Below are 56,592 nucleotides of genomic sequence, written 5' to 3' on the forward strand. Positions count from 1 at the left end.
CATGTCCGGCGCCCTCGAAGCACGCCTGGCCGAGCGCGGCCTTCTGGCGAGCGCTCAGCGACCGACCAAGGCACCGGCGGCAGTAGTGGCGGCAGAGGCAGCGGCCTATGCCCTCGCGGCCAAGGGTGCCGACCTCCGGCAGATGTGGACCAATGGCGGCTTTGCCAACGGTTCGGCGTCTGCGGCCGAGCACCACACGATTCGGGGCCTCCGCGGCCACGAACCCTGGAGAGATCCAGCCTGATCGCCACGATCAGGTCGGCACCTTCCAGGGCCGCGGAACCCGAACCGGGATCCGCGGCCCTTTTCGTTGCCCCGACCGGCATCGATGCCCACCCCGCCGGCCCACCAGGCCGGCCGAAGACAAGGAAGAAACCGACTGTGCCCAGCCCAGCGCCCGCCCCGTCCTCCACACAGCAGCCCGTCACCTCTCCACCTAGTCCTCCGGAGGTCCTCTTGTCCCAGCCCACCCGGCTCACGGTGCTCGACGACGAGATCGAGCGTCTCGGCGAGCTCGTTCCCTGCCGCAGCTACGACCCCGAGGTGTTCTTCGCCGAGTCGCCCGCCGACGTCGAGTACGCCAAGTCCCTCTGCCAGAGCTGCCCGCTGCGCGAGGCCTGCCTCGCGGGGGCCAAGGACCGGCGCGAGCCGTGGGGTGTCTGGGGTGGCGAACTCTTCGTCCAGGGCGTGGTCGTGCCGCGGAAGCGGCCGCGTGGCCGCCCGCGCAAGAACCCGGTCGCCGCATGAACGCCCCGGGAACCATCGACCGCCCCCTCACGCACGACCCGAAGAAGCAGGTCCCGACGATGAAGCCGTCCGCCCACGAGCCGTCCGCCGCCCGTACCACCGCCAGAACCGCGTCCGACGCGACCGACTCGCGTCAGAACAGGAACCGTGAGATGCAACTCATCCCAGAAGCCCTGGCTCGTGCTCATATGCACGAGCGCATCCAGGAGGCCGAGTCCGAACGCAGGGCCGTGCGCCTGGCCCGGGCCCGCCGGATGCAGCGCCGGGCCGAGCGTGCCTCGCTCCGCGCCCGGCGCGCGCTGGCCATGGCCGTCATGCAGTAACCGCCTCTGGCCGTCATCGCCGTCGCGCTCCCGGCCGTCATACGGGAGCCGCCGCGCGTCAGCGGACCGGCGGCCGAGGGGCCGTTCCCATCCGGGAGCGGCCCCTCGGCCGTGCCGGGCGGTCCCGCCGGCCCCGACCGGCCGGACGGCCGCCGGCGTCTCAGCCGCCGGCCGCCTTCTCATACGGTTCGCCGGCCGGCTCCTCCGCCGGGCCGCCCGGAGCCTCGCCCTCCGAGGGCCCCGCCGCGCTCGCGGTCCCGCCCGGCCCCGGCTCCCTGGCCCCGTCCGGGAGGAAACCGGGAAGCCAGTCCCGCAGTTCGTCGCGCAGCCGGACCGTCGCCCCCAGTTGGCACAGCACACCGATGGTGCTGAGCGTGACGCGGTGGATCAGCAGATAGGAGGGCGGCAGATTGAGCTGCCGGCCCAACTGGTGTGCGGGTGATCGCGGGTCGGCGATCCGCGCGGCCTGGGTCCGCAGCCAGCCGCGGGTGAAGGTGAACTCCTCGGCCCGGGCCGGTTCGATGATCGGGACCAGGTAGTCCAGCACGGCGTCCGGGTCCAGCTCGACGGAATCCCGGACGAAGCCCGCCTCGCAGAGCATCGCGTACACCCCCTCCGCGTCGCCGTCCAGGGCACCGCGGAGCGCGGTGCCGATGAGCGGCGGCAGCCCGTCCGGCAGCCGGTCGACCGTGCCGAAGTCGAGTACGCCCAGCCGCCACTGCTCCGGCCCGTCACCCTCCGCATCCCCCGGCAGCAGCCGGAAGTTCCCGGGGTGGGGGTCGGCGTGCAGCAGCCCCGTGCGGGCGGTGCCGGAGAAGAGGAAGCGGGCCAGCAGTTGTCCGGCGCGGTCCCGCTGCTCCGGGGTGCCGTCGGCTATCACCTCCGACAGCGGCACGCCGTCCATCCACTCGGTGACGAGCACCTCGGTGCCCTGGTGGACGACGCCCGGGATCACCACATCCGGGTCGTCGGCGAACTCGGCGGCGTGATCGCGCTGGGCCCGGGCCTCCAGGGCGTAGTCCAGCTCCTCCGACACCCGGTCGCGCAGCTCGGCGATGAGCGGCTTGATGTCCATCCCCGGAATCAGGGGCCCCAGCAGCCGCGCGAACCGGCCGAGCTGGGTGAGATCCGAGAGCAGCGCCTCACCGGCGCCCGGGTACTGGATCTTGACGGCCACCTCCCGGCCGTCGTGCCAGACGGCGCGGTGCACCTGACCGATCGAGGCCGCGGCCGCCGGCTTGTCCTCGAACTCCTCGAAGAGATCGCGCCAGTCGGACCCGAGCCGTTTCTCCAGGGCGGAGTGGACGCTCTGCGAGGGCATTGGAGGCGCCGCCTCCTGGAGCCTGGTGAGGGCGGCGCGGTACGGGCCGGCGATCTCCTCCGGAAGCGCGGACTCGAAGACGGAGAGGGCCTGCCCGACCTTCATGGCCCCGCCCTTGAGCTGGCCCAGGGTCGAGAAGAGCTGTTCGGCCGTCCGCTGCTGCAGCTCACTGGCGATCATCTCGGCCGGGCGCCCGCCGATGCGCTTTCCGAGCCCGAGGGCGGTGCGTCCGGCGAAGCCCAGTGGCAGCGCCGCCAGTTTGGCGGTACGGGTGACCGCCTTGCGGGGAAGATCAGACATGCGCTCCTCCAACTTCACTGCGCTTCACCGAAGGGCAGCCGCCCTCCGCGACGGTGCCCGGGCCGGCCGGCTCCGGCCGCTCCGGTCGTCCGGCACCATCTGGTGAGTATGGACGCTCGACCGCTTCATACGCACCGCACCCGCAGGCCCGGTGCGGTGTGATGGAACACGGCTCCCACGCCAGATCGGGCAGCGCGAGTTCCAGCCGGGCCCCGGCGCACACCGGCGGCCGGCCGTCCAGGAAGGCCAGCGCGTGCGCCGCCGCCAGGCCCGCGACCACGGTGGCGAGTGCTGTGTCACACGCCGGTTCGGCCGGGTTCCGGGCCGAACGCCACTGGGCGAGCAGCCGGGGCCAGGCGGGGTCCCGCTCGGAACGGTGCAGCTGAAGACAGCCCGCGCAGGGCGACTCACCGGGCATCACCAGCGGGCCGACCACGCCCGTGCCCTCCAGCACTCCCGCGTAGAGATGAGGGATCCCGGAGGCGAGCAGCGCCTCGGCCGGCACGGGATCGGGAGCGTAGGCGCCGAGGCCGTCGCGCGGGGCCAGCACCGTCAGGGCGAGCCCGGCCCCGGATGTGAACGGCGGACCCTCGGCCCCGGCCCTTGCGCGCCGGGCCCGCCCCTTCGCGGTGGCGGCAGCGCGGACCGCCTTGCGGGCGGCGGTGTCACGGCGCTCGCCGGAGGACTCCGGCGGCAGTCCGCCGGGGCCGGTCTCCCAGGGCGCGACCCGGCCGCCGTCCACCACATCGACCTGGCCCACGCCGGCGGCCGAGAGCGCCGTGGCGACGGCCGCCCCGACCCGCCCGGCGCCGCGCACCTGGACCCGTACCGCTCTGCGCGCCGCCAACCGGCGTCCGCCGGCGCCCGGCTCGGGATGCACCACCGACAGTGACCCCAGGTCCGCCCGCAGCCGGTCCGGGACGGCGGCCCGCTCCCGGTATTCCGGGGGAGGAACGCCGTCCGCCGCCGGGCCGCCCCCCGGCGCCGTCGGATCGTCCAGCAGGCCGGCCGCCGCCAGGCGCCGCAGCAGCTCACCGGGCCGGTCCCCGGACAGGCCCAGGGCCGCGGCCTCCGCCCGCAGCAGCGGAAGACCCCGGGTGCCGTCCAGCAGGGAGAGGAAACTGCCGGTCGCCGTGTCGACCGGGCCCAGCAGCACGGCATGCGCCGGCGTCACCCCGAACTGCACCGTCTGCCGGTCCCGCCAGCCGCGCCGCAGCGCGGGCTTGATGATCGGATGCATCGCCGCCTCCTCGGTCCTCTCCGGTTCTCCCCGACGGGTGCCAGCATGGCCGGGCGGGCGGACTCCCGCCGAAAGTTGTCCACAGGTCCTGTGGATAGTCAGCTCATCGGTCTCCACTTGTGGGGGAGTCGCGTACGAAGCGAAGACGGGCGGGACTTCCCGTGGCCGCAGCGGGTAACGTCGGGAGGGTGCCCTCCGATCCACTGAGCCGCGCCGGAGAGAACTCCCTCAGCACACCGGGCCGGCTCGGCCAGCCGCCCCACCGCCCCCGGACCAGCGCGGTCGAGGTGCGCAGAAGCGCCCGCCGGCGCCGCACCGTATCGGCCTACCGCGAGGACGACCGCACGGTCGTCCTCATCCCGGCCCGGATGTCGCAGGCCGAGGAGGAACGCTGGGTGACGGTGATGCTGGACCGGCTCGCCGCCCAGGAGAGCCGTCGCATGCTGGGCGACAGCGAGCTCGCCGAGCGGGCCGAGCGCCTGTCCGCGCAGTACCTCGGCGCCCGGGCCCGTCCCCGGAGCGTGCGCTGGGTCACCAACCAGAACACCCGCTGGGGGTCCTGCACCCCCGCCGAGGGCAGCATCCGCCTGTCGCACCGGCTGCAGGGCATGCCCGGATACGTCACGGACTACGTCCTCCTCCACGAGCTCGCGCATCTGCTGGTCCCGGGCCACGGCGCCGACTTCTGGCGGCTGTTGGAGGCGTACCCGCGCACGGAGCGCGCCCGCGGCTATCTGGAGGGCGTGGTAGCGGCCCGGCGGCTGCCGCGTCCCGCCGGGCCCGGCGACGAGCCCGCCGACGAGTCCGGCGCCTGACCGCGCCGGTTTCCGGTACGAGACCGGGACAGAAGCTTTTCCGCTTCGGGATCGCCGGGCGCGGTGACCAGCGGTTAGCCTGGCGCGCAAGCACGTACAGCTCGGGATGGGGGACGGTCGTTACGCATGGCCAGGGAATTCCAGCGCGGCCACAAGGCCAGGATCAGTGACCTGACAGCGGGGACGGATCTGTACGTCGGAGTGCAGATAGCCGGTCCCGGACTGTCCTTCGACATCAGCTGCTTCGGACTCGACGCGGACGAGCGGCTCTCGGACGACCGGTACTTCGTCTTCTTCAACCAGCCCAAGTCGCCGGAGGAGTCCATCCAGCTCCTCGGCGCGCAGGCGGGGGACACCGAGTCCTTCCGCGTCACCCTCGACCGCGTCCCGCAGAGCATCCACCGGCTGTCGTTCACCGCGACGATCGACGGCGCGGGCCAGATGTCCCAGGTGGGCCCCGGCTACATCCGGATCGTGGCGGGCGGCGAGGAAGTGGCGCGCTACGCCTTCGACGGCTCGGAGTTCAGCACCGAACGCGCCGTGATGCTGGGCGACTTCTACCGGAAGGACGTCTGGCGGTTCGCTGCCGTGGGGCAGGGGTTCGACGGCGGACTGGAGGCGCTGCTGAAGAACTTCGGCGGCGAGGTCCTGGAGGAGGAGAGCCCGGAGACCCCCCAGCCGCAGCAGCCCGCGCAGCAGCAGGGCGCGGCGGTGCCGGGGTTCGCACCCCCGGCGGCCGCCCCGGCGGCACCGCCCGCGTTCGGCGCCCCCGCGGCCCCGTCCCCGGCACCGCAGCCGCCCGCGCCGCAGCCCTCCCCGGCACCGCAGGCGCCCGCTCCCCAGGCACCGCCCGCGCCGCAGCCTCCGGCGCCCGGCCCGCAGTTCACGCCACCGCAGGGCACCCCGCCGGCGCCGCCCGCCCCGCAGGCCCCGGCCCCGCAGCCCCCGGCCCCGCAGCCCCATGCCGCGGCACCGACCATCGCCGCGCCCATGACGCCTCCCGGCCCGATGTCCCCGCCCGGTCCTCCGCAGCCCCCGGCGGCGCCCGGCGCGCCCTACGGCCCGGCGCCCGGCCAGCCGTACCCCGGCGCCCAGCCGCCCGGGGCGCCGGCCCCGTACGGCGGGCCGGCACCGATGCCCGGCCAGATCCCGGGACAGCCCGGCCAGGTCCCGGGACAGCCCGGTCCGTACGGCCCGCCGCAGGCCGCGGGTGCCCCGCCCGCCGGTCTGGGCAGCGCCCTGGAGAAGTACCGCGAGGCGCCCACCGGCCAGCGGTGGACCCTGCAGAGCCGGCAGCTGGTCCGGGTCGACCTCGGCGCGGACGACCGGCCCGTCCTGGCCCGCCAGGGCAGCATGGTGCTCTACCAGGGCAAGGTCGACTTCGGCTACAAGGGAGCGGGCTTCGCCGGCCGGGTCGTCGGCAACGCCACCGGCCAGGAGATGCAGCTGATGCGCTGCACCGGCCGCGGCCAGGTCTTCCTCGCGGAGGACGCCGCGGAGATTCACCCGATCGAGCTGCAGGGTGACGCGATCTGCGTCTCGGCCGAGAACGTCCTCGCCTTCGACGAGTCCCTCCAGTACGAGGTGCGGCGGATCGAAGGCCACGGCATCCCCGGCGGAGCGCTCTTCACCATGCTGTTCCAGGGCACCGGCACCGTCGTGGTGAAGACCCGGGGCACCCCGGTGGTCCTCCCCGTCACCCCGACGACCTTCGCCGACAGCAACGCCGTCGTCGCCTGGTCCGCCGCCTCGCAGGTGATCATCTCCAGCCAGGTGCGGCTGCGCCGCAACGCCTATCCGGGCCACAGCGGGGAGACCGTGAACCTGCAGTTCCGCGGCGCGCCCGGCAATTTCATCGTCGTCCAGCCGTACGAGGTCTGAGGGAGCCCGTGATGGACCAGCACATGATCTCGGGTTACGCCCCGGCCCCGGTGTCCGCCCGGATGGAGAACCACGGCCCGAGCATGCTCCGGGTCGCCATGCAGAGCGGCCAGGACCTCTTCGCCCGCACCGGCTCGATGGTGGCCTACGAGGGGTTCGTCCAGTACGAGCCCAACCCGCCGGCCGTGCGCCAGATGGCCTCGCAATGGCTCACCGGTGAGGGCGCGCCGCTGATGAAGTGCAGTGGCGACGGCCTGCTCTATCTCGCCGACTACGGCGCGGACGTCGTCTGCGTCAACCTCGCCGATGAATCGCTGTCGGTCAACGGCAGCAATCTCCTCGCCTTCGACGCCCACCTCCAGTGGGGCGTCCAGCGGGTCAAGGGGATGGCCAAGTTCGCCGGCCAGGGCCTCTTCAACGTCGCCGTCTCCGGCACCGGCTGGGTGGCGCTGACCTCGCGCGGCACCCCGATCGTCGTCGACTGCGGCCGAGGCGAGGACGAGACCTATGTGGACCCGGACGCCCTGGTGGCCTGGTCCAGCGGTCTGAAGATGAAGGGGAAGCGCAGCTTCAAGGCGTCCTCGGTGATCGGCCGCGGCAGCGGCGAGGCCTACCAACTCGGCTTCTCCGGCCAGGGCTTCGTCGTCGTACAGCCGAGCGAGGACAGCACCGACCGGCTCCGGGCCCGGGGCTGAGGGGGGACGGGAACAGATGCAGAGTCCGCTGTTCGGCCACACCGAGAACCAGACCCAGGAGCGCTACGCCCTGCAGAATCCGCAGATGCTGCGGGTCGCGCTCGGCGGCCACGACGACATCCTCGCCCGCAAGGGCAGCATGGTCGCCTACCAGGGCCTGGTCGAGTTCGACGGTGAATACCAGTCGCGGAGCCGGCGCCAGTCCCGGGCCCACACCGGTGAGGGCCTGGACCTCATGCGCTGCTCCGGCCAGGGCACCGTCTATCTGGCCAACCTCGCGCAGTACGTGCACATCCTGGACGTGGACCAGGAAGGGCTCACCGTCGACAGCGCGTACGTCCTCGCACTGGACTCCGCGCTGCACTGGGAGACCATCGCCGTCGACAGCCAGTTCGGCATCTCCGGCTCCGGTGCCTACAACCTGCAGATTTCCGGGCAGGGCAAGGTCGCCCTGATGACCTCAGGCAAGCCCCTGATGCTGCGGGTGACGCCCGACACGTACGTCAACGCGGACGCCGACGCGGTGGTCGCCTGGTCGACGTCGCTGCGGGTGCAGATGCAGGCGCAGACCCACTCCTCCGGGGTCTTCCGGCGGCGCGGGAACACCGGAGAGGGCTGGGAGCTCAGCTTCCTCGGCCAGGGGTACGCCCTCGTCCAGCCCAGCGAGCTGCTGCCGCCGCAGAACGCGGTCACCGGCCAGGGGCTCCGCGCCCAGTACGGCATGGGGCCGCAGGGCGCGCACGGCCAGAACCAGGGGAACGTCTGGACGAACCGCTGACGCTCCGGCACGGATCGCCGGCCCGCGGCCTCACGGCCCGGGCCGGCGGCGTCCGCCGGCGCCGCGCCGTCAGAGCAGCGCGCGGGTGCCCTCCGTCAGCCGGACCACGGAAGCGTCCGCCACGCGCGGCACCTCGTCCCAGCCGTACCAGCGCAGCTCCAGCGACTCCTCACTGACCACTTCCACCGATCCGGCCGGGGCGACGGCCGCGTACTGCACATCGAGGTGCCAGGCGCAGGGGGTCAGGTGCCGGTCGAGCCGGACCGGTCCGCCGGGGAGCAGTTCCAGCCCCGCGATGCCGGACTCCTCGGTGGCCTCCCGCAGCGCGGCGCCCGCCAGGGTGGTGTCCTCCGGCTCGCAGTGGCCGCCGGTCTGCAGCCACATCCCCAGCTTCCGGTGCAGCGTCAGCAGCACCTGACCGGTGTCCGGGGCCACCACCAGCGCGCTGGCCGTGATGTGCCCCTCACGGCAGCCCTTCCACATGCCGTCCGGGTGCGCGAGCAGATGGCCGAGATAGTCCCGTCGCAGCTCCGCCTGACCGGCATCGGCCGGGGGGACCCGCGGGGTCCAGTCCTCCAGAACGCGCGTCGCGTCCGTGTGCAGGCTCACTTCTCGCCGTCGTCCTCCCGGCCGGAGCCGCCGGGCTCTCCGCCCTTGTCCCCGTTCCCGTCCCCGCCACCGTTCCCGGCGTCCTTGCCGGAGCCGCCGGCCGCCTCCCCGAGCATCCTGTCCAGCTCCGAGAAGTCCGCCTGCTCGCGATGGACGAAGCCGTCCGGGTCGTCCAGGTCCTCCGCGGTGGGCAGCATGTCCGGGTGCCCCCAGAGCGCGTCCCTGCCGTCGGCCCCCCGGGCGTCGGTGAGCGAGGCCCACAGCCGGGAGGCGTCCCGCAGCCGGCGCGGCCGCAGCCGCAGCCCGATGAGAGTGGCGAAGGTCTGTTCGGCAGGACCGCCGGTGGCCCGGCGCCTCCGCAGCATCTCGCGGAGCGCGCCCGACGAGGGCAGATGCGGCGAGGCCGCCGCGTGCACCACCGCGTCCACCCACCCCTCGACCAGGGCGAGGGCCGTCTCCAGCCGGGCCAGCGCCGCCTTCTGCTCCGGGGTGTCCTCGGGCTGGAACATGCCCTGCTGCAGGGCGTCCTGCAGCTGCTCGGGGCGCGAGGGGTCGAGCTGGCCGACGACGTCCTCCAGCTTGGCGGTGTCCACCTTGATGCCGCGCGCGTACCCCTCGACCGCGCCGAACAGATGCGAGCGCAGCCACGGCACATGGGCGAAGAGACGCTGGTGGGCGGCTTCCCGCAGGGCCAGATAGAGCCGGACCTCGTCCAGCGGCACACCGAGGTCCTCGCCGAAGGCGGCGACGTTCACCGGCAGCAGCGCGGCCTTGTGCGGCGGCCCCAGCGGCAGTCCGATGTCGGTGGAGCCGACGACCTCGCCCGCGAGCGTGCCCACGGCCTGGCCGATCTGGGTGCCGAACATGGCGCCGCCCATGGACCGCATCATCCCGAGCAGCGGGCCGGCCATGGCCTGCATCTCCTCGGGCAGGACGTCGCCCATCGCGCCCGCGACGCGCTCGGCGACCGGGTCCACCAGCTCCTTCCACGCCGGCAGCGTCGCCTCGACCCATTCGGCGCGGCTCCAGGCCACCGCCGCGTTCGACCCGGAGGGCAGCGAGGTGATGCCGTCCAGCCAGAGGTCCGCGAGCCGTACGGCCTCCTCGACGGACGACCGCTCGCCGGGCGCGACGCTGGGGTCCCCGGCGCCCTCGGCGGCGCCCCGCGCCACGGTCTGCCGTGCGATGTCCTTGGCCATGTCCCAGTTCACCGGGCCGCCCTCGTAGGAGAGCATCTGACCGAGCTGCTGGAAGGCCGCGCCCAGGTCGTTCGGGTTCAGGGAACCGAACATCGCGGCGAGCGGGTTGTCACCGCCCGGGCCTCCGGGCCCCGTGCCGAACCCGAAGGGATTCGCCGGGCCCCGGCCACCGCCCTCGCCGCCCTGCTTCCTGCCGTTGTCGCCGTCCTCCGGCTCCTCCGGCGGAAGGCCGAATCCGAATGGGTTGTCACTCACGGGCTTCCTCGGCTCGTAGGGCCGCCGGCTCCGGCCGGCGGCGACTGTCCGGCGTCACCACCCAGCGTAGACACGTCGGCCCCGTTCCAGGCTCGGGTGCTCCGCCGCCCCACCGCCTGCGGCAGGATGGACGCCACCTGGTCCGTACGCTCAGGCGCACGTACGCATGTACGCAGACAACCGCTGGAGACGCCCGGTGAGTTCCCCAGACCATGAAGTTCGCGCAACGCGAAACCCCCCGCCGGCGACCGTGCGGCGGCCCGTCGTCGCGGTCACCGGCGCCGCGACCGGAGCCGGTGAGCTGCTCACCCGGCGGCTCGCGGCCTCCGAGGAGGTCAAGCAGGTCATCGCCATCGACGAGCGGCGCGGGGAGGTGCCGGAGGCCGAATGGCACCTCCTCGACGTGCGCGATCCGCTCATCGCGGCGAAGCTCCGCGGCGTCGACGTGGTGGTGCATCTCGCACTCGACCTCGACCTGGAGTCCGACCCCGCCGCCCGCACCGCGTACAACGTGCGCGGCACCCAGACCGTCCTCACCGCCGCCGCGGCCGCCGGTGTGCACCGGGTCGTGCTGTGCACCTCGGCGATGGTCTACGGCGCCCTGCCCGACAACGACGTACCGCTCGCGGAGACCGCCGAGCTTCGCGCCACCGCGGACGCCACGGGCGTCGGCGACCTGCTGGAGATCGAACGCCTGGGCCGCCGGGCGCCCCGAGCCCACCCCGGCCTCAACGTCACGGTGGCCCGTCCCACCGTGCTGGTCGGCGGCACCGACACGGCCCTGACCCGCTACTTCGAGTCACCGCGGCTGCTGGTCGTCGCCGGTTCCCGCCCGGCCTGGCAGTTCTGCCACATGGACGACCTGGTCGGCGCGCTGGAGTACGCGGCGCTGGAGAAGGTCGAGGGCGAGTTCGTGGTCGGCTGCGACGGCTGGCTGGAGCAGGAGGAGATCGAGGAGCTGTCCGGGATCCGGCGGATGGAACTCCCGTCCGCCGTCGCCCTCGGCGCCGCCTCCCGGCTCCACCGGCTCGGCCTCACCCCCTCCCCGGCCGGCGATCTGGCGTACACGATGCACCCCTGGGTCGTCAGCGGCAGCAGGCTGCACGAGGCGGGGTGGCGGCCGCGGTACACCAACGAGGAGGTCCTCGCCGAACTGCTGGACGAGGTCGCGGGCCGGCACACCGTCGCCGGACGCCGGCTGGGCCGCAAGGACGCCACCACGCTGGGCGCCGCGGGAGCCACCGTCGCCCTCGTCGGCACGGCCGCGCTGGTGCGCCGGGCGCGCAAGGCCCGCCGCCGCCTCTGAGCGCGGGCCGCCGCGTCGCGGGGGTGCCTGTTCCGCGATTCCCGCCCCGTGCGGCACGATGGGCGCCATGGCACGGACGTACGAACATCCCGGCGAGCAGGCCCATCCCGACCCGATCCGCCTGCTGGCGGTCCGCGACAGCCCGCTCTCGATCGACGAGGTGTTCGGGGCGGTGACGGACGACGCCGCGGGCGGCACCGCGCTCTTCGTCGGCACGGTGCGGAACCATGACGAGGGCGCGGGGGTGGCCGCCCTGGGCTACTCCGCCCACCCCACCGCCGAGGCCGAGCTGCGGCGGGTGGCGGAGAAGGTGGCCGCGGAGTTCCCGGTACGGGCGCTGGCCGCCGTCCACCGGGTGGGCGACCTGGTGGTCGGGGATCTGGCCGTGGTGGTCGCGGTCTCCTGCCCGCACCGCGCGGAGGCGTTCGACGCCTGCCGGCGTCTCATCGACGACCTCAAGCACGAGGTCCCCATCTGGAAGCACCAGCAGTTCACGGACGGCACCGAGGAATGGGTCGGGGCTTAGAGCCGGCTCAGGGCGGCTCCGCACCTTCCCGGCGGGCCCGCGGCGCGCGAGACGGCGGAGGCGCCCCCGCGCCACGGGGGACACGGCCCGGGCGCGGGCGGAAAGACGGTGTACGGTCCGTCACGCCGGGTATCACCCGGGACAGCCACCGCGCTTCCGCCCGGTTGCGTAACCGCCCCCCTGCCGTGAGCGTTGACAGTGCGGATGGCTAATCTGCTCATCTGTTGTTGATTGCGCTGTTGAACGCGCTGGTGCAGGGAGTCGGGAGGCCGGCATGGCGGCTGTCGCCTGGTTGCTGATTCCGGTGGTCGCGGCGGTTGCCGCGGGAGTGTGGGCCCGCTGGGCCGCCCGCAAGCGCAAGACCGGGGATGTCGCCGAGCTCGCGGGCTACGCGAGGTTCCGCGAGGCGATGGAGCGCCCCGGTTCGGTTCCCGGGCCGGCCGCGTCCAGCCCGGGGACGGTCCCCGGCTCCGACGCCGCCTGACCGCGGTCCGTCTTCCTCCGGGCGTCACGCGGCTTGCCCGGCACGAGCCCCGGCGCCGTATCCGTGAGCCATTCCGGGCAGTCCCCGGACGGCCCGCCCCGCGAGTGGACCTCTGACCCGGTCCCGTACTGTCGTTCCATGCCACGCCGCACTGCGACGATGCTCGCCTCCACGCTGCTGCTGATCGCGCTGCTGTGCGCCGGGGTGCTGATTCCGGTGCCGTACTCCGAGATGTCCCCCGGGCCGACCGTGAACACGCTCCAGAAGCACGGTGGCGCCGAGGTGCTCCAGGTGACCGGCCGGAAGACCTATCCGGCGGACGGCCATCTCAACATGACGACCGTCCGGGTCACCGGCGCCGACTACCGGATGAATCTCGCGGAGGCCGTCTATGGCTGGCTGTCCCGGGACGCCGTCGTACCCCACAGCACCCTCTATCCGGACGGGCAGACGGCGGAGCAGGCGGACGAGGAGAACGCCGAGGAGTTCAGCCAGTCGCAGGAGAGCGCCAAGGTGGCGGCCCTCGAGGAACTGGGCATACCCGTGACCTCACGGGTGGTCGTGGCCTCCGTCGTCAAGGACGGCGCCTCGGAGGGCAGGCTGCACGCCGGCGACGTGATCAAGGCCGTGGACGGGCAGGCGGTGCGCAAGCCCGCGGACGTGGCGGACTTCGTCACCGAGCACAAGCCCGGCGAGCGGGTCGAGTTCACCATCGTGCCGGCCAAGAAGGCCGCCGCGGCGGAGAAGGCGGGCCAGGCGGAGCCCAAGGCCACGGAGACGGTCACCGTCACCGCCGGCAAGGCGCCCGAGGACGGCCGGGCGCTCGTCGGCATCCAGGCCGGGACGGACCACACCTTCCCGTTCGACATCGACATCAAGCTCGCCGATGTCGGCGGTCCCAGCGCCGGACTGATGTTCTCCCTGGGCCTCGTCGACAAGCTGACGCCCGGGTCGCTGACCGGCGGAGAGTTCATCGCCGGCACCGGGACGATCGACGACACCGGCAAGGTCGGCCCCATCGGGGGCATCCAGATGAAGACGATCGGTGCCCATGAGCAGGGAGCGGAGTTCTTCCTGACCCCGGAGGACAACTGCCGGGCCGCCCTCGTCGGCAAGCCGGACGGGCTGACCCTGGTCAAGGTCCGCACGCTCAGCGACGCCGTGGACTCCGTCGAGAGGATCGCCGAGGGCGGGACGACCGGACTGCCCGCCTGCTCCGCGAACTGAGCCGGACGGCACCGGCCGCCCCGTACGCGCCCACGGGCGCCCGTCCGGGTCCGGCCGCGGGCCCGCGCTACTCGGCGAAGGTCGCGGACAGCGCCTCGGCCAGCCCCGGTACCAGCCCGGCGCCGGTGAGCACCTCCGTCGGCGAGTCCTTCTCGCGCAGCCGCAGCGCCGACTCGCGGCTGCCGTCCCGCAGCACCGCCACAGTCATCCGGACCTCCTGCCGGTCCGGGTGGCCGGCGACCCACCGCGTCAGCTGCTCGCCGTCCAGCCCCTCCGGGACGGAGGCCTCGGCGGACGGCGGCAGCATGAGCCGCTCCACGGTCATGGCGCAGCCGCTCACGGCATCGGGCCAGGCGATGGTCCCCAGGAACTCGTCCAGGGGCGTCCCGGCGGGCAGTTCGTCCTGTTCGACGGGGGTCAGCGCGCCGGAGCCGTCACCGCTCTCCAGGCCGAGCTGAGCGGCCAGTTCGGGTTCCTCGGACAGCAGCCGCTCGGTGTCGACGAGGGCGAAGAGGCGGGCGGGCTGGTCCCAGCCGAGCGCGGCGGCGTACTCGTCGATCTCGAGCACGGCGCGGGTGAGCGGGCCGGCGGCGATGGGGGCCGGGCCCGCGGCGGGCTCGGGGGTCTCGGGGCCGTTCGGTGCGGAGGAGGCAGACATGGTCCGTATCTTGCCTTCTTCGTGGCCGGAATCGGGAACTGGGTAAAGCTTGAGTAAGTTGCATGAGTGGGCCCTAGTATCTCTGGGCTCGTGCACACGACCCGTATGACTGCGATTTCTTCGAGGGGCGCACCTTGGCTTTCCAGATGCCGGACCGCGGCGGAGGCCCGACCGGGCCACGGATGAGAGCCGGCGGACCGTCCCGGCGTTCCAGGACCCTGCTGCTGACCTTGGCCGCACTCGCCCTGCTGGCCATGGTGTTCGTCATGTTCGCCGGGTTCTGGACGGACTGGCTCTGGTATCGCTCGGTCGACTACTCCTCGGTCTTCCGGACGACCCTGTGGACCAAGATCGGCCTGTTCGCCGTCTTCGGGCTGCTGATGGCGGCCGCCGTGGGCGTCAACGTCTGGCTGGCGCACCGCATGCGGCCGCCGCTGAGCGCGATGTCCCTGGAACAGCAGAGTCTGGACCGCTACCGGATGGGCATCGCGCCCTACAAGAAGTGGGTGCTCCTCGGCGTGACGGCCCTGGTGGGTCTGATCGCGGGTGCCTCCGCCGCCGGCCAGTGGCGCACCTGGCTCATGTGGATCAACGGCGTCCCGTTCGGCACCGAGGACCCGCAGTTCGGCAAGGACGTCTCGTTCTACGCCTTCGACCTGCCCTGGTTCCGCTTCCTGCTGGCCTTCGGCTTCGCGACGGTCGTGCTGTCGCTGATCGCCGCCGCGCTGACGCACTACCTCTACGGCGGGCTGCGGCTCACCAGTCCGGGCGCCCGCGCCACCGGGGCGGTCACCGGGCATCTGTCGGTGCTGGTCGGTCTCTTCGTCGCGCTCAAGGCGGTCGCCTACTGGCTGGACCGGTACAGCCTCGCGGTGAAGTCCAGTGACTTCAAGGCCACCGGCAACTGGACGGGGCTGCGCTACGTCGACGCCAACGCCTACCTGCCGGCCAAGACGATCCTGTTCTTCATCGCGGCGATCTGCGCGGTGCTGTTCTTCGCCACCCTCTGGCGGCGCACCTGGCAGCTCCCGGTCCTCGGCTTCGGCCTGATGGTCCTGTCGGCCATCCTGATCGGCGGCCTCTACCCGGCCATCGTGCAGAAGTTCCAGGTCGAGCCGAACGAGCAGGCCAAGGAAGCCCCGTACATCAAGAAGAACATCGACGCCACGCGCGACGCCTACGGCATCGACGACGCCAAGGTGAGCGATTACGAGGGCAAGGTCTCCGTCGACGAGGGCGAGAGCGCCAAGCTGCGCGAGGAGGCCGAGAGCACGGCCAGCCTGCGCCTCCTCGACCCGAACGTCGTCTCGCCCACGTTCCAGCAGCTCCAGCAGGTCCGCGGCTACTACGGTTTCCCGGACACCCTGGACGTCGACCGCTACAAGGACGGCGACGGCAAGGAGCAGGACACCGTCATCGGCCTGCGCGAGCTGAACATCAACGGCATCCCCGAGCGCAACTGGATCAACGACCACTTCAAGTACACCCACGGCTACGGCGCGGTGGCCGCCAAGGGCACCTCCACCACCCGTGGTGGCGCCCCGGACTTCACCGAGTCCGACCTGCCCTCCAAGGGTGAGTTCGACAAGTACCAGCAGCGGGTCTACTACGGCGAGAAGATGGAGCAGTACTCCATCGTCGGCGGCCCGCAGAAGGAGCTGGACTACTCCGACGACAGCGGTGAGAAGCTGTACAGCTACACCGGCGACAGCGGGGTCGACCTGTCCGGTCCGGTGAACCGCGCCGCGTACGCGGCCGCGTTCAGCGAGCCGCAGATCCTGTACTCCGGAGCCATCGGCGAGGGCTCGCGGATCCTCTACAACCGGACGCCCAAGGACCGGGTGGAGGCGGTGGCGCCCTGGCTGACCATCGACGGCGACGCCTATCCGGCCGTCGTGGGCGACCGCATCCAGTGGATCGTCGACGCGTACACCACGTCGAACGGCTACCCGTACGCCTCGCGCACCACCCTGGGCGACACCACGGCCGACTCGCTGACCACCGGTCAGCGCGAGGTCGTCGCCCAGGAGAACCGGGTCAACTACATCCGCAACTCGGTGAAGGCCACGGTCGACGCCTACGACGGTTCGGTCAAGCTGTACCAGTGGGACACCAAGGACCCGGTGCTCAAGACCTGGATGAAGGCCTTCCCGGACACGGTCGAGAAGAAGAGCGCCATCGGCACCGAGCTGATGGAACACCTGCGCTACCCGCAGGACCTCTTCAAGGTCCAGCGCGAGCTGCTGACCCGCTACCACGTCACCAACTCCGCGCAGTTCTACAGCGGCAGTGAGGTCTGGCAGGTCCCGGACGACCCGACGAACAAGTCCGGCAACTCCGTGCCGCCGTACTACCTCAGCATGCGGATGCCGGACCAGAAGGAGCAGACCTTCTCGCTGACGACGACCTTCACCCCGAACCGGCGCGACAACCTCGGCGCGTTCATGGCCGTGGACGCCGACGCCACCAGTGACGGCTACGGGAAGATCAGAATCCTGAAACTGCCGTCCAACACCACCGTGTCCGGACCGCAGCAGGTGCAGAGCAAGTTCAACTCCGAGACGGCCATCGCCAACGAGATCAACATCCTTCAGCGGGGTGACTCGGAGATCGAGTACGGCAACCTGCTGACGGTGCCCCTGGACGGCGGTCTGCTCTATGTGGAGCCGGTCTACGTCCGCGGTGCCGGCACCAACTACCCGCTGCTGCGGAAGGTTCTGGTCTCCTACGGCGACGAGACCGCCTTCGAGGACACGCTCGGGGAAGCCCTGGACGTGGTCTTCGGCGAGAAGGAGGCCGGCGCCGGCGAGACCGAACCCCCGCCGGGCGAGGGCGAGGAGGGCGGCACCGGCGATGAGGGTGAGCGCGACCGCCCGAGTGCGGACCCGACCGTGCGCCAGGCACTGGAGGACGCCCAGGAGGCCATCGAGGCCGGTGAGAAGGCCCTCGCGGAGCAGGATTGGACCGCTTACGGCAAGGCCCAGGACGACCTCAGGGACGCCCTGAAGCGAGCCGCGGACGCCGAGAAGGCGGCCAGGGAGCCGGACCAGGGCGGCTGAGCAGGCAACACCCCGCGCCGTGGTACGGTTGTCACACAACGGCGCGGGGTGGAGCAGCTCGGTAGCTCGCTGGGCTCATAACCCAGAGGTCGCAGGTTCAAATCCTGTCCCCGCTACTCATACGAAGGACCCGGAGTCAACTGACTCCGGGTCCTTCACTTGTATGGGGGGACTGTGCGCGCTGGAGTTTGAGTCCTCGTCATGTCGGGAAGTCGACAAAACGCCGAAGTGACTTCACTGGCTGCGGTATACAAGGTGTACGCAGGTTGCAGGTGGTGCGACGATGGCCCTTATGGGGGACAAGGCAAGTCTGTTGGAATCAGGTCGATTTGTGGCTCCACCGGATACCGAGCGGTATGCGGTCGCGCCGGCCGCCCCTGAGGGCTGCCCGGACGCCGCCACCCCCCGCCCGGAAGCGGCCGCCGCCGACCTGGACACCACCGCCGCGGCCGAGGCCGAGAAGGAGGCCCGGCACCGCCGCGCCGCCGAAGCCGGTGACCCCGAGTCCGCCGGCGTCCTCGGAGCGCTGCTGCTCCGCCGGGGTGACCTCGACGGCGCGGAACCGCACCTGCGCGCCGCCACCGCCACCGGCGACCGGGCTGCCGCCAACAACCTGGGCGTCCTGCTGCACCAGCGCGGCTACGTCGACGAGGCCGCCGGCTGGTGGCGGATCGCCGCCGTCGCCGGCTCCGCCGCCGCCGCGCACTCGCTCGGCCGCTACTGCCGCGAGCGCGGGGACGAGACCGGCGCCGAGTACTGGCTGCGCCAGTCCGCCGAGTCGGGGCACGCCCTGGGCGCGTACGCCCTCGGGGACCTGCTGGAGCACCGCAGCGACGTGGGCGCGGAGCGCTGGTTCCGCGTCGCCGCCGAGCAGGGGCACCGGGAGGCCGCCTACCGGCTCGCCCGGATCCTCGACCTGAGGGACCCGGCCCGGCGCGACCGCACCACGGGAGCCGCCCGCGAGCTCGGCCCCGCACCGGCCCCGCCGCACCCCCTGCCCGGGGAGGGCGCCGCGCCGGGCGCGTCCGCCGAGGCGGAGCAGTGGTACCGCCAGGCCGCCGCGCGCGGCCACCGGCGCGCCGCCCTCTACCTCGGCACCCTCCTGGAGGAGCGCGGCGAGACGAAGGAGGCCGGCCGCTGGTACCTGAGCGCGGCCAAGGACGGCGAGGCCCGCGCCGCCTGCGCGCTGGGCTTCCTGCTGCGCGACGCGGGGGACCCGGACAGTGCCGCGGTCTGGTGGCGCCGTGCCGCCCAGGACGGGGACGGCAACGCCGCCAACGCCCTGGGCGCGCTGCACGCCGACCGCGGCGAGCCGCAGACCGCCGAGCGCTGGTACCGCGCCGCCCTGGACGCCGGGGACGTCAACGGCGCCTTCAACCTCGGGCTGCTCTGCGCCGAGCAGGGCCGCACCGAGCAGGCCGAGCAGTGGTACCGCCGCGCGGCCTACGCGGGGCATCGCGAGGCGGCCAACGCCCTCGCCGTCCTGCTGCTCCAGCAGGGTGACGCCGCGGGCGCGGGGCCGTGGTTCTCCAAGGCCGCCGAGGCAGGCAGCGTCGACGCGGCCTTCAACCTCGGCATCCTGCACACCGGGCGGGGCGAGGAGGCCGAGGCCCGCGGCTGGTACGAGCGCGCCGCGGCGGCCGGGCACACCGAGGCGGCGCTCCAGGTCGCCATCGCCCTGCTGCGGGACGGCGACGAGCGGGAGGCCGAGCGCCATCTGCGCTGCGCCGCGGGCGGCGGCAGCGCGGAGGCGGCCTTCCGGCTCGGCGCCCTGCTCGACCGGGTGGCGCGCGGCCGCTCCGGCGGGGAGGAGCCCTGCGGTCTCACGGCCGGTCCCGGGGACGGCGTTGCCGCGGAGAGCGAGGAGTGGTACGAGCGCGCGGCCGAGCAGGGCCACCGCAGGGCGCAGGTGCGGTGCGGAATGCTGGCCGCCGCGCGCGGCGACGTGGTGCGGGCCGCCCGCTGGTACCGGCGTGCCGCCGACGCGGGCAGCCGCAACGGCGCCTTCAACCTCGGCCTGCTGTACGCCCGCGAGGGCAGCGAGCCGGAGGCCGCGCTCTGGTGGACCCGGGCGGCCGAGGCGGGCCACGGCCGGGCGGCGCTGCGGCTGGCTCTGCTGGCGGCGCGGCGCGGAGACCTGGTCGACGCCCAGCAGTGGTGCTCGGAGGCGGTGAAGCTGGGCCCGCCGGAGGTGGCGGAGCGTGCGGCGAGGCTTCGGGACGCCCTCCGGCAGGAACTGTCGGCGTAGCGTCCCGGAGCCGTCCTCGCACCGGCCCCGCCCAGGCCCCCGTCCCGGCCCGGCCCCGGCATCGGGACCGCGGCGTCTTGGTGCACCGGGCATGGGCACCGGGGGGCGGGGACGGGCGGAGCCCGGTCCCGGCCGGGGGCAGTGGTACGAGGGACGGCGGGGCCGGGAGGGACGGCGGTGCGCACCGGGGCCCGCCGTCGGCCGGGCCCCGGTTCCCCGGCCTTTCCCCGGCCTTTCCCCGGCCGTTCCCGGGCCGGTGCCCCCGGATTTGCGCTGGTCGTCGCCGACGGTTAGAGTTGAGTTAACGACGCGGGGTGGAGCAGCTCGGTAGCTCGCTGGGCTCATAACCCAGAGGTCGCAGGTTCAAATCCTGTCCCCGCTACTCGGCACGAAGACCCGGATCCTGAGGATCCGGGTCTTCGTCATGTCCGGGAGCATGCCCCGGAGGGCAAGTCCGGATCAGGGCATCTCTGGGCATCGCGTCCGGGCTGGCCGCATGCGCCGGGCCGGTTCAGCACTCCACCACCGTCCCGTGCGCCCTTGCCCTGCCTCCCCGTGAGAGCCCGGCCCGTCGGCGGCCGCTTCCGTCCGCAGGCGACCGCCGCCCGTGGGCGACGCCGGTCCCACCGCGTCAGGCGGAGGCGGCGCAGGACGGGCAGAGGCCGTGGTACGTCACGTCGACCCCCGAGATGGTGAAGCCGAAGCGTTCGCTCTCGGGGAGGTCGGCGAGCGGGGTGCCCGTGGGGTGGACGTCCCGCACCGTGCCGCACTGGCCGCAGACCAGATGCTGGTGCGGCCGGTGCGCGTTGGGGTCGTACCGCATGGCCCGGCGGTCCGTGGAGACTTCGATCACTTCACCGAGGGAGACCAGCTCACCGAGGGTGTTGTACACCGTCGCGCGCGAGATCTCGGGCAGTCGCGCGGCGGCCCGCGCGTGCACCTCGTCGGCGGTCAGGTGGACATGGTCGCCGTCGAGCACCTCGGCGATGACCCGCCGCTGGGCGGTCATCCGCCACCCGCGGCCTCGGAGGCGGTCCAGTAGGTCACTCATGTCCATCACCTAACGAAATCTGGGGGTCCAGCTTAACAAGCGGGTCCCCGGTTTCCGAACGCGTACGGTCTTCGGATTCTTCTTGACTTGGACAATGTCCAATGTAGGATCGGTTTCGCTGTAAACCAAGCGGTAGACCAAGCAGGACTGCAGGTACTGCGGAAAACGCGGGAGGCGTAAGTGACGGTGCAGGGCGAGACGACAGGGCCGCTGACGACAGAGTCCGGGGCTCCGGTCGCGGACAACCAGAACAGTGAGACGGCCGGAGTCGGCGGTCCCGTACTGGTGCAGGACCAGCTGCTGCTGGAGAAGCTCGCGCACTTCAACCGTGAGCGGATCCCGGAGCGGGTCGTGCACGCCCGGGGCGCGGGCGCCTACGGCACCTTCACGGTGACCGCGGACGTGACGAAGTACACCAGGGCGAAGTTCCTCTCCCAGGTGGGCAAGGAGACCGAGGTCTTCCTCCGCTTCTCCACGGTCGCCGGCAACCTCGGTGCCGCCGACGCGGTGCGGGACCCGCGCGGCTTCGCGCTGAAGTTCTACACCGAGGACGGCAACTACGACCTGGTCGGCAACAACACCCCGGTCTTCTTCATCCGGGACGCCATCAAGTTCCCCGACTTCATCCACACCCAGAAGCGCGACCCGTACACCGGTTCGCAGGAGGCGGACAACGTCTTCGACTTCTGGGGCCTCTCCCCGGAGTCGACGCACCAGGTCACCTGGCTGTTCGGCGACCGCGGCATCCCCGCCTCGTACCGTCACATGGACGGCTTCGGTTCGCACACCTTCCAGTGGAACAACGAGGCCGGCGAGGTCTTCTGGGTCAAGTACCACTTCAAGACGGACCAGGGCATCAAGTGCCTGACCCAGGAAGAGGCGAACAAGCTCGCGGGTGAGGACCCGGACAGCCACCAGCGCGACCTGCGCGAGTCCATCGAGCGCGGCGACCACCCGAGCTGGACGGTCGGCGTCCAGATCATGCCGGCGGCCGAGGCGGCGACCTACCGCTTCAACCCGTTCGACCTGACCAAGGTGTGGCCGCACGCGGACTACCCGGTCATCGAGATCGGCAAGCTGGAGCTCAACCGCAACCCGCAGAACATCTTCGCCGAGGTCGAGCAGTCGGTCTTCTCCCCGGCGCACTTCGTGCCCGGCATCGGCCCGTCCCCGGACAAGATGCTGCAGGGCCGGCTCTTCGGCTACGGCGACGCCCACCGCTACCGCGTCGGCATCAACGCCGACCAGCTGCCGGTGAACCGTCCGCACGCCACCGAGGCCCGCAGCCACGGCCGGGACGGCTTCCTCTACGACGGCCGGCACAACGGCGCCAAGAACTACGAGCCGAACAGCTTCGGCGGGCCGGCGCAGACCAACCGCCCGCTGTGGCAGCCGGTCCCGGTCAGCGGCGACACGGGCGAGACGGCCACCCCCCGGCACGCGGAGGACGACGACTTCGTGCAGGCGGGCAACCTCTACCGGCTCATGAGCGAGGACGAGAAGGAGCGCCTGGTCGGCAACCTCGCCGGCGCCATGAGCGGTGTCACGCGGGACGACATCCTGGAGCGGGCGATCAACAACTTCCGCCAGGCGGATGAGGACTTCGGCAAGCGTCTGGAGGCCGCGGTCCAGGCCCTGCGCGGCTGACCCGGCGCCTGCCGCAAGGACGGAGAGAGCCGGTCCCCTCCGGGGGGCCGGCTCTCTCCGCCGTTCCGGGCGCGGATTCCTCCGCCGTCCGGACGTCGGCCGTCTTCGCCGGCGGTCCGGGCGGCTCCGCCCCCGGGGCGGCGGCGCTCAGCCGCTCAACCCGCCAGAGCGGCCGGTTCCCTGCGGGCCGGCGACCAGCAGCGGATGATGTCCCGGACCGAGACCACCCCCACCGTCTCCTGGTCGTCGAGCACGATCAGATGCCGGAAGCCGCCGTGCGTCATCGCCGCCGCGGCTTCCTCCAGCGTCCAGCCGGGGGCGGCGAAGACGACATCGGTGGTCGTGTGGGCCTGCGCGGTCTCGTGGTCCGGATCCTGGCCGGCGCCGATGGAGTCGATGATGTCGCGTTCGGTGAGGATGCCGATGCCACTGGTGTCGGGGTCGTGGACGATGGCGGCGCCGACGCGGCGGTCCGACATCAGACGGGCTGCCTGACGCAGCGTGTGGGCGGGTCCGATGGTGAGGACCACGGTGCTCATGGCGTCACGGACGAGCATGGAGTGGAGCCACCTCCTTCGCGGCTCCTCGGCCGGACCCCTCGCGGGAGCGGTCCGGAGAAGGAGGCGCACAAATGCACAAGCGGGGGAATTCTCATGTTCACATGCGCTCGGGAGGCCGGGCAAGAGGGCGTACGGCGGTGATCCGGAGCCGCCCGGCGCATCGGTGGCGGGCGGTGGTCCGGCGGGCGGTCCGGCGGCGGTCCGGCCCTAACGCGGATTCAGATAGCCCAGCAGCTCGCTGTGGAGGAGCCCGTTGGACGCCGCGGCGTTGCCGCCGCCGGGCCCCCGCACCCCGTCCAGACTGGTGAACTCCCCGCCGGCCTCCCGCACGATGACGGCGTTGGCCGCCATGTCCCAGAGCGACAGCTCCGGTTCGGCGCACATGTCCACCGAGCCCTCGGCGACCATCATGTACGGCCAGAAGTCGCCGTAGGCGCGGGTCCGCCAGCAGTCGCGGGTCAGATCCAGGAAGCCGTTCAGCCGGCCCTGCTCCTCCCACCCGGTCAGCGAGGAGTAGGCGAAGGACGCGTCCGAGATCTTCGAGACCTTCGAGACCCGCATCCGCGTCGCGGACGACAGGCTCCGCCCGGTGTACGCGCCCGAGCCCTGCGCCGCCCACCAGCGGCGGCCCAGCGCGGGCGCCGAGACCAGTCCCACGACCGGCTGGTGGCCGGACTCGCCCGGCGCCATGAGGGCGATCAGCGTGGCCCAGACCGGCACCCCGCGGACGTAGTTCTTGGTGCCGTCGATCGGATCGACGACCCAGCGCCGGGGACCGGACCCCTCGCTGCCGTACTCCTCGCCGAGCACCGTGTCCCGGGGCCGGGCGCGCCGCAGCGAGGTGCGGATCAGCTCCTCGGCGGCCTTGTCCGCCTCGCTCACGGGCGTCATGTCCGGCTTGGTGTCGACCTTGAGGTCGAGGGCCTTGAACCGGTCCATGGTCTGGGCGTCGGCGGCGTCCGCGAGGACATGGGCGAGGCGGAGATCGTCGTGATAGTCGGGCATGTGCGAACAGTATCGACGCAGCTCGCGGCGGGCCACACGGCCCGGTCCGGACGGGATGCCGCCCCGGGCGGGCCGGGCACTCTTGACAGTCCCTGTCAGCGCGTCAATTCTGAGCCCACAGCAGCCGTGTGAGACCAGGACGGGGACGCGCCCGGGAGGCGACGATGCCCACAGCACGCGAATCCTTGCTGGACGCCGCGCTCGCGGCACTCTCCGGGCGTCCCTGGCCCGGTGTGCGGATGGTCGACGTGGCGGTGGCCGCTCGGGTGTCCCGGCAGACCCTGTACAACGAGTTCGGCAGCAAGGACGGCCTGGCCCGGGCGCTCGTGCGGCGCGAGGTCGACCGCTATCTCGCGGGCGTGCGGCACGCGCTGGCCGGTCCGCCGCCGGGCGAACCCGGTGAGCGGCTGGTGGCGGTGGCGGACTGGACGGCGCGGACGGCCCGTCACAACCCGCTGGTCCGGGCGGCCCTCACCGGCTGCTGGGGGGAGCGGCTGCCGCGGCCGCCCCGCACGGCAGCGGTGCAGCAGTCCGGCGGTTACGTCCCCGCGCAGCGCCGCGCGGACGGCCCGCTGCCCTCGCCGTCCGAACTGGTGGCGCAGATACGGGATCTGGCGGCGGCCGCCCTGGCGCCGGGCCGGCCGCCGGAGGAGGTTCAGCGGATGGCCGGGGTCTGCGAGATCGCCGTGCGGCTGGCCCTGTCCTGCGTGGTGGCCCCGGCCGGCGAGCGGGAGACCGGCCCGCTCATCCGCCGGGCCCTGCGCGGGGGCGGCGGTCTCTGAGGCCCGTCTTCTCAGGCCGCTGTCCCGCCCGGTGACTCGGGGCGGTTTCCGGGGGTGGTGCCGTCCGGTGACTCGGGGCGGTTTCCGGGGCGGTGCCGTCCGCGGCCCGAACCCTCCTCCGCGGTCCGGTGGGTGCCCGCGCGGTGTGCGCGGTCCGCGGTGAACCGGGTGGTCTCGGGGCCGCCGTGCGGCGGTGGGGTCCCGTACCCCGGGGCATCCGGAGGGGGACTTTTCCTCCGGCGGTCACGCCGCCCCGCTGCCGGTCCGGCCCGCGGGGTGGCGGGAGCACCGAGGTGCGGGGAGCGCCGGGTCCTGCCCGACCGCCCGGCCCGGGCGAACCCGGGCGGAGCCGCGGTGCTCAGTCCTCCTCGCGCCGTTCCCGCGTCGAGAGCAGTCGCCGCAGGGAGTACAGCCGCTGCGGATCGGCGTGGCCGTCGGCGACCCACTGGTCCAGCGCGCAGTCCGGTTCGTCGTGGCTGCAGGCCCGAGGGCAGCCCTCCGTGCCCGGCACGAGGTCGGGGAAGGCCAGGACGAACTGGGAGGGGTTCACGTGGTGGAGCCCGAAGGAGCGCACACCCGGGGTGTCGATCACCCAGCCGCCGCGCCGCTCCGGGGGCGCACCGGGAGTGTCCGGCAGCGGCAGGGCCAGCGCCGAGGTGGTGGTGTGCCGGCCGCGGCCGGTGACCGCGTTGACCACTCCGGTGGCCCGTGCCCGGTCCGGCACCAGGGCGTTGACCAGCGTCGTCTTGCCAACGCCGGAGTGCCCCACGAAGACGGTGATGCGCCCGGCCAGCCGTTCCCGCACCCGGTCGGCGGCGGCACCCTCGGCCAGCTCCTCACGGCTGGTCACCACGTACGGCACGCCCAGCGGCTCGTAGGTCTCCAACAGCGGAGCCGCGGGCGCCAGATCCGCCTTGGTGAGAACGAGCAGCGGGTCCAGCCCGGCGTCGAACGCGGCGACGAGGCAGCGGTCGATCAGCCGCGGCCGCGGTTCGGGGTCGGCGAGGGCGGTGACGATGGCCAACTGGTCGGCGTTGGCGACGATCACGCGTTCGTACGGATCGTCGTCGTCGGCCGTGCGCCGCAGCACCGAGGAGCGCTTCTCCACCCGCACGATCCGCGCCAGGGTGTCCTTGGCCCCGGACAGGTCGCCGACGATACCGACCCGGTCGCCCACCACGACGCTCTTGCGGCCCAGTTCGCGGGCCTTCATCGCGGTGACGCTGCGGCCGTCCACGAGGCAGGTGATCCGGCCGCGGTCGACGGTCAGCACCATGCCCTCGGCGGCGTCCTCGTGCTTGGGACGGATGCTGGTGCGCGGCCGGCTGCCCTTGCCCGGCCGGATCCGGACGTCGTCCTCGTCGGGGTGCTTGCCGTAGCGGCGCATCGCGGGAGGTACCTCAGCCCTTCCGGGTGGGGGCCGCCGCCCGGGCGGGGCTCAGCATCTCCGTCCACAGCCCCGGGAAGTCCGGCAGCGTCTTGGCGGTGGTCGCCACGTTCTCGATCTCGACGCCCTGGACCCGCAGGCCGATGACGGCCGCGGCGGTCGCCAGGCGGTGGTCGTCGTAGGTGTGGAAGATCCCGCCGTGCAGCGGGCGGGGCCGGATGCGCAGCCCGTCCTCGGTCTCGCTGACGTCGCCGCCCAGCTCGTTGATCTCCTTGGTGAGCGCCGCGAGCCGGTCGGTCTCGTGCAGCCGCAGATGGGCCACGCCGCGCAGGACGGACTCGGAGTCGGCTAGGGCCGCGACGGCGGCGATGCCGGGCGTCAGCTCGCCGACGTCGCCGAGGTCCACGTCGATGCCGTGGACGCGGCCGGTGCCGGTGAACGTCAGGCCTTCCGCGGTGAGTTCGCAGGAGCCGCCCATCTCGGTGAAGATCTCACGCAGCGCGTCACCCGGCTGAGTGGTGTGCTCCGGCCAGTCGGGGATGGTGACCCGGCCGCCGGTGACGAGCGCCGCGGCCAGGAACGGCTGGGCGTTCGACAGATCCGGTTCGACGACGAGGTCGCGGCCGAGCAGCGCGCTGTGCGCGACCCGCCAGACGCCGGGCTCGCCGCCCGCCTCCGGGGTGTCCACGGCGGCACCGGCGGCGCGCAGCATGTCGACGGTCATCCGGATGTGCGGCATGGAGGGCAGGGCGCGGCCCACGTGCCGCAGTTCGACCCCCTGGTTGAAGCGCGGCGCCGAGAGCAGCAGCGCGCTGACGAACTGGGAGGACGAGGAGGCGTCGATCTCGACCCTGCCGCCGTCCAGGGCGCCGCTTCCGTGCACCGTCATCGGCAGCGAGCCGCGGCCCTCGTCGTCGATGCGGGCGCCGAGGGCGCGCAGGCCGTCGATGACGCCGTGCAGCGGGCGCTCGTGCGACCGGGGGTCGCCGTCGAAGCGGATCGGGCCGTCGGCCAGGGCGGCCACCGGCGGCAGGAAGCGCATCACCGTGCCGGCGTTGCCGACGTCCACGGTGGCCGGGCCGTGCAGGCCGGCGGGGATGATCCGCCAGGCCTCGCCGCCGGTGTCGTCACCGGAGCTGGAGGAGACGGTCTCCTCGATGCCGGTGCCCATGGCCCGCAAGGCCTCGGCCATGAGGAGGGTGTCGCGGGAGCGCAGCGGGCGGCGCAGCCAGCCGGGCTCGGAGGCAAGGGCGGCCAGCACCAGGCCGCGGTTCGTGACCGACTTCGAGCCCGGCACGGTGACGGTCGCGTCGACGGGGCCGGACGCGATCGGGGCGGGCCAGAGGGCGGTGTGCTCGGGGGTACCGGTCATAAGCCTCACCTTAATGGCTCGCGGCTTGCCGGAAACTTCAACAAAACCGCCGCAACGCGCTCGAAAGGTGTCAGCGGGATCGCTGTCTGTCCAGCCGGTTCCCGGCCGTTCCGCACGGTTCCGCGCCCGTTCCCCGCTGTTCCGTGGCGCTCCCCGCGCCGGAGCCCCGTCCGCGTCCGCGCCGGGTCGCGCGGCCCGTCACAGCCCCAGCAGCCAGCGCCCGCCGCCGGTCAGCGAGCAGAAGGTGACGGTGTGGAAGAGGAACAGCCACACCGCCGCCGGCGCGTGCGTCAGCCGCGCGAGCTGGTCCGCGTCGGAGTCCGGCGCCCCGCCCGCCGCCCTGTCGCCGGAGCCGAACGGCAGCCCCCGCCGGCCGGAGCGGCGCCGCTTGGCCTGGAGTTCGAAGACCGGCCGTACCCCGCCCAGCAGCAGGAACCACACGACGCCGTAGGCGAACACCGCCTGGACGTCCGGTCCGGTCAGCCAGGAGACGCAGAAGAAGAGGGCACCGGTGAGGAGGACGGTGAGCACTCCGTAGGCGTTGCGGATCATCACCAGCATCACGGCGAGCAGCCCCGTCGCGCTCCAGAGCAGGGCGGTGATGTGCCCCGCCGCCAGCAGCCAGGCACCGCCGAGGCCCAGCAGGGAGGGCGCGGTGTAGCCGGCGGCGGCGGTGAGGATCATGCCGAGCCCGGTGGGCTTTCCCCGGGAGACCGTCAGCCCGGAGGTGTCCGAGTGCAGCCGGATGCCGTCCAGCCGGCGGCCCGTGAGCAGCGCGACCAGCCCGTGGCCGCCCTCGTGGGCGATGGTCACGGCGTTCCGCGCGACCTGCCAGACCGGCCGCCACAGCACGGCCGCCAGCGCGACGGCCGCCGTCGCGAGCACCAGCCAGGAGGCCGGGTCGGGCTGGGAGCCGGTGACGCGATCCCACAGATCGCCGGGGCTGGTTATGTCCATCGGGCAGCGGTCCCTCGGTGTGCTTGCGGTGATGTCGGGGCGTCGTGGCAGTCTGGCATCCATGTGCGGCCGATACGCAGCGAGCCGGAATCCGGCGGAACTCGTGGACACCTTCGGGGTGGCCAAGTGGGACACGGCGGAGACCCTGGCGCCCGATTACAACATCGCCCCGACCAAGACCGTCTACGCGGTCCTGGAGCGGCCGGACAAGGAGGCGGAGGTCCCCGATCCCGTCCGGCAGCTGCGGACGCTGCGCTGGGGGCTCGTCCCGTCCTGGGCGAAGACCCCGGAGGGCGCGGCGCGGATGATCAACGCCCGGGCGGAGACGGTCCACGAGAAGCCCGCCTACCGCCGCGCCTTCACCTCCCGCCGCTGCCTGGTCCCGGCCGACGGCTACTACGAGTGGATGACCGCGGCCGCCGAGCGGGAGCTGGAGGAGAAGGGCCGCAAGAAGCGGCCCCGCAAGCAGCCGTACTTCGTGACCCCGGTGGACGGCTCCGTCATGGCGATGGCCGGCCTGTACGAGTTCTGGCGCGACCGCACGCTGCCCGACGACCATCCGCAGGCGTGGTGGGTGACGTGCACGGTGCTGACCACGGAGGCCGAGACGACACCGCTCCCGGGGGCCCGCGCCGGAGCCGGCCCCCGGGCGCTGGCCGACATCCATCCCCGGATGCCGCTCGCGCTGCCGGCCGACCGCTGGGACGCCTGGCTGGACCCGCGCACCACCGATCCGGACCGGCTGCGGGAGCTGCTCGCCCCGCCCCCGCCCGGCACCGTCCGGGCCTACCCGGTCCCGACGGACGTCAGCAATGTCCGCAACAACGGCCCGGAACTGCTGAAGGAACTCGACGCGCCCGAGGAGGAGACCCTCTTCTGACGGGGCGGCGGGGCCGGACCGGGGAGGATGGCGCCATGGCAGACATCCCGGCAGATCTCCCGTCGGACAGCCCGGGGGGCACCCCGGTCGCGGCCCCGTCGTCCGGCGGCCGGCGGTCCGGCACCGGCGGCACCACCGGCCCCGCCCCCGCCCCCGGCGGAACCGAGACGGTCCCCACCCCCGCCGGAGACGCCCGCGTCACCTGGCACCCCGCCCTCCGTCCCCGGCTGGTCCTCGCCCTGGGCCACGGCGCCGGCGGCGGCATCGAGGCGCGCGATCTGCGGGCCCTGGCCGCCGCGCTGCCTGCCCGCGGGATCACGGTGGCCCTGGTCGAGCAGCCCTGGCGGGTGGCGGGCAGGAAGGTCGCCCCCGCCCCGAGGACACTTGACGCCGCCTGGACCGCGCTCTGGCCCGCCCTGGCCGCGGCCGGCCCGCCCGTGGTCGCGGGCGGACGCAGTGCGGGGGCGCGCGTCGCCTGCCGCACGGCGCGGGCGCTGGGAGCGCACGCCGTGCTGGCGCTGTCCTTCCCGCTGCACCCGCCCGGCCGGCCGGAGAAGTCCCGCGCGGAGGAGCTGGCCGGGGCCGGGGTGCCCGTGCTGGTCGTCCAGGGTGCCCGCGACCCCTTCGGCCGCCCGGAGGAGTTCCCGCCCGGGACCGAGATCGCCGAGGTGCCCGGCGGCGACCACGGCTTCGCCGTGCCGAAGAAGGCCTCAGTCCCCCAGGAACGGGCTATGGACCTCCTCACGGAGGCCGTCGCCGGCTGGCTCGGCCGGCTGCCCGACGAGCCGCGCTACGGACCGGCGGCCGCTCCGTAGCGGCGACCGGCCCCGGACGCGGAGGACGGCCGTGCCGCGGGGGAGGGACGGCTCGCGGGAGAAGCGGCTCGCGGGAATGCGGTGCCGGGGACCCGTGTTGTGCAGGAGGTCCGCACGGACCGGCCGCCCGCCGGTCACCGCCTCAGCGAGGGAGTCCTCTCCATGGGTTCGACGCAGTGCCCCGCGCGTCCGCAGACCGGCACCGCCACGTGGTCGCGCGTCACGCTGCCCGCACCCGCCGGAGCCGCGGCGGGAGGGCATCGTCGTCTATCCTCCGATCCGAGTGGGTCCGCACCCGGACCCGCCACGTCGCTGGAGGAGGTGGGTCCGGTCACCGGGACCGACGCAGGGGCCGAAGACGGTCACGCCGAGGACAGTCGTACGGCCGAAACGGCAGAGGAGCGCAACGCCCGCTTCGAACGGGACGCCCTTCAGTTCCTCGACCAGATGTACTCCGCCGCGCTGCGCATGACCCGCAACCCGGCGGACGCCGAGGACCTCGTGCAGGAGACCTACGCGAAGGCGTACGGCTCCTTCCACCAGTTCCGTGAGGGCACCAATCTCAAGGCGTGGCTGTACCGCATCCTCACCAACACCTTCATCAACTCGTACCGGAAGAAGCAGCGCGAACCCCAGCGCAGCGCCGCCGAGGAGATCGAGGACTGGCAGCTCGCCCGCGCCGAGTCGCACATGTCGACGGGTCTGCGCTCGGCCGAGTCGCAGGCGCTGGACCGGCTGCCCGACTCGGACGTGAAGTCCGCCCTCCAGGCCATCCCCGAGGAGTTCCGCATCGCGGTCTATCTCGCGGATGTCGAGGGGTTTGCGTACAAGGAGATCGCGGACATCATGGGGACACCCATAGGAACCGTGATGTCGCGGCTCCACCGCGGCCGCCGCCAACTGCGCGGCCTGCTGGAGGACTACGCCCGTGAGCGCGGGCTCGTCCCCGCCGGTGCAGGTGCTGCGCCGGGCGAGTCGCACGATTCGAAAGGCTCGGGCTCATGAGCTGCGGCAACCCGCACGAGATCGACTGCTCGGAGATTCTCGACCATCTGTACGAGTTCCTCGATCAGGAAATGCCGGCCGGGGACCGCGCCAAGTTCGAGACGCACATCGACGAGTGTTCGCCGTGCCTGGAGAAGTACGGTCTGGAGCAGGCCGTGAAGAAGCTCGTCAAACGCTGTTGCGGCCATGACGACGTGCCCGCCGACCTCCGCTCGAAGGTCATGGGCCGGATCGAGCTGGTCCGCTCCGGCGAGGCCGTCCCGGACAAGCCCGTGATGGAACGGCGCCCCGCCGAGCGCGACCCGGGAGCGTGCGGCACGGCCGCCCCCTCCCGGGAGACGGATTCCTCCACGGCCACCGCCCGCGCCGATTCGGCCTGACGGCCCCCGATTCACCCGAAGGGACGAATCGGGGCCTCCCGGACCCCTTCGATCCGCCGAACCCCCCGCCCCCGGCGCCCCACCGTCCTATCCTCACCGGTCTGACGCGTCTGCGGAGCCGTGGGCGCGGGACCGGCGGGAGGACGCTCCATGCGAGTGGTGCCACGGGGGGCGCGCGCTTACCTGTTCTGCGCCACGCTCGCCGCGGCCGTGTCCGCCGCCCCCGCGCTGCTCCCCGGCGCCCGCACCCCCTGGGGAACCGTCGCCCTGCTCTCCGCCCTGTACGCCCTCTGCGGTCGGCTCGCCCGGCTCCCCCTTCCCGGCTTCCCGCGGTTCCCCGGGGACGCGGACGGCACGGCCGCCCCGGGCGGCGCGGGGGCGGCCCCCGCGTCCGCCGCGGGAAGCCTCGCGCCGGTCCTGCTCGCCGGAGCGTTTCTGCTGCCGCCCGCCGCCGCCGCCCTTGTCGCCGTGCCCGGCGCGCTCACCGGCCCCGCCCCGCGGCCGGTGTGGCTCCGCCGCCTCTGGCACGCCGTCCGGCTCTCCCTCGCCACCTGCGCCGCGGCCCACGTCCACGCGCGGACCGCCGGGGACGCCGCCGGCCGGGCCCTCGGCCCGGGCGACTTTCCCGAAGCGCTGCTCCCCGCGGCCGCCGCCGCCGGCGCCTACTGGCTGCTGCTCGCCCTGCTGGACTGGGGCATCCTCGTCACGGCCGAGGGGCTGACCGCGCGGGACGCCCGGCGCGGCCTGCCGCGCGCCCTGCCGCCGCAGCTGCTGCACGGCCTGGCCGGGCTGCTCGCGGCGGCCCTGTGGCGCAGCCCGTACGGCCCGGTCACGGCGGTGTCCGCGCTGCTGCCCCTGTGCGTCTCCGGCTGGGTGTTCGCCCAGTACCACCGTGAGCACACCGCCCACCGGGCCGCCATCCGCGCCCTCGTCCAGGCCGTCGGCATCAAGGACCACTACACCCGCGGTCACAGCGAGCGGGTGGGCCGCGCCTCCGTCCTGATCGCGCGGGAACTCGGCATGGCCGGCCACCGGCTGGAGGCCCTCCGCTTCGCCGGCGTGCTGCACGACATCGGCAAGATCGGCGTCCCCACCCGGCTGCTGCGCAAGGACGGGCCGCTGACGCCCGAGGAACGCCGCCTCATCGAACTCCACCCCGAGTACGGGCACGAGATGGTGCGCGGCATCGCCTTCCTGGAGGAGGCGCGCGCCGCCATCCTCCACCACCACGAGCGGCTGGACGGACGCGGCTACCCGTACGGGCTGAGCGGTGACGGGATCCCCGAATCGGCGCGGGTCGTGGCGGTCGCCGACGCCTTCGACGCCATGACCTCGACCCGCTCCTACCGGCGGGCGCGGCCGGTCACCGAGGCCGTGGCGGAGCTCCGGCGCTGCGCCGGATCCCAGTTCGACCCGCGCATGGTGCGGGCGCTCTGCCGCGCGCTGGACCGGCACGGCTGGCACCCGGCGGCCGCGGCACCCGCGGAGGCGGGGTCCGAACCCGGCGGGAACCCGCCCGCGCCGCGCGAGGCCGGTGCCGCCGGCCGCACGGACGCCTCCGGGCCGGGCGGCCCGGGGGAGCGGCGGCCGTCCGGCCGCGGCCCGCACGGACGGGTGGCCCGGTGAGTCCCGGCGGAGCGGCCGCGCGGCCCCGGGCGGTGCGCCCGGACGCCGGGGCCGTTCTCCTGCTGGCGGTGGCCGCGCTGCTGGCGGCCGGGGCGCTCGCCCGGACACTCGCCCAGGGGGTCACGGGGCCGGGCACCGCGCTCGCCTTCGGCGCGCTGATCGCCGCCGGGGAGCTCGTCCGCTGCGGGCCGGACCGGCGCGGGGCCGCCCCGCTGGCCGCCGCCGGCGCCGTGGGGTACGCGTTCCTGGGCCCGGCGGCCGGGGGCCCGGGCGGCGCCGGAGGGCCGGACGCCCCCGGAGTCCTCCAGACCGTCGCCGTCGTCGGCGTGGCCGCTCTGGCCGGGCCGGCCGGAACGGCCACCGGAGCGCGGTCCGCCCGCTCCGCTGCCCGGGACCGGCTGGCCCGGCGGGTGCTCACCGCCGGGTTCGCCGCCTGCTGCGTCCAGCCGCTGTCCCCCGCGGACGCGCCGTTCGCGTGGACGGGCAGCGGCCCCGGTCACGCACTGTTCCTGCTGCTCGCGGCGGTCCTCACCGCGCAGTGCGACGCCGCGCTGCGCACCGTGTTCGCCCGCTCCGGGAGCGGGGACCCGTCCGGAACGCGGGTCCGCGACGAACCGCGGGCGCTGCCCGGAGCCGGTCCGGCGGTCTGCGTCACCGGGGCTCTGCTGGCCCTCGCCGTGGATGTCGCCGGCCTGTGGGCGCTGCCCGTCTTCTGCCTGCCGCTGCTGCCGGCCCTGTACGCCTTCCGCCGCTACGAGGACGTCCGGGCCACCTGCCGGCAGACCATCGCCTCCCTGGCCCGCGCCACGGAGATCGCCGGCTGCGTCCCCGTGGGCCACGCCCGCCGGGTCGCCGCGCTCAGCCGGGACGTCGGGCGCGAACTGGGGCTCTCGCGGCCCGAGCTGGACGTCGTCGAGTACGCGGCGCTGCTGCACGACGTCGGGCGGCTCTCCCTCCCGGACCCCGCGCCCGGCGGGGACGGGGAGCTCCCGGCCGAGGACCGCCGCCGGATCGCCCGGCTCGGAGGCGCGGTGGTGCGGCAGACCGGGGTGCCGCCCGAGGTCGCGGTGGTCGTCGAGCGGCAGGCGGACCCGTGCCCGGAGCAGCCGCTGCCCACCCGCATCATCCGGGCCGTCGACGCCTTCGACGAGCTCACCGACGGCACGGACGGCGTCGCGGGGCGCCCGGCCGGTGCCGAGGCCCTGGACCGGCTCCGGCGGTACGGCGGGGAGGAGTACGAGCCCCGCGTCGTCGACGCGCTCGCCAGAGTGCTCTCCCGCGGCGGCCCGGGCTCCTGACGGCCCCCGGGCCGCCGGGGACGGCCGGGACCGGAGGGGACGCGGGCGGGTGCGGACGGAGCGGGCCCCTGGCGCGGGCACCCCGGCGGACATGGTTGGATGCGGCCCAGAGGGATTCGGGGGGCGTCCACGCGGCAAAGAGCTGTGGTGGGCGCCGGTATCCGGGCTGAGGCGACGGCCGAAGTGTGGCAGGTTGGCCTCGGGAAGGAAGACGCGTCCCCGGTGCCTCGCGCACCGCATCCGGCCCCGGGCCGGCTGGAGCACGGCAGAAGGACACGGAGCGAACCGGCAGGCGGGAATCGTGAAGATCTTCGGCAAGGTACGGAACCGGCCCTCCGCCTCGTGGCGGCAGGCGACCGACCGCGCTTTCACGCTGATCGGCGACGGCCGGTACGAGGACGCGGGGGCGCTGCTGACGCGCGCCGCCGACATGGAGCCCTGGCTCTCGGAGTCCTGGTTCAACCTGGCCCTGCTGCACAAGTTCCGGCACGACTGGGAGCAGGCGCGCACGGCCGGCCTGCGCGCGGTGGCCCTGCTGGACCGGGACGCCGGCGCCCCGGACTGGTGGAACGTCGGCATCGCCGCCACCGCCCTGCAGGACTGGCCGCTGGCCCGGCGCGCCTGGCAGGCGTACGGGCTCAGGGTCCGCGGCGACCAGGGCGCGGACGCCCCGGCCGGCGAGCCGGTGGGCATGGAGCTGGGCAGCGCGGCCGTACGGCTGTCGCCGGAGGGCGAGGCCGAGGTCGTGTGGGGCCGCCGGCTGGACCCGGCGCGGATCGAGGTGCTGAGCATCCCGCTGCCGTCCTCCGGGCGCCGCTGGGGCGAGGTCGTGCTGCACGACGGTGTTCCGCGCGGTGAGCGGCTGACGGCGGCCGGGCCCTCGTACCCGGTGTTCGACGAGATCGAGCTGTGGGCGCCGTCCCCGGTGCCGACCTGGGTGGTGCTGCTGGAGGCGGCGGCCGAGGCCGACCGTGACGCCCTGGAGCGACTGGCCGCGGACGCCGGGTTCGCCGCCGAGGACTGGTCCTCCTCGGTGCGGCTGCTGTGCCGCACCTGTTCCGAGAGCCGGATGCCGAGCGCCGAGGGCGACGGGGAGCACCTGGACCCGCACGACCACAGTGTGCCGGGCCACCCGGGCCCGCTGGGCCACCGCACGGCGGGGGACCACTGGGTCGCGGAGCGGGAGTGCGGCATAGCCGCGCCCCCCGGGCTGGTGCGCGGCCTGCTCGACGGCTGGGTCGCCGACAGCCCGGACACCCGGGCCTGGCGGGATCTCGAAGAGGTCTGCTGATCTCCCCGAGGTCCGCTGAACGGTCCTCCCCGCTGCCCGTACCCTGTACGGGCAGCACCACGAGGGTTCTTCAGGGAAGGCGTACGGCGGACATGGCCCAGCAGGACAGCGCACGGCAGGCGGCGGAGGGGACTCCGGCCGCGGAGACTCCGGAGCCCGCGGAGTCCGGGGAGGACCTGGAGTTCCTCGACGACACGGCCGATGCCGAGGAGCGCGAGCGCGCGCACCGGGAGCGGGGCACGGCCCGCCCGATCACCGTGGTCGGCAATCCGGTGCTGCACCGCCGGTGCCAGGACGTCACCGAGTTCGACGACAAGCTCACGCAGTTGATCGACGACATGTTCGCCAGCCAGCGCGCGGCCGAGGGCGTGGGCCTGGCGGCCAATCAGATCGGCGTGGACCTGCGGGTGTTCGTCTACGACTGCCCGGACGACGACGGTGTGCGCCATGTCGGCGCCATCTGCAACCCGGTGATCGAGGAACTGCCCGCAGAGAGCCGGGTGCTGGACGAGTCCAACGAGGGCTGCCTGTCCGTCCCGACCGCCTACGCCCCGCTGGCGCGCCCCGACTACGCGGTCTGCCGCGGCCAGGACGCGCAGGGCAAGCCGGTCGTGGTCCGCGGCACCGGCTACTTCGCCCGCTGCCTCCAGCACGAGACGGACCACCTCGACGGGTATCTCTACATCGACCGGCTGTCGAAGCGGGACCGCAAGGACGCCCTGCGGCAGATGGCCGAGGGCACACCGCGCTACGAGACGGTGCCGAACGACTGACCCGCCCGGCCGGGGCCGTCGCCGTCCATGACCGGCCGGAGGCCGGTGACGGCGGCGGTACGGCCACCGGGCGCGGTGGTCCGCGGTGGTGCCCCGGATTTTTCCGGCAGCCCGCCCGGTCGGCCGCACCCGCGTTTCCCGAGGCGGCGGAGTCGTTCCGGCGATTCCGCCGCTTTCCGTTCGACTTCCGGACGGTTGGCGGTGGTTGACGCGCGTCGACCGTGCCGTCAGTCTCTTGCGTACCGAATCCCCCACTCGTTGGAGGCACTTGTGATCAGACGTGTCGCGCGACTCCTGGTCGCGTTTGTCATGCTCATGGCTGGCCTCACGGCCGGGTCGCTCGTCACGGCCGGGACCGCGCACGCCGACGGCTGTTACACCTGGTCCCGCCCGCTGTCCCGGGGTGCCACGGGCGCGGACGTCACCCAGCTGCAGATCCGCGTCGCCGGCTACCCCGGCACCGGCGGAGTCCTGGCCATCGACGGCTCGTACGGACCGGCCACCGAGGCGGCGGTCAAGCGCTTCCAGGCCGCGTACGGGCTGGCCGCGGACGGCCTCGCCGGCCCCGCGACCTTCAGCAAGCTGTACGCGCTGCAGGACGACGACTGCACACCGCTCCACTTCTCCTACAGCGAGCTCAACCAGTGCAACAGCACCTGGGCCGGCGGGGCGGTGAGCGCGGCCACCGCCAAGTCCAACGCGCTGCGCACCATGTGGAAGCTGGAAGCGCTGCGGCACGCGCTCGGCGACCAGCCGATCCGGGTGACCAGCGGCTTCCGCTCCACCGCCTGCAACAACGCCGTCGGCGGCGCCTCGAACAGCCGTCATCTCTACGGTGACGCGGCCGACCTGGGTGTCTCCCCGCACTCCCTGTGCACCCTGGCCAAGGCCGCCCGCAACCACGGCTTCAACGGCATCCTCGGCCCGGGCTACCCCGGGCACAACGACCACACCCACGTCGACCACCGGTCGAGCCGGTACTGGTCCGCGCCGAGCTGCGGCATCTGACGCGACTCCGTGCCGCCCCGGCGGGATCTCCGCCGGGGCGGCCGGGCCGGCCCGGCCCGGCCTAGAAGTCGTCGTCGAAGGAGACCGCCCCCTCCACGGCGACCTGGTAGGCCGACGGCCGGCGCTCGAAGAAGTTCGTCAGCTCCTGCACCCCCTGCAGCTCCATGAAGGAGAACGGGTTCGTCGCGCCGTAGCGGGCCGGCAGCCCGAGCCGGCGCAGCCGCTGGTCGGCGACGCACCGCAGATACTCGCGCATCGAATCGGTGTTCATCCCCGGCAGCCCCTCCCCGCACAGGTCGTGCGCGAACTGGAGTTCGGCCTCCACCGCTTCCTCCAGCATCGCCGTGACCCGCTCGGCCAGTTCCTCGTCGAAGAGGTCCGGCTCCTCCTCGCGGAGGGTGTCCACGACCGAGAAGGCGAAGTCCATGTGCAGGGACTCGTCGCGGAACACCCAGTTGGTGCCGGTCGCCAGCCCGTGCAGCAGCCCGCGGGAGCGGAACCAGTAGACGTAGGCGAACGCCCCGTAGAAGAACAGCCCTTCGATGCAGGCCGCGAAGCAGATGAGATTGAGCAGGAAGCGCCGCCGGTCCTCCTTGCTCTCCAGCCGGTCCAGCTTCTCCACCGAGTCCATCCACCGGAAGCAGAACCGGGCCTTCTCCCGGATGGAGGGGATGTTCTCGACGGCGGCGAAGGCGGCGGCGCGGTCGTCGTGATCGGGGAGGTAGGTGTCCAGCAGTGTCAGATAGAACTGGACGTGCACGGCCTCCTCGAACAGCTGCCGGGAGAGATAGAGCCGCGCCTCCGGGGAGTTGATGTGCCGGTAGAGGGTCAGCACGAGGTTGTTGGCGACGATCGAGTCCCCGGTGGCGAAGAAGGCGACGAGCCGCCCGATGAGGTGGCGTTCGCCGGGGGAGAGCCGGGGGAGATCGGCCACGTCGGAGTGGAGATCGACCTCCTCCACGGTCCAGGTGTTCTTGATCGCGTCGCGGTAGCGCTCGTAGAAGCCCGGGTAGCGCATCGGGCGCAGGGTCAGCTCGAAGCCCGGGTCGAGCAGATTCCGGACCTGGGGTTCCGTACCGGCGGCGGACGCGGCGGCGGTGGCGGCGGCGGTGGTCGGCTCGGCTTCGGTGGTCACTGGCAGGCCTCGCAGGACTCGGGGTTCTCCAGGGAGCAGGCGGCCGCGTCCTCGGCGGCCGGCCGCTCCGCCGGAACGGGGACGGGGACGGGAGCAGGGGCGGCGGGGGCGGAGGCGTCGGCCGCGTCGGCCGCGTCGGCGGAGCCCGCCGCCCGCGCGATCCGGGTGGCCGGGCGCGACCGCAGGTAGTAGGTGGTCTTGAGGCCCTTCTTCCAGGCGTAGGCGTACATCGAGCTGAGCTTGCCGATGGTCGGCGAGGCCATGAAGAGATTGAGCGACTGGCTCTGGTCGAGATACGGCGTGCGGGCCGCGGCCATGTCGATCAGCGCCCGCTGAGGGATCTCCCAGGCGGTGCGGTAGCGGTTCCGCAGCCCGGCCGGGAGCCAGTCCAGCCCCTGCACGGAGCCGCCCGCCTCGCGCAGCGCCTCGCGGGTCCGCGCGTCCCAGCCGCCCAGCTCCTTCAACTCCTCCACCAGATAGGTGTTGACCTGCAGGAACTCCCCGGAGAGGGTCTCGCGCTTGAACAGGTTTGACACCTGCGGCTCGACGCACTCGTACACCCCGGCGATGGAGGCGATCGTGGCGGTCGGGGCGATGGCCAGCAGCAGGGAGTTGCGCAGGCCGGTGGCGGCGATCCGGGCCCGCAGCGCCTCCCACCGCTCCGGCCACCGGGGCCGGACGCCGTAGTGGTCGGGGTGCAGCACGCCGCGCGAGGCGCGGGTGGAGGACCAGGCCGGGTGCGGGCCGTGCCGTCCGGCGAGATCGCAGGAGGCCTCGTACGCCGCGAGCATGATCCGCTCGGAGATCTCGGTGGAGAGCCGGGCCGCGGCGGGGGAGTCGAAGGGCAGCCGCAGCCGGAAGAAGACGTCCTGCAGCCCCATCACCCCGAGTCCGACCGGGCGCCAGCGCCGGTTGGAGGCGGCGGCCTGCGGGGTCGGGTAGAAGTTGATGTCCACGACCCGGTCGAGGAAGGCCACGGCGGTGCGGACGGTCGCGTCCAGCCGCTCCCAGTCCATCGCCTCCGCCGCCGCGGTCTCCCCGGTGCCGGCGTCCGCCGCGACATGGGCCGCGAGATTGACCGAGCCCAGATTGCAGACGGCGGTCTCCCCGTCGTCCGTGACCTCCAGGATCTCGGTGCAGAGGTTCGAGGAATGGACGACCTTGCCGGGTTCCGCGGTCTGGTTCGCCGTCCGGTTGGCGGCGTCCTTGAACGTCATCCAGCCGTTGCCGGTCTGGGCGAGCGTGCGCATCATCCGGGCGTACAACTGCCGTGCGGGCAGCCGCCGGACGGCGAGCCCGGCCTCCTCGGCCCGGCGGTACGCCGCGTCGAACTCGGCGCCCCACAGATCCGGCAGCCCGGGCACGTCCGAGGGGGAGAAGAGCGACCACTCGGCGTCCGCCTCGACCCGGCGCATGAACTCGTCCGGGATCCAGTTGGCCAGATTGAGGTTGTGCGTGCGGCGGGCCTCCTCACCGGTGTTGTCCCGCAGCTCCAGGAATTCCTCGACGTCGGCGTGCCAGGGCTCCAGATAGACGCAGGCCGCGCCCTTCCGCCGGCCGCCCTGGTTGACGGCGGCGACGGAGGAGTCGAGGGTCCGCAGGAAGGGGACGATCCCGCCGGAGTGGCCGTTGGTGCCGCGGATCAGGGCGCCCCGGGAGCGGACCCGGCTGAACGGCAGGCCGATGCCGCCCGCGTGCTTGGAGAGCCGCGCGACCTGGTGGTAGCGCTCGTAGAGGGAGTCCAGCTCGTCGAGCGGCGAGTCCAGCAGATAGCAGGAGGACATCTGCGGGTGCCGGGTACCGGAGTTGAAGAGGGTGGGGGAGCTGGGGAGGTAGTCCAGCCGGCTCATCAGCCGGTAGAGCGAGGCGACCTCGTCCACCGCCCCGGGCGAGTCGTCCGCGGCCAGCCCGCAGGCCACCCGGAGCAGGAAGTGCTGCGGTGTCTCGATGACGTGACGGGTCGTCGGATGTCGCAGCAGATAGCGGCTGTACAGGGTCCGCAGTCCGAAGTAGCCGAAGCGGTCGTCGGCGCCGTCGGCGAGCGACATCTCCACGAGGGTGTCCAGCCGCACCGCGTGCTCCCGTACGAAGGCGGCGGTGCGGTCGGCGATCAGGCCCTCCCGGTGGCCGGCCGCGACCGAGGCCGGGAAGGAGACCGCGCCCTGGCCGGCCGCCTCCTCCGCGATGGCGCGGGTGAGGAGCCGGGCCGCCAGCCGGGAGTACACCGGGTCCTCCGAGATCAGCCCGGCCGCCGCCTCCGTCGCCAGCTCGCGCAACGCGGCCTCGTCCGCCCCGGGTTCGCGGCCGCGGAGTGCGGCGGCGGCCACCCGGCCCGGGTCGGCGGCGGGCAGATCGGCCGTCAGCCCGGTCAGGAGGCGCAGCAGCGCGGTACCGGGGGCGTCCCGGCCGGCGGCCGCTGTTCCTCCGCTGTCGGCTGATGCGGGATCGGCGGGCGCGATGGTCACGTAAAGCTCTCCCTCGCTCGGCGGGGGCCGCGGGACGGAGCGCGGGGCGTGCGCGGCCGTGTCCGCCCGAGGGGGCGTGACACCGCGCGACGTCCACCGGCCCAATCCCCGGAGCCCGGACGGAATCGACGCCGGCTCGGTCGAGCCGGACGCGGCCGACGGCAGGCGCTCGGACTCGAAGGCAGGCGAAAGCCGCCCTCACACCGTTGCGGGACAGTTCAGGATTCGCACCGGATTCCCCTGGCGCGTCAGCGAGCATGAGCATACATCTTGTGCCGCATTCCGCGAGCGCCACTAGATGTTGTGTATCCGGGGGTGCGGGGGCGCTTTGCAGGGGAACATGGCCGGAGTCGCCTCCGAGGCGTGCGGGGAGCGGGCACCGGGCCGTCGGAGCGGGTGTGCGTTCCCCTTCGTGATTCCGGAAAAGTCTCGTCCACCGGACCGGCGGCGGCCGGGTCCTCCCCGGGGACGCCGATGGCCCCGGCGCGGGGCCGGGGCCATCGGGTCGTTCGGGCGGTACTGCCGGAGCGGGAGCCGGCGTCAGCAGCAGCGGAAGCCCTCGCGGGGGTCGGCCTCACGGCCGTCCACGCGCTGCCGCTCGAACTCGCGGCGGCTCAGCACCTCCGCCCGCGGATCGCACTTCCGTGCGTGGGCGACGTACCGGTCGTAGGTCGCCTCTCCGGTCGCCTCCCGCCAGAGGAAGCGGATCCTGGCGGCCTTCTCCTTCAGCGCGGGGCTCATGCTCATGAGGAACTCCCCGTGCCGGTGCTCTCCTTACCGTCCGCGCCGGCTCCGGCCGTGACGAGCTCGGCCTTCTCCTCCTTGGTGGGCCACAGGCCGGCCGGAGCGACGAGCTTCGACTCCACGTGGGGGACCTCCTCCAGCTTGGTCGCCGCGGGGTTGCGGATCGCCTTGACGCATACCCGCCCCGCGTCGATGAGCACCACGATGACCAGGACGAGGAAGAGGATGGAGAGGACGCCGTCCACCGTCGCGTTGGTGACGACGGTGTGCATGTCGCCCATGTCCTTCGCGGGCGGCAGCACCTTGCCGTCCTCGATGGCGGCCTGGTAGACGGAGCGCTGCTCGAAGAAGCCGATCTTCGGGTCGTCCGAGAAGATCTTCTGGTAGCTGGCGGTGAAGGTGACCGCGACGTCCCAGGCCAGCGGGACGGCCGTGACCCAGGCCCACTTGAGCCGCCCGGACTTGATGAGCAGCGTGGTGGCGACGGTCAGCGCGACGGCCGCCAGCAGCTGGTTGGCGATACCGAACAGCGGGAAGAGCTGGTAGATGCCGCCCAGCGGGTCGTGGACGCCGACCCAGAGGAAGTAGCCCCAGGCGCCGACGACGACCGCGCTCGCGATCCACGCGCCCGGCTTCCAGCTGACGTCCCGGAAGGGCTTGTAGACGTTGCCCAGCATGTCCTGGAGCATGAACCGGCCGACGCGGGTACCGGCGTCCACCGTGGTGAGGATGAAGAGCGCCTCGAACATGATGGCGAAGTGGTACCAGAAGGCCTTCATCCCGGCCCCGCCGAAGACCGCGGAGAAGATCTCCGCCATGCCGACGGCCAGCGTCGGGGCGCCGCCGGTCCGCGACAGCAGGGACTCCTCCTCGACCGCCGCGGCGGCCGCGGTCAGATCGCTGGGGGAGATGGTGTAGCCGAGGTTCGCGACCGCCTCGGAGGCGGACTGCACCGAGTCGCCGAGCAGGCCCGCCGGCGAGTTCATCGCGAAGTACAGACCGGGGTCGATGATGGAGGCGGCCACCAGCGCCATGATCGCCACGAAGGACTCCATCAGCATGGAGCCGTAGCCGATCATGCGGACCTGGGTCTCCTTCTGGATCATCTTCGGGGTGGTGCCCGAGGAGACCAGGGCGTGGAAGCCGGAGAGCGCGCCGCAGGCGATGGTGATGAAGACGAACGGGAAGAGCGAGCCGGCGAAGACCGGCCCGGCGCCCGAGCTCGCGAACTCCGTGACCGCGTCCATCTTCATGTTCGGCAGGGCGAACGCGACGCCCAGGGCCAGCAGGACGATCGTGCCGATCTTCATGAAGGTCGACAGGTAGTCACGCGGGGCCAGCAGCATCCACACCGGCAGGACCGAGGCGAAGAAGCCGTAGACCACGAGCCAGATCACCAGGGTGCCGGGCTGCAGGGTGAAGGTCTCCGCCCAGGAGGAGTCGGCGACCCAGCTGCCGGAGACGATCGCGAGCAGCAGCAGCGCCACACCGATGAGCGACACCTCGGTCACCCGGCCCGGGCGCAGCACCCGCAGGTAGAAGCCCATGAAGAAAGCGATCGGGATCGTCATCGCGATGGAGAAGGTGCCCCACGGCGAGTGCGCCAGGGCGTTGACGACGACGAGCGCCAGCACCGCCAGCAGAATGATCATGATGGCGAAGATGGCGATGAGAGCCGCGGCGCCGCCGAACGGGCCGATCTCCTCACGGGCCATCTGCCCCAGCGATTTGCCGTCCCGGCGCATGGAGAAGAAGAGCGTCACCATGTCCTGGACCGCGCCGGCGAAGATCACGCCGACGATGATCCAGATGGTGCCGGGGAGGTAGCCCATCTGCGCGGCCAGCACGGGGCCGACCAGCGGGCCGGCGCCGGCGATGGCGGCGAAGTGGTGACCGAGCAGCACGCGCCGGTCGGTGGGGTGGAAGTCAACACCGTTGTCGAGCCGCTCCGCCGGGGTGGCCCGGGTCTTGTCGGCCTTCAGCACGCGGTTGGCGATGAACCGGGAGTAGAAGCGGTAGGCGATGGCGTAGGAACCGAGAGCGGCGGCGACCATCCAGGCGGCCGACACCTCCTCGCCGCGCGAGAGGGCGAGTACGGCCCAGCCTGCCGCGCCGACGAGGGCCACGGCAGCCCAGATCGCGATCGATTTGGGGGGCATCCCGCGCTTCGCGGTGGTGGGTGGGGCTGCCGATTCTGACTCGGGCATGGGAGCGTCTCCGTTTTTTCCGGGAAGGATCTCCTGCGTAACGCGCAGGGAAATCTAGGGCAGCGCGCGGCCAATGTTCACTACGCCTGCATACCGGTACGGACACGTTGTGGAAACCAGAGTCCGGTAGGTGGAATGGACCATTACCCTCCGCCCCACCCCGCGGACCCGCGAAAAGCCCGTGAAACCGGGGCTCGCGGTAGGCGCGGACCTCGGCCGTCTCAGATCTTGGGACGCTGGAGGCGGGCGACGAACTTGTAACGGTCCCCCCGGTAGACCGAGCGCACCCACTCCACCGGAGCGCCCTTCGCGTCGAAGGAGTGCCGGGAGAGCATCAGCATGGGCAGCCCGACGTCCGTCCCCAGCAGCCCCGCCTCCCGGGGGCTGGCGAGCGAGGTCTCGATCGTCTCCTCGGCCTCGGCCGGGCGCACTCCGTAGACCTCGGCCAGCGCGGTGTACAGGGAGGTGTACTTCACCAGGCTGCGGCGCAGCGCCGGGAAGCGCTTGGCCGACAGATGCGTGGTCTCGATGGCCATCGGCTCGCCGCTGGCCAGCCGGAGCCGTTCGATCCGCAGCACCCGGTCCCCGGTGACGATGTCGAGCAGCCCGGCGAGCCGGTCGTCGGCGGTCACGTAGCCGATGTCGAGGAGTTGCGAGGCCGGCTCCAGGCCCTGGGCCCGCATGTCCTCGGTGTACGAGGTGAGCTGCAGGGCCTGCGAGACCTTGGGCTTGGCGACGAAGGTGCCCTTGCCCTGGATGCGCTCCAGCCGGCCCTCGACGACGAGCTCCTGGAGGGCCTGGCGCACGGTGGTGCGCGAGGTGTCGAACTCGGTGGCGAGCGTGCGCTCCGGGGGGACCGGGCTGCCCGGGGGGAGGGTCTCGGTCATCTCCAGCAAGTGGCGCTTGAGCCGGTAGTACTTCGGCACCCGGGCGGGGCGCCCGGCGCCCGGCGTGCCGTTCCCGGCGCCCCCGTCGGTCTCCATCGTCAGCCTTCCCGACTCCTGGCCTGCTGCCGTCACCGGCTCCTCCGTACGTAGGGCTCACATCGTGGCACGGTCCGGCGTGCATGGTGCGCTGCCCCTGTGCGGCCGGAAGACGCCGGGCCCGGGTTCTCCGGGAGCCGACAGCCCTCCTTATACACCCTGGGATCTCCACGGGCGTCCGGACCGGCGGCGGAGCCGGGAGTATTGGTCTAAACCAAACGAGGGTACCCTGATCGCGTCCGGCCCCGTGCCGGAGCGGCCGTTCGCGGAGCACCGCGGCCGGTATCCCCGAAAGGCCCCAGAGCTACGGGAGGCACCCCGCATGTCCGCCACGCAGCCGCTCCGGTACGGCGAACAGCCGGGCCGTGTCATGGCCGGCGAGATCGCCGAACAGCCCGCCGTCCTGGCCCGGATCCTCGACGAGGGCGCGGCCGCGATCCGCGAGACGGCCCGCCGGGTCGCCGCACGCGGGCCGCGTTTCGCGCTCCTCACCGCCCGGGGCACCTCCGACAACGCCGCCCTCTACGCCAAGTACCTGCTGGAGATCCGCCGGGGCATGCCCTGCGGGCTCACCTCGATGTCCACGACCACGGCCTACGGAGCCCGGCCCGATCTCCGGGACGTCCTGGTGATCGCCGTCAGCCAGTCGGGCGGCTCACCCGATCTGGTGGCGTCCACGGAGGCCGCTCGTGCGGGTGGCGCGGTCACCGTGGCGGTGACCAACAACCCCGGCTCCCCCCTCGCCGCGGTGGCGGAGTTCCACATCGACATCCTCGCGGGGGCGGAGAAGGCCCTCCCGGCGACGAAGACCTACACCGCCGAACTGCTGGCCCTCTACCTCTTCACCGAGGGCCTGGCCGGCGCGGACGGCGCGGCGGCCGGGGTGCTGCCGGGGCTGGCCCGGCAGATCCTGGACCGTGCCCCGGAGGTCCGGACGCTGGCCGGCCGGTACCGCTTCGCGGAGCGCATGGTGCTCACCTCCCGCGGCTACGGCTATCCGACCGCCAAGGAGGCCGCCCTCAAGCTCATGGAGACCAGCTACATCCCCGCGCTCTCCTACTCCGGCGCCGATCTGCTGCACGGGCCGCTGGCCATGGTCGACAACGTCTCGCCGGTGATCGCGATCGTGCCGGAGGGCCGGGGCGGCGAGGCGCTGCGGCCGGTGCTGGACCGGCTCCGGGACCGGGGCGCCGATCTCGTCGTCATCGGCAGCCGGGAGCAGGTGGAGTCCGCGTCCGCGGGCTTCGCCCTGCCGACCGCGGGCGTCGCCGAGGAGGTGCAGCCGGTGCTGGAGATCCTGCCGCTGCAGATGCTCGCCCGCGAGGTGACGATCGCCCGCGGCCAGGACCCGGACGCGCCGCGCGCGCTGGCGAAGGTCACCGAGACCCGCTGAGGAGGCCGGGGACCGGGTGGGGCGGCGGACCGGTCCCGGAAAGACCCGCGGGCCGCGGCGCCGGGACAGGACCCTCAACCTGTCCGGCACCGCAGCCCGGAGCTGTACCGGCCGGTGGTTCCACGGGGTGTGCGGTCCCCCGCGGCCGTTTCCGGCCGACCGGAGACCCGGACGCGGTCAGGGCAGTGAGCGCCCCGGGTCTCGTATCCACCCTCCCCGTGCGGGAGGGCGGAGGCTGTGTTCGATCATCGTTCGACTGTCCGCGCCGGTCCCATTGTGGACCGGACCTCCGGCGGCTGTCCAAGCCCGCAGGTCCGGAAGCCCTCCGGGTAGGCTCGCGCGTGTGCCGTCCATGAACGACCTCGTACGCCAGCACACCGCACTCGGTGACTCCGACCTGGAGTGGCTCCACCTCCTGGTGTCGGAGTGGCAGCTGCTCTCCGACCTCTCCTTCGCCGACCTGGTGCTGTGGGTGCCCACCCGGGACGGGACCCGCTATGTGTCCGTCGCCCAGATGAGGCCCAACACCGGGCCCACGTCCTACCAGAACGACATGGTCGGCCATCTGGTTCCCCGCGGCCGCCGCCCGATGCTGGACGCCGCCCTGGACGAGGGCCGCATCGTGCGGGAGGGCGACCCGGAGTGGCGCGAGGAGGTCCCCGTCCGGGTCGAGTCCATCCCCGTGCGCCGGGAGGGCCGGGTCCTCGGGGTGATCGCGCGCAACACCAATCTGCTGACCGTGCGCACCCCCAGCCGGCTGGAGCTCACCTACCTCCAGAGCGCCTCCGACCTCGCCCAGATGATCGCTGCGGGCGCCTTCCCCTTCCAGGACCAGCAGGGCGACATGGACGTCTCACCCCGTGCGGGCGACGGACTGATTCGGCTCGACGCCGACGGCATCGTCCAGTACGCCAGCCCCAACGCGCTCTCGGCCTACCACCGGCTGGGCCTGGCCGCCGACCTGGTCGGCCTCCATCTGGGCCGGGCCACCGCCGAACTGGCCCCCGCGCGGGGCCCGGTGGACGAGGCGGTGGCCAAGCTGGCGAGCGGCTGGGCGCCGCGCGACTTCGAGGTGGAGAGCGACCAGGGAGTCATCCAGCTGCGTTCCATCCCGCTGAAACCCAAGGGCACCCGGATCGGTTCCCTGGTGCTGCTCCGCGACGTCACCGAACTGCGCCGCCGGGAGCGGGAGTTGCTGACCAAGGACGCGACCATCCGGGAGATCCACCACCGGGTGAAGAACAATCTGCAGACCGTGGCGGCACTGCTGCGGCTCCAGGCCCGCCGGATGGACTCCGACCAGGGCCGGGAAGCCCTCGGGGAGGCCGTCCGCCGGGTCGGCTCGATCGCCATCGTGCACGAGACCCTGTCCCAGAACCTCGACGAACGGGTCGAGTTCGACGAGATCGCCGACCGCGTGCTGGCGATGGTGGCCGAGATCTCCCCGGGCCGGGTCGTCTGCCGCCGCACCGGCCGGTTCGGGATACTCGACGCCGACGTCGCCACCCCGCTGTCGATGGTGCTGACCGAAGTGGTGCAGAACGCCCTGGAGCACGGCTTCCCCCCGGGAGCCCCGGGCGGCCGGGAGAAGCAGCAGGGCACGGTCGAGGTGTCCGCGGTGCGCGGCGGCGGCCGGGCCGATCCGCGGCTGCTGGTCACCGTCCAGGACGACGGCGCCGGCCTCCCGGCGGACTTCGATCCGCACCGCACCGGCAGTCTGGGCCTGCAGATCGTACGGACGCTGGTGGAGGGCGAGTTGGGCGGCACCTTCGATTTGCGGCCCGTGCCGGAGGGCGGCACGAGGGCCCTGCTGGACATCCCGGTACGGCCCGAGGGTGCCGAGCGGCGGAACCTGCCGCTGCCGGGACGGCTCTGAGCTGCCGGGACGGCTGTGAACGGGGCGGACCGCGCCGGGCTCCGGCTCCGCGCCGGCTCCGGACAGCACTGAACCCCGGCCGGGATCCGGCCGGGGTTCAAAGCTTTATGTGCAACGGGTACTGCGCGCTGCGACTCGGGGGGCGGGTGGTGCGTACCCGCTGGGATGACGTGGTGTCATCGGGAACACGCTCCGCCCGGGTGCAGGGGGGTTCAGGCGCTCGCGTTGCGCGCCCGGTTGCGAGCGGCACGGCGCTTCATTGCGCGGCGCTCGTCCTCGCTGAGGCCACCCCACACACCGGAGTCCTGGCCGGACTCCAGCGCCCACTGCAGGCACTGCTCCATGACGGGGCAGCGACGGCAGACGGCCTTGGCTTCCTCGATCTGCAGCAGCGCAGGACCGGTGTTGCCGATGGGGAAGAAGAGCTCGGGGTCTTCCTCGCGGCAAACGGCGCGGTGACGCCAGTCCATGGCTGCTCCATCTCCTTGTGATACTTGCTGATTGCTTGTGAATGTGAACGCTTTCACGAATCCCCCCGCGACAGAAGGGGCCGACGACCAGTTCCCTGGTGCGGTCCCAGCGGGATTGAGGAGGGGGGTTCGGGCTCTCAAGGGGGCCGTGTGCTGGGCCGTCCCGATCGCCAGGAAGAGACTCGCAAACCTGGGCTGCGGATACAACCCCTTCCGGAAAGTTTTTTTTGATTCCTTGGTGTCGCCTCGGTCACAGCCTCACTTCCAGGGGGTGGAAGATGGCCTAAACGTTCGAGTGAAAGGACTTTCTGCGGTTCCGCTCACACAATCACACGCAGTGCACGCCGTACGCCTGTGAACGTCACGCTGGAACGCAGTCCCAGGTGGTCACCGTCCATCTGAAACGGCAGTTTCGCCTGCGAATGCAAGGTGAAGTCCGTCAGATCGTGCAGTGACAGAGCGTGCTTGCCGTGCGGGCCCCGCTCGGGCGAGGACATGAGCAGCTGGGTCCCGTAACGCGCCACCGCGGCGGCGGAGAGACTGCTCAGTCCGAGCACGTCCAGCGCGGTGTCGAACGTCGCCCCGGGGGCGGCGTAGACCGGACGATTGCCCAGGTAGGTCCAGGGAGAGGTGTTGCAGACGACCGACAGCACCAACCCCCGTTCGGGCGTGTGCCCCGGGCGGTCGAGCGTAATCGTGCCGTGGCCGCGGTGCGGGTCGCTGAAGAACTGGCGGAGCACCTGGCGCACATACAGAGCGTGGGTGGAACGCCGGCCCCGCTCGCGCTGTTGTTCGACTCGACCGACGACTCCCGCGTCGAATCCGAACCCCGCGGTGAAAGTGAACCAGCGGGCCGGAACCGCCTCGTCCACGCTTCCCGGAGTTCCGGAGGCGAGGCCCAGGCCGACCGTTCGTTCGCTTCCGTCACGCAATGCGTCCAACAATGCACCGGTCGCTTCCACGGCGTCATTGGGAAGACCCAGAGCGCGCGCGAACACATTCGTGGAACCGCCGGGGACAACGGCGAGGCGGGGCAGGGAATCCGGGTCCGGGCCGCGGTGCAGCAGACCGTTCACCACCTCGTTGACGGTGCCGTCGCCGCCGAGCGCCACCACCAGTTCGACCTCCCCGCTCTCAGCCGCCCGCCGGGCGAGGTCGCGGGCGTGGCCCCGGTACTCCGTGGACGCCACCTCCAGTTTGAGATCGCTCGCCAGGGCGTGGATCAGGACGTCCCGCGTACGGGCGCTGGTGGTGGTGGCTGCCGGGTTGACCACGAGGAGGGCGCGCATGCCGTGCACATTACCTACCTGCCGGTATGCGGCACAGTCCGGACGGCGACCCGCCCCGGACCGATGGAGGACGGCGGATACGCTGCTGAGGTGAGCAGTGAGCAGCGAACGTCCACCGGTACCACCCCTCCCGCCGGCCCCCGCCCGGCCCGGCTCTCCGCCGCCGCGGCCCTGTGCGCCGCCGAGGGCGTGGTGCTCGCCGGGTTCGGGGGGTATCTGCTCGTGATGGGGCTGGTCGGCGACCCGTCGAGCCCGCAGCAGGCCGAGATGGGCGGGCTGACCCTGCTCGCGCTGGCCGCGCTGCCGCTCCTGGCGGCCCGCGGTCTGCTGCTGCGGCGGCGCTGGAGCCGCGGACCGGCGATGATCACCCAGCTGATGGCCGTGCCGGTGGCCTGGACGCTGGTGAGCACCGGCGGCGCGATGATCGCCGCCGGGGTGGCGCTGGCCGCGGTGGCCGTCGCCGTGCTGGCACTGCTGGTCAATCCGACGGCCACCGCGGCACTGGGCATCGCCCCCCGGAGCGAGCCGTAACGGCCCGGGGCGCTGCCTCCACCGGGCACCTCCGCCGCGTGCTCCGGCGGAGGCCCGCGCCGGTCACTCCTCGACGAGGAGCTTGTCCCGCAGCTGCGCCAGGGTGCGGGCCAGCAGCCGGGAGACGTGCATTTGCGAGATGCCGACCTCCTGCGCGATCTGCGACTGCGTCATATTGCCGAAGAAGCGCAGCAGCAGGATCTTCTTCTCCCGCGGCGGCAGTTCCTCCAGCAGGGGCTTGAGGGACTCCCGGTACTCCACGCCCTCCAGGGCGTCGTCCTCGGCGCCCAGGGTGTCGGCGACGGCCGGCGACTCCTCGTCCGTGTCCGGGACGTCCAGCGAGAGGGTGCTGTACGCGTTGGCGGACTCCAGCCCCTCCAGCACCTCCTCCTCCGAGATGCCGAGCTGGACGGCGAGTTCGTGGACGGTGGGGGAGCGGCCGTGCCGCTGGGACAGCTCGGCGGTGGCCGTGGTCAGCGACAGCCGCAGCTCCTGGAGCCGGCGCGGGACCCGCACCGCCCAGCCCTTGTCGCGGAAGTGCCGCTTGATCTCGCCGACCACCGTCGGGGTGGCGTAGGTGGAGAACTCGACACCCCGGTCGGGGTCGAAGCGGTCCACGGACTTGATGAGGCCGATGGTGGCGACCTGGGTCAGGTCGTCCAGCGGCTCGCCGCGGTTGCGGAACCGCCGGGCCAGGTGCTCCACCAGCGGCAGGTGCATCCGGACCAGGTGGTCGCGGAGCTGGACGCGCCGCGGCGAGCCCTCGGGCAGGCCGCGCAACTCGATGAAGAGCGCCCGGGCACCGCTGCGGTCGTGCGGATCCGGCTGCTCGCCGCGGGCGTATTCGTGCTCGCGCCCCGGGTGCTCGCCCCGGCCCTGCTCGCGCCCGGGCTGCTCCTGCCGCTGCTCCTGCTGATGCTGGTCCATGTGGTCCGCCCGCTCTGCCTGTTGCTCCGGGATGGCGGCCCTGGGCACCGCCCCCGCCGAGCGCCTCTCGTCCTGCACCGGCCCGCCCGTTCCCTCCGTCACGGCTGACCGGGACCCGCGCCGCGCTTCTTGTGCAGGCCGATGCTCACCGTGCGGTCCTCGGCGACCGTGGAGTCCACCTCACCGGCGAGCGCGGAGAGCACCGTCCAGGCGAAGGTGTCGCGCTCGGGGGCGCGGCCGTCGGTCGTCGGGGCCGAGACGGTCACCCGCAGCGAATCCCCGACCAGACGGAAGACGCAGCTGAGCACGGAACCCGGCACCGCCTGCTGCAGCAGGATCGCGCAGGCCTCGTCGACCGCGATGCGCAGATCCTCGATCTCGTCGAGGGTGAAGTCCAATCGGGCCGCGAGGCCCGCCGTGGCCGTCCGCAGCACGGAAAGATAGGCACCCGCGGCGGGCAGCCGGACTTCCACGAAGTCCTGGTTCCCGGGCTCACCTGCGATGTGGGACACCCTCACCTCCAAGGTGACAAGCTCTTCGGTTCTTCGAGCTGATACGAGCGCCGGACCGCGCGCTTCGCGCGAGGGCGGAACCGGCGCAGCACATGGTTCGCCTGCGACGCTATCGTGATCTGTGGGCCGGTGTCGCCTGTGCCGGGGGCGCGGGACACAGCGGGGCCGCCCTCCAACGGCCGGTCGGAGCCCGCGGTCCGGTGAACGTCACTCATTGTAGGCACGGCTCTACGGACAGTGGCTAGGGGTGCGGCGGTTCCAATTCCGCGAATCCGGGCCCGGATTCACCCGGCGGGGCCCGGCGCGGGAGTCGCCACTGGTCAGCCGGTTCCGGTGAGAACGGCCGCGATCGCCGTGCCCGGGCGGAAGGCGCGTTCCTCGGTCAGCGACAACAGTCCGTACAGCATTTTGGCGACGTACAGTGACTCCAGGATAACCCCGTGCCGGGTGGAGAAGTCCTCGGCGAACGCCCGGAGTCGGGGCGGCACCTTCGCGTAGCCGCCGCAGTGGAAGCGGTGCTCCACCCGCCAGTCGCCCCTGCGGTCCCCGAACGCCTCGCGCTGCAGGCGCTCGACCTCCGCGCCCAGGAAGCCGCCTTTCAACACCGCGAAACCGAGAGCCCGTTGATCCGGCGCCAGTCCCGCCGCCAGCCCGGCGAGGGTGCCCCCGGTGCCGCACGGGACCGTCACCACATCGGCCCGGCCCCGCAGTTCGCGGCCGAGATCCGTACAGCCGTGCACGGCAAGGGCGTTGCTGCCGCCCTCCGGCACGAGATGGAAGGCGCCGAACCGTTCCCGCAGCCCTGCGGTGAACTCCGGCGCGGTCTTGCGCCGGTAGGCGGCCCGGTCGACGAAGACCAGCCGCATGCCGTCGGCGGCGCAGCGCTCCAGGGACGGATTGAGCGGGCGGTCCGCCAGCTCGTCGCCGCGGACGACGCCGATGGTGGACAGGCCCAGCAGCCGGCCGGCCGCGGCGGTGGCCCGCAGATGGTGGGAGTAGGCGCCGCCGAAGGTCAGGAGCGTGGTGTGGCCGCTCTCGGCGGCGGCGCGCAGATTCGGGGTCAGCTTGCGCCACTTGTTGCCGGGCAGCTCGGGGTGGATGAGGTCGTCCCGCTTGAGCAGCAGCCGCACGCCGTGGCGCGCGAAGCGCTCGTCCTCGGCCGGGTCCAGGGGGGACGGCAGGCGGGGCCGCAGGGCATCGGGGCCGGGCGGGGTGCCGGGAGCGGCGGGAGCGGCGGGGGACACCGGACCATTGTCACCCGGCGCGCCGGCCTGCGGTGCGGACGGGGTGCGGCGGCCCCGGAGCGGCGGCCGGGGCCGGTGGGCCGGGGGCGGCGGCCGCGAGCCGCGGCGTCCGTTCCGGGCGTTGGCCGCCCGGGCGTCCGCGGCCCGGGCGGCGCCGGGGCTCAGCCCCGGAGGACCCCGTCGCCGTGCGTCGCGATGTGCTGCTCCAGCGCCTCCATGGCACGGCGGGTGGCCTCCGGGGAGCCGCCGCGGCGCTGCTCGGCGTAGTACGCCGAACCGAGCTTCTTCAGCAGATCGGCACCGGCGCGCTGGGTCTGCACCTCGTCGAGCTTCTGCTTGCCCTGCGTGAGGCCGCGCTGTGCCTGCTCCTTGGCGCGGTCCAGAAACCCTGCCATGTGCTGCCTCCTGCGATCGGTGCGGTGAGGCGGCCGGGCTGGAGCGCCGCCCCTCGCTTCGTCAACGCCGGGGCCGGGCGGGGGGTTCCCCGCGTCGCCCGTACGGAGCAGCACCGGCCACGCCGGACCGGTCCCGGGGCCGCCGCAGCCTTCCGTCGTGCGTCCGCCGGGGACTACGGGACAGCCTTCAGGGGCACTGGATGACCTGGCCCGCGTACGAGAGATTGCCGCCGAAGCCGAACAGCAGCACGGGCGCGCCCCGGGGGATCTCGCCGCGCTCCACCAGTTTCGACAGGGCCAGCGGGATGCTCGCGGCCGAGGTGTTGCCGGAGTCCACCACGTCCCGGGCGATCACGGCGTTGACCGCTCCCAGCCTGCGGGCGAGCGGCTCGATGATCCGCAGGTTCGCCTGGTGGGGCACCACCGCGGCCAGGTCCTCCGGCCGCACTCCGGCGCGTTCGCACACCTGGCGCGCGATCGGCGGCAGTTGGGTGGTCGCCCAGCGGTAGACGGCCTGGCCCTCCTGCGCGAAGCGGCTCGGGGTGCCCTCGATGCGCACGGCGGCGCCCATCTCGGGGACCGATCCCCAGACGACCGGCCCGATGCCCGGCTCCGCCGCTGCGGTCACCACGGCGGCGCCGGCCCCGTCCCCGGTCAGCACACAGGTGGAGCGGTCCGTCCAGTCGGTCACGTCGGTGAACTTCTCGGCCCCGATGACCAGCGCCGTACGGGCCGCGCCGGCCCGTACCGCGTGGTCCGCGGTGGCCAGGGCGTGGGTGAAGCCCGCGCACACCACGTTGAGGTCCATGGTGGCGGGGGAGGGGAGGCCGAGCCGGGCGGCGACGCGGGCGGCCGTGTTGGGGCTGCGGTCGACGGCCGTGCAGGTGGCGACGAGGACCAGGTCCACCTCCGAGGCCGGGAGGCCGGAGCCCGCCAGCGCCTTGGCGGCTGCGGCGGCGGCCATCTGGTCCACGGTCTCGTCGGGACGCGCCACATGGCGGGTGCGGATGCCGACCCGGCTGCGGATCCACGCGTCGTCCGTGTCGACCATGGCCGCGAGATCGTCGTTGGTCAGCACGGCGGCGGGCTGGTAGTGGCCCAGAGCCAGTACGCGCGAACCCGTCATGGGTGTCCCTTCGTCATCCGCCGGCGCCGGTCGGGCGACGGTGCCGGGTGCGGTGGGCACCGCCCCACCATCCTCGGGGCGCGGGCCACGAGACCGGGTACGCGTTCGGCCAAGGATCCGGGCGCAGAACTGGCGTGACCCGCCAGCGGGCCGGCTCAGGCGGAGGCGCCGTGGCGGCGCAGCGCCTCGGCCAGCGTGGGGACGGGACGGAAGCGGTGGCCGAGGCCCGTGATGTCCAGGACACGCAGGATCCCCGGCCGGTCGCAGACCAGGGCGAGGTCCCCGCCCCGGGCGTGGACGCGGCGGTGGACGCGGCACAGCAGGCGCAGCCCGGACGCGTCGAGGAAGGTGACCGGACCGAGGTCGATCACGAGCCGGGAGCCGGCCGAGGCGGTGGCCCGGTCGAGGTGCGGAGCGGTGTCGAGGGCCGCGGCGATGTCCATCTCGCCGCGGAGTTCGACGACCGTGCAGCCGCCCGTCCGGTAGGTGGCCATGTGCCGACTGGGCTGCGGGGTCAGCTGAACTCTCCTCTTCGGGCCACGCGCCGGAACCTTCCGTCCGGTCCTCCGCGTGGGGCTGTGCGGGCTCCCCGGGCGGCATGCGCCGCTCTCCGGCCCGGCGGACCGGCCCGCCCCGGCTGCGGGAACCGCCGGGCGGCCGGAGCCGCGAGCGGCCCGGGGCAGGGGGTGACGTACCGTCACCGTAGCGGTACGGCACGGGAGTACGGGACAACAGAAACGGTCTTCGGCCCGGTAATTACATCCGTGTAGGTGAATTTCCCCACTTGACGTTGACAGGAGTCCGGTGGCGCGGCCGGTGCGCCCGAGGCGGCCTGGAGGGCCCGGGGCCGACGTCCTACCGTGATTCCGACCCGACCCTGGAGGCAGCAGAAGATGTCACTGATCCCCACCGCCGCACCGACCCCGGGCATACGGCGCGCCGGAGCGGACGACCGCACCTGGGTCGCCTCGCTCCTGGGTGAGGCGTTCATGAACGACCCGGTCAGCAGCTGGGTCTTCCCCGAGGCGGAGCAGCGGCGCGCGCTCCACCCGGCGTTCTTCGGCGTCTTCCTCGACGCCGCCCTGGAGGAGGGCTCGGTGGAGGTCACCGACGACGGCTCGGCGGCCGCCCTCTGGCTGTCCGTCCCGGCCGTGGCCGAGGCGGACGTCCCGGCCGCGATCGCGGAGGACGAGAAGGCCGCCGCTTTGATGCGGGCGGTGAGCGACCCCGGCAACGAGCGGACGGAGACGGTCGGCCGGCTGACCGCCCGGGTGCACCCCCGGCACCGCGAGCACCGGTATCTCATGCTCATCGGCGTCGACCCCGGACGGCAGGGGCAGGGGATCGGCAGCGCGCTCCTGGAGCCCGCGCTGCGGCACTGCGACAGCGCGGGACTGCCCGCCTATCTGGAGGCCAGCAGCGCCCGCAGCCGCTCGCTGTACGAGCGCGAGGGCTTCGTCTTCACCGGCAGCACCGTCGACCTGCCGGACGGACCCCCGATGTGGCCCATGTGGCGCGAGCCGCGCGGCTGACGCCGGCGGAGACGACCGCACCCGGTCCGCCGGGGACGCCTGTTCGGCGGAGTGCGGACCGGGTGCGGTCGGAAGGGCCGGTGGGCGGACTCGCCGCTCGCCGGGCGTCCTGACCCGCGGTCAGGCCTTCTTGGTCTCCCAGAAGATCTTGTCGATCTCGGCGATGAGGTCGAGCAGCTTCTGGCCGGTCGCCGGGTCGGTCGAGGCCTTGGCGGCGCTCGCGGCCTTCAGGGCGTCGTTCACCAGCTGGTGGAG

Annotated in this window: 53 protein-coding genes and 2 tRNA genes (2 of these 55 only partly in view); 30 read left to right on the top strand and 25 right to left on the bottom strand. The window is 73.1% G+C overall.

What is annotated here, in order from left to right; translation table 11 throughout:
• From IF83_RS32180 to IF83_RS0116935, 3 genes are all read left to right on the top strand, one after another.
• On the top strand, positions 1-244 hold the 3' portion of the coding sequence (locus tag IF83_RS32180) for a hypothetical protein (RefSeq protein ID WP_078843551.1). 80 nt of this gene lie to the left of the window's left edge; only the last 244 of its 324 coding nucleotides appear in the window; its start codon lies beyond the left edge, outside the window; it ends in the stop codon at positions 242-244.
• Between the two features lie 137 nt (positions 245-381).
• Positions 382-747, top strand: a complete 366-nt coding sequence (locus IF83_RS30335; protein ID WP_037680238.1) for a WhiB family transcriptional regulator — start codon at positions 382-384, stop codon at positions 745-747.
• Positions 744-1,070, top strand: a complete 327-nt coding sequence (locus tag IF83_RS0116935; RefSeq protein ID WP_019710151.1) for a hypothetical protein — start codon at positions 744-746, stop codon at positions 1,068-1,070. Before IF83_RS30335 ends, IF83_RS0116935 begins: the two co-directional genes overlap by 4 nt.
• Positions 1,071-1,230: 160 nt before the next feature.
• Here the strand turns inward: IF83_RS0116935 and IF83_RS0116940 are convergent, their stop codons facing one another.
• The gene (locus tag IF83_RS0116940) at positions 1,231-2,691 is read right to left on the bottom strand and encodes an ABC1 kinase family protein (RefSeq protein ID WP_030545033.1); all 1,461 of its coding nucleotides are present in this window, start codon (positions 2,689-2,691) and stop codon (positions 1,231-1,233) included.
• Positions 2,684-3,931, bottom strand: a complete 1,248-nt coding sequence (locus IF83_RS0116945; protein ID WP_051722839.1) for a ThiF family adenylyltransferase — start codon at positions 3,929-3,931, stop codon at positions 2,684-2,686. Before IF83_RS0116945 ends, IF83_RS0116940 begins: the two co-directional genes overlap by 8 nt.
• Before the next feature lie 188 nt (positions 3,932-4,119).
• Between IF83_RS0116945 and IF83_RS0116950 the strand changes: the two genes are divergently transcribed.
• The 4 genes from IF83_RS0116950 (at position 4,120) to IF83_RS0116965 (ending at position 8,100) form a co-directional block, all read left to right on the top strand.
• A complete protein-coding gene (locus IF83_RS0116950) occupies positions 4,120-4,746 on the top strand; it encodes a M48 metallopeptidase family protein (RefSeq protein ID WP_030545035.1) in 627 nt (208 codons plus the stop codon).
• 126 nt (positions 4,747-4,872) lie between these two features.
• Complete coding sequence (locus tag IF83_RS0116955) at positions 4,873-6,627, top strand: TerD family protein (protein WP_030545036.1); 1,755 nt, start codon at positions 4,873-4,875, stop codon at positions 6,625-6,627.
• 11 nt (positions 6,628-6,638) lie between these two features.
• Positions 6,639-7,322, top strand: a complete 684-nt coding sequence (locus tag IF83_RS0116960; RefSeq protein ID WP_030545037.1) for an AIM24 family protein — start codon at positions 6,639-6,641, stop codon at positions 7,320-7,322.
• Positions 7,323-7,338: 16 nt separating this feature from the next.
• Positions 7,339-8,100: an AIM24 family protein gene (locus IF83_RS0116965; protein ID WP_030545038.1), complete on the top strand. Its 762-nt coding sequence runs from the start codon at positions 7,339-7,341 to the stop codon at positions 8,098-8,100.
• A 69-nt stretch (positions 8,101-8,169) separates the two neighbouring features.
• On the opposite strand, the gene IF83_RS0116970 is transcribed toward IF83_RS0116965, so the two are convergent.
• Positions 8,170-8,709, bottom strand: coding sequence for an NUDIX hydrolase (locus IF83_RS0116970; protein ID WP_030545039.1), 540 nt, complete (start codon positions 8,707-8,709; stop codon positions 8,170-8,172).
• A complete protein-coding gene (locus IF83_RS0116975) occupies positions 8,706-10,163 on the bottom strand; it encodes a zinc-dependent metalloprotease (RefSeq protein ID WP_030545040.1) in 1,458 nt (485 codons plus the stop codon). The genes IF83_RS0116970 and IF83_RS0116975 overlap by 4 nt, the downstream gene beginning before the upstream one ends.
• A gap of 196 nt (positions 10,164-10,359) precedes the next feature.
• Here IF83_RS0116975 and IF83_RS0116980 point away from each other — a divergent pair, with 196 nt between their 5' ends.
• From IF83_RS0116980 to IF83_RS0116995, 4 genes are all read left to right on the top strand, one after another.
• Entirely contained in the window at positions 10,360-11,469 is a 1,110-nt protein-coding gene (locus IF83_RS0116980) for an SDR family oxidoreductase (protein WP_030545041.1), read from the top strand.
• A gap of 67 nt (positions 11,470-11,536) precedes the next feature.
• Positions 11,537-11,995, top strand: coding sequence for a molybdenum cofactor biosynthesis protein MoaE (locus IF83_RS0116985; RefSeq protein WP_208605886.1), 459 nt, complete (start codon positions 11,537-11,539; stop codon positions 11,993-11,995).
• A 274-nt stretch (positions 11,996-12,269) separates the two neighbouring features.
• Entirely contained in the window at positions 12,270-12,479 is a 210-nt protein-coding gene (locus IF83_RS0116990; RefSeq protein ID WP_037680241.1) for a hypothetical protein, read from the top strand.
• A 138-nt stretch (positions 12,480-12,617) separates the two neighbouring features.
• Positions 12,618-13,706 (top strand): YlbL family protein, encoded by a 1,089-nt coding sequence (locus IF83_RS0116995; RefSeq protein ID WP_030545044.1) that lies wholly within the window; start codon positions 12,618-12,620, stop codon positions 13,704-13,706.
• 67 nt (positions 13,707-13,773) lie between these two features.
• Here the strand turns inward: IF83_RS0116995 and IF83_RS0117000 are convergent, their stop codons facing one another.
• Positions 13,774-14,364, bottom strand: coding sequence for a PPA1309 family protein (locus IF83_RS0117000; protein ID WP_051722840.1), 591 nt, complete (start codon positions 14,362-14,364; stop codon positions 13,774-13,776).
• A 182-nt stretch (positions 14,365-14,546) separates the two neighbouring features.
• Between IF83_RS0117000 and IF83_RS0117005 the strand changes: the two genes are divergently transcribed.
• From IF83_RS0117005 to IF83_RS0117020, 4 genes are all read left to right on the top strand, one after another.
• Positions 14,547-17,423, top strand: a complete 2,877-nt coding sequence (locus tag IF83_RS0117005) for a UPF0182 family membrane protein (protein ID WP_051722841.1) — start codon at positions 14,547-14,549, stop codon at positions 17,421-17,423.
• A 42-nt stretch (positions 17,424-17,465) separates the two neighbouring features.
• Positions 17,466-17,539, top strand: a tRNA-Met gene (locus IF83_RS0117010).
• Between the two features lie 167 nt (positions 17,540-17,706).
• Positions 17,707-19,671: a tetratricopeptide repeat protein gene (locus IF83_RS0117015; protein ID WP_030545047.1), complete on the top strand. Its 1,965-nt coding sequence runs from the start codon at positions 17,707-17,709 to the stop codon at positions 19,669-19,671.
• A gap of 308 nt (positions 19,672-19,979) precedes the next feature.
• Positions 19,980-20,053: transfer RNA gene (locus IF83_RS0117020), tRNA-Met, on the top strand.
• A gap of 249 nt (positions 20,054-20,302) precedes the next feature.
• Here IF83_RS0117020 and IF83_RS0117025 read toward each other — a convergent pair.
• A complete protein-coding gene (locus IF83_RS0117025) occupies positions 20,303-20,722 on the bottom strand; it encodes a Fur family transcriptional regulator (protein WP_030545048.1) in 420 nt (139 codons plus the stop codon).
• Between the two features lie 180 nt (positions 20,723-20,902).
• On the opposite strand from IF83_RS0117025, the gene IF83_RS0117030 reads away from it, so the two are divergent.
• A complete protein-coding gene (locus IF83_RS0117030; RefSeq protein WP_030545049.1) occupies positions 20,903-22,369 on the top strand; it encodes a catalase in 1,467 nt (488 codons plus the stop codon).
• A 155-nt stretch (positions 22,370-22,524) separates the two neighbouring features.
• Here IF83_RS0117030 and IF83_RS0117035 read toward each other — a convergent pair whose 3' ends face one another.
• Positions 22,525-22,926, bottom strand: coding sequence for a CBS domain-containing protein (locus IF83_RS0117035; RefSeq protein WP_030545050.1), 402 nt, complete (start codon positions 22,924-22,926; stop codon positions 22,525-22,527).
• Between the two features lie 210 nt (positions 22,927-23,136).
• Positions 23,137-23,934 (bottom strand): histidinol-phosphatase, encoded by a 798-nt coding sequence (hisN, locus tag IF83_RS0117040; RefSeq protein WP_030545051.1) that lies wholly within the window; start codon positions 23,932-23,934, stop codon positions 23,137-23,139.
• A gap of 164 nt (positions 23,935-24,098) precedes the next feature.
• Between hisN and IF83_RS0117045 the strand changes: the two genes are divergently transcribed.
• Positions 24,099-24,716 (top strand): TetR/AcrR family transcriptional regulator, encoded by a 618-nt coding sequence (locus tag IF83_RS0117045; protein WP_030545052.1) that lies wholly within the window; start codon positions 24,099-24,101, stop codon positions 24,714-24,716.
• Between the two features lie 358 nt (positions 24,717-25,074).
• On the opposite strand, the gene rsgA is transcribed toward IF83_RS0117045, so the two are convergent.
• From rsgA to IF83_RS0117060, 3 genes are all read right to left on the bottom strand, one after another.
• Complete coding sequence (gene rsgA, locus IF83_RS0117050; RefSeq protein ID WP_030545053.1) at positions 25,075-26,103, bottom strand: ribosome small subunit-dependent GTPase A; 1,029 nt, start codon at positions 26,101-26,103, stop codon at positions 25,075-25,077.
• Between the two features lie 13 nt (positions 26,104-26,116).
• Positions 26,117-27,475 carry a 3-phosphoshikimate 1-carboxyvinyltransferase gene (gene aroA / locus IF83_RS0117055; protein WP_030545054.1) on the bottom strand — a complete coding sequence of 453 codons (1,359 nt, stop codon included), beginning with the start codon at positions 27,473-27,475 and terminating at the stop codon, positions 26,117-26,119.
• A 198-nt stretch (positions 27,476-27,673) separates the two neighbouring features.
• Entirely contained in the window at positions 27,674-28,432 is a 759-nt protein-coding gene (locus IF83_RS0117060) for a M50 family metallopeptidase (protein WP_030545055.1), read from the bottom strand.
• A gap of 61 nt (positions 28,433-28,493) precedes the next feature.
• Between IF83_RS0117060 and IF83_RS0117065 the strand changes: the two genes are divergently transcribed.
• The 9 genes from IF83_RS0117065 (at position 28,494) to IF83_RS0117105 (ending at position 37,508) form a co-directional block, all read left to right on the top strand.
• Entirely contained in the window at positions 28,494-29,312 is an 819-nt protein-coding gene (locus IF83_RS0117065; protein ID WP_030545056.1) for an SOS response-associated peptidase, read from the top strand.
• 35 nt (positions 29,313-29,347) lie between these two features.
• Positions 29,348-30,127 (top strand): alpha/beta hydrolase family protein, encoded by a 780-nt coding sequence (locus IF83_RS0117070; RefSeq protein WP_244177101.1) that lies wholly within the window; start codon positions 29,348-29,350, stop codon positions 30,125-30,127.
• A gap of 321 nt (positions 30,128-30,448) precedes the next feature.
• Complete coding sequence (locus IF83_RS0117075) at positions 30,449-31,132, top strand: sigma-70 family RNA polymerase sigma factor (protein WP_030545058.1); 684 nt, start codon at positions 30,449-30,451, stop codon at positions 31,130-31,132.
• Positions 31,129-31,512 (top strand): mycothiol system anti-sigma-R factor, encoded by a 384-nt coding sequence (rsrA, locus tag IF83_RS0117080; RefSeq protein ID WP_030545059.1) that lies wholly within the window; start codon positions 31,129-31,131, stop codon positions 31,510-31,512. The genes IF83_RS0117075 and rsrA overlap by 4 nt, the downstream gene beginning before the upstream one ends.
• Before the next feature lie 150 nt (positions 31,513-31,662).
• Positions 31,663-33,138, top strand: a complete 1,476-nt coding sequence (locus IF83_RS0117085) for an HD-GYP domain-containing protein (RefSeq protein ID WP_051722842.1) — start codon at positions 31,663-31,665, stop codon at positions 33,136-33,138.
• Complete coding sequence (locus IF83_RS0117090) at positions 33,135-34,436, top strand: HD-GYP domain-containing protein (RefSeq protein ID WP_347877106.1); 1,302 nt, start codon at positions 33,135-33,137, stop codon at positions 34,434-34,436. Before IF83_RS0117085 ends, IF83_RS0117090 begins: the two co-directional genes overlap by 4 nt.
• A 301-nt stretch (positions 34,437-34,737) precedes the next feature.
• A complete protein-coding gene (locus tag IF83_RS0117095; protein ID WP_030545062.1) occupies positions 34,738-35,727 on the top strand; it encodes a tetratricopeptide repeat protein in 990 nt (329 codons plus the stop codon).
• 92 nt (positions 35,728-35,819) lie between these two features.
• Entirely contained in the window at positions 35,820-36,500 is a 681-nt protein-coding gene (gene def / locus IF83_RS0117100) for a peptide deformylase (RefSeq protein ID WP_030545063.1), read from the top strand.
• A 270-nt stretch (positions 36,501-36,770) separates the two neighbouring features.
• A complete protein-coding gene (locus IF83_RS0117105; protein ID WP_030545064.1) occupies positions 36,771-37,508 on the top strand; it encodes a D-Ala-D-Ala carboxypeptidase family metallohydrolase in 738 nt (245 codons plus the stop codon).
• Between the two features lie 61 nt (positions 37,509-37,569).
• On the opposite strand, the gene IF83_RS0117110 is transcribed toward IF83_RS0117105, so the two are convergent.
• From IF83_RS0117110 to IF83_RS0117130, 5 genes are all read right to left on the bottom strand, one after another.
• Positions 37,570-38,643: a ribonucleotide-diphosphate reductase subunit beta gene (locus IF83_RS0117110; protein ID WP_030545065.1), complete on the bottom strand. Its 1,074-nt coding sequence runs from the start codon at positions 38,641-38,643 to the stop codon at positions 37,570-37,572.
• A complete protein-coding gene (locus IF83_RS0117115) occupies positions 38,640-41,108 on the bottom strand; it encodes a ribonucleoside-diphosphate reductase subunit alpha (protein WP_030545066.1) in 2,469 nt (822 codons plus the stop codon). Before IF83_RS0117115 ends, IF83_RS0117110 begins: the two co-directional genes overlap by 4 nt.
• Before the next feature lie 540 nt (positions 41,109-41,648).
• Complete coding sequence (locus IF83_RS0117120) at positions 41,649-41,849, bottom strand: YbdD/YjiX family protein (protein WP_030545067.1); 201 nt, start codon at positions 41,847-41,849, stop codon at positions 41,649-41,651.
• Positions 41,850-41,851: 2 nt separating this feature from the next.
• On the bottom strand, positions 41,852-44,059 hold the full coding sequence (locus tag IF83_RS0117125; protein WP_030545068.1) for a carbon starvation CstA family protein: 2,208 nt from the start codon (positions 44,057-44,059) through the stop codon (positions 41,852-41,854).
• Between the two features lie 221 nt (positions 44,060-44,280).
• Positions 44,281-45,042, bottom strand: coding sequence for a GntR family transcriptional regulator (locus tag IF83_RS0117130; RefSeq protein ID WP_030545069.1), 762 nt, complete (start codon positions 45,040-45,042; stop codon positions 44,281-44,283).
• 322 nt (positions 45,043-45,364) lie between these two features.
• On the opposite strand from IF83_RS0117130, the gene IF83_RS0117135 reads away from it, so the two are divergent.
• Together IF83_RS0117135 and IF83_RS0117140 are read left to right on the top strand one after the other, a co-directional pair.
• Entirely contained in the window at positions 45,365-46,435 is a 1,071-nt protein-coding gene (locus tag IF83_RS0117135; protein WP_030545070.1) for an SIS domain-containing protein, read from the top strand.
• A 352-nt stretch (positions 46,436-46,787) separates the two neighbouring features.
• Positions 46,788-48,311 (top strand): PAS domain-containing sensor histidine kinase, encoded by a 1,524-nt coding sequence (locus IF83_RS0117140; RefSeq protein ID WP_051722844.1) that lies wholly within the window; start codon positions 46,788-46,790, stop codon positions 48,309-48,311.
• 212 nt (positions 48,312-48,523) lie between these two features.
• Here the strand turns inward: IF83_RS0117140 and IF83_RS0117145 are convergent, their stop codons facing one another.
• Positions 48,524-48,781 carry a WhiB family transcriptional regulator gene (locus tag IF83_RS0117145; RefSeq protein WP_003983230.1) on the bottom strand — a complete coding sequence of 86 codons (258 nt, stop codon included), beginning with the start codon at positions 48,779-48,781 and terminating at the stop codon, positions 48,524-48,526.
• Between the two features lie 320 nt (positions 48,782-49,101).
• Positions 49,102-50,070, bottom strand: a complete 969-nt coding sequence (locus tag IF83_RS0117150; RefSeq protein WP_030545072.1) for a diacylglycerol/lipid kinase family protein — start codon at positions 50,068-50,070, stop codon at positions 49,102-49,104.
• Between the two features lie 63 nt (positions 50,071-50,133).
• Between IF83_RS0117150 and IF83_RS0117155 the strand changes: the two genes are divergently transcribed.
• Positions 50,134-50,601, top strand: coding sequence for a hypothetical protein (locus IF83_RS0117155; RefSeq protein ID WP_394297335.1), 468 nt, complete (start codon positions 50,134-50,136; stop codon positions 50,599-50,601).
• A 63-nt stretch (positions 50,602-50,664) separates the two neighbouring features.
• Here the strand turns inward: IF83_RS0117155 and IF83_RS0117160 are convergent, their stop codons facing one another.
• The 6 genes from IF83_RS0117160 to IF83_RS0117185 all read right to left on the bottom strand — a co-directional run bounded on the left by IF83_RS0117160 (position 50,665) and on the right by IF83_RS0117185 (position 55,299).
• Positions 50,665-51,606, bottom strand: coding sequence for an RNA polymerase sigma factor SigF (locus tag IF83_RS0117160; RefSeq protein ID WP_037680246.1), 942 nt, complete (start codon positions 51,604-51,606; stop codon positions 50,665-50,667).
• 20 nt (positions 51,607-51,626) lie between these two features.
• Positions 51,627-52,040: an ATP-binding protein gene (locus IF83_RS0117165; protein ID WP_019710113.1), complete on the bottom strand. Its 414-nt coding sequence runs from the start codon at positions 52,038-52,040 to the stop codon at positions 51,627-51,629.
• A gap of 320 nt (positions 52,041-52,360) precedes the next feature.
• Entirely contained in the window at positions 52,361-53,284 is a 924-nt protein-coding gene (locus IF83_RS0117170; RefSeq protein WP_051722845.1) for a 1-aminocyclopropane-1-carboxylate deaminase/D-cysteine desulfhydrase, read from the bottom strand.
• Between the two features lie 161 nt (positions 53,285-53,445).
• Positions 53,446-53,679 (bottom strand): hypothetical protein, encoded by a 234-nt coding sequence (locus IF83_RS0117175; protein ID WP_030545076.1) that lies wholly within the window; start codon positions 53,677-53,679, stop codon positions 53,446-53,448.
• A 187-nt stretch (positions 53,680-53,866) separates the two neighbouring features.
• The gene (locus IF83_RS0117180; RefSeq protein ID WP_030545077.1) at positions 53,867-54,805 is read right to left on the bottom strand and encodes a beta-ketoacyl-ACP synthase III; all 939 of its coding nucleotides are present in this window, start codon (positions 54,803-54,805) and stop codon (positions 53,867-53,869) included.
• A gap of 155 nt (positions 54,806-54,960) precedes the next feature.
• The gene (locus IF83_RS0117185) at positions 54,961-55,299 is read right to left on the bottom strand and encodes an STAS domain-containing protein (RefSeq protein ID WP_030545078.1); all 339 of its coding nucleotides are present in this window, start codon (positions 55,297-55,299) and stop codon (positions 54,961-54,963) included.
• A 399-nt stretch (positions 55,300-55,698) separates the two neighbouring features.
• On the opposite strand from IF83_RS0117185, the gene IF83_RS0117190 reads away from it, so the two are divergent.
• The gene (locus IF83_RS0117190) at positions 55,699-56,337 is read left to right on the top strand and encodes a GNAT family N-acetyltransferase (RefSeq protein WP_030545079.1); all 639 of its coding nucleotides are present in this window, start codon (positions 55,699-55,701) and stop codon (positions 56,335-56,337) included.
• A gap of 120 nt (positions 56,338-56,457) precedes the next feature.
• Here IF83_RS0117190 and sodN read toward each other — a convergent pair whose 3' ends face one another.
• Positions 56,458-56,592: the final stretch of a superoxide dismutase, Ni gene (gene sodN, locus IF83_RS0117195; protein ID WP_030545080.1), read on the bottom strand. The gene runs 261 nt beyond the window's last position; the window shows 135 of its 396 coding nt (coding positions 262-396); the start codon falls outside the window, past its right edge; the stop codon is at positions 56,458-56,460.

This window comes from Streptomyces albus subsp. albus, from assembly GCF_000719865.1.
GTDB lineage: Bacteria > Actinomycetota > Actinomycetes > Streptomycetales > Streptomycetaceae > Streptomyces > Streptomyces albus_E.

Coding starts and splice junctions, on each gene's coding strand:
- IF83_RS0117125 (WP_030545068.1), bottom strand. CDS start 44,059: ATGCCCGAGTCAGAATCGGCAGCCCCACCCACCACCGCGAAGCGCGGG.
- IF83_RS0117035 (WP_030545050.1), bottom strand. CDS start 22,926: ATGCTCGTCCGTGACGCCATGAGCACCGTGGTCCTCACCATCGGACCC.
- IF83_RS0117045 (WP_030545052.1), top strand. CDS start 24,099: ATGCCCACAGCACGCGAATCCTTGCTGGACGCCGCGCTCGCGGCACTC.
- IF83_RS0117085 (WP_051722842.1), top strand. CDS start 31,663: ATGCGAGTGGTGCCACGGGGGGCGCGCGCTTACCTGTTCTGCGCCACG.
- IF83_RS0117145 (WP_003983230.1), bottom strand. CDS start 48,781: ATGGACTGGCGTCACCGCGCCGTTTGCCGCGAGGAAGACCCCGAGCTC.
- IF83_RS0117065 (WP_030545056.1), top strand. CDS start 28,494: ATGTGCGGCCGATACGCAGCGAGCCGGAATCCGGCGGAACTCGTGGAC.
- rsgA (WP_030545053.1), bottom strand. CDS start 26,103: ATGCGCCGCTACGGCAAGCACCCCGACGAGGACGACGTCCGGATCCGG.
- IF83_RS0117175 (WP_030545076.1), bottom strand. CDS start 53,679: ATGGCAGGGTTTCTGGACCGCGCCAAGGAGCAGGCACAGCGCGGCCTC.
- IF83_RS0117185 (WP_030545078.1), bottom strand. CDS start 55,299: ATGGCCACCTACCGGACGGGCGGCTGCACGGTCGTCGAACTCCGCGGC.
- IF83_RS0117140 (WP_051722844.1), top strand. CDS start 46,788: ATGAACGACCTCGTACGCCAGCACACCGCACTCGGTGACTCCGACCTG.
- IF83_RS0117060 (WP_030545055.1), bottom strand. CDS start 28,432: ATGGACATAACCAGCCCCGGCGATCTGTGGGATCGCGTCACCGGCTCC.
- IF83_RS0117015 (WP_030545047.1), top strand. CDS start 17,707: ATGGCCCTTATGGGGGACAAGGCAAGTCTGTTGGAATCAGGTCGATTT.
- IF83_RS0117180 (WP_030545077.1), bottom strand. CDS start 54,805: ATGACGGGTTCGCGCGTACTGGCTCTGGGCCACTACCAGCCCGCCGCC.
- IF83_RS0116945 (WP_051722839.1), bottom strand. CDS start 3,931: ATGCATCCGATCATCAAGCCCGCGCTGCGGCGCGGCTGGCGGGACCGG.
- IF83_RS0117005 (WP_051722841.1), top strand. CDS start 14,547: ATGAGAGCCGGCGGACCGTCCCGGCGTTCCAGGACCCTGCTGCTGACC.
- IF83_RS0117070 (WP_244177101.1), top strand. CDS start 29,348: ATGGCAGACATCCCGGCAGATCTCCCGTCGGACAGCCCGGGGGGCACC.
- IF83_RS0116990 (WP_037680241.1), top strand. CDS start 12,270: ATGGCGGCTGTCGCCTGGTTGCTGATTCCGGTGGTCGCGGCGGTTGCC.
- IF83_RS0116935 (WP_019710151.1), top strand. CDS start 744: ATGAACGCCCCGGGAACCATCGACCGCCCCCTCACGCACGACCCGAAG.
- IF83_RS0117120 (WP_030545067.1), bottom strand. CDS start 41,849: ATGAGCCCCGCGCTGAAGGAGAAGGCCGCCAGGATCCGCTTCCTCTGG.
- IF83_RS0116965 (WP_030545038.1), top strand. CDS start 7,339: ATGCAGAGTCCGCTGTTCGGCCACACCGAGAACCAGACCCAGGAGCGC.
- IF83_RS0116960 (WP_030545037.1), top strand. CDS start 6,639: ATGGACCAGCACATGATCTCGGGTTACGCCCCGGCCCCGGTGTCCGCC.
- IF83_RS0117000 (WP_051722840.1), bottom strand. CDS start 14,364: ATGTCTGCCTCCTCCGCACCGAACGGCCCCGAGACCCCCGAGCCCGCC.
- IF83_RS0116940 (WP_030545033.1), bottom strand. CDS start 2,691: ATGTCTGATCTTCCCCGCAAGGCGGTCACCCGTACCGCCAAACTGGCG.
- def (WP_030545063.1), top strand. CDS start 35,820: ATGGCCCAGCAGGACAGCGCACGGCAGGCGGCGGAGGGGACTCCGGCC.
- IF83_RS0117190 (WP_030545079.1), top strand. CDS start 55,699: ATGTCACTGATCCCCACCGCCGCACCGACCCCGGGCATACGGCGCGCC.
- IF83_RS0117025 (WP_030545048.1), bottom strand. CDS start 20,722: ATGAGTGACCTACTGGACCGCCTCCGAGGCCGCGGGTGGCGGATGACC.
- IF83_RS0116985 (WP_208605886.1), top strand. CDS start 11,537: ATGGCACGGACGTACGAACATCCCGGCGAGCAGGCCCATCCCGACCCG.
- IF83_RS0117150 (WP_030545072.1), bottom strand. CDS start 50,070: ATGCGCGCCCTCCTCGTGGTCAACCCGGCAGCCACCACCACCAGCGCC.
- IF83_RS0116955 (WP_030545036.1), top strand. CDS start 4,873: ATGGCCAGGGAATTCCAGCGCGGCCACAAGGCCAGGATCAGTGACCTG.
- IF83_RS0117155 (WP_394297335.1), top strand. CDS start 50,134: ATGGAGGACGGCGGATACGCTGCTGAGGTGAGCAGTGAGCAGCGAACG.
- aroA (WP_030545054.1), bottom strand. CDS start 27,475: ATGACCGGTACCCCCGAGCACACCGCCCTCTGGCCCGCCCCGATCGCG.
- rsrA (WP_030545059.1), top strand. CDS start 31,129: ATGAGCTGCGGCAACCCGCACGAGATCGACTGCTCGGAGATTCTCGAC.
- IF83_RS0117130 (WP_030545069.1), bottom strand. CDS start 45,042: ATGGAGACCGACGGGGGCGCCGGGAACGGCACGCCGGGCGCCGGGCGC.
- IF83_RS0117135 (WP_030545070.1), top strand. CDS start 45,365: ATGTCCGCCACGCAGCCGCTCCGGTACGGCGAACAGCCGGGCCGTGTC.
- hisN (WP_030545051.1), bottom strand. CDS start 23,934: ATGCCCGACTATCACGACGATCTCCGCCTCGCCCATGTCCTCGCGGAC.
- IF83_RS0116995 (WP_030545044.1), top strand. CDS start 12,618: ATGCCACGCCGCACTGCGACGATGCTCGCCTCCACGCTGCTGCTGATC.